This window comes from Maritalea porphyrae (assembly GCF_030159895.1).
GTDB lineage: Bacteria > Pseudomonadota > Alphaproteobacteria > Rhizobiales > Devosiaceae > Maritalea > Maritalea porphyrae.
In genome coordinates this window covers 1,426,335-1,483,293 of record NZ_BSNI01000002.1, presented here as the reverse complement: position 1 = coordinate 1,483,293, position 56,959 = coordinate 1,426,335, and the positions used below count along the sequence as shown (strand labels likewise).

The 56,959-nt window shown below is 49.7% G+C and carries 57 protein-coding genes, 1 tRNA gene and 1 pseudogene (2 of these 59 only partly in view); 32 read left to right on the top strand and 27 right to left on the bottom strand.

Features of this window, described 5'->3' with window-relative positions:
* Positions 1-608: the 5' portion of a carbohydrate ABC transporter permease gene (locus QQL65_RS10635; RefSeq protein WP_284364347.1), read on the bottom strand. It extends 265 nt beyond the left edge of the window; the window shows 608 of its 873 coding nt (coding positions 1-608); it begins with the start codon at positions 606-608; its stop codon lies beyond the left edge, outside the window.
* A gap of 69 nt (positions 609-677) precedes the next feature.
* Positions 678-1,922: an ABC transporter substrate-binding protein gene (locus QQL65_RS10630; RefSeq protein ID WP_284364345.1), complete on the bottom strand. Its 1,245-nt coding sequence runs from the start codon at positions 1,920-1,922 to the stop codon at positions 678-680.
* A 227-nt stretch (positions 1,923-2,149) separates the two neighbouring features.
* Here QQL65_RS10630 and QQL65_RS10625 point away from each other — a divergent pair, with 227 nt between their 5' ends.
* Together QQL65_RS10625 and QQL65_RS10620 are read left to right on the top strand one after the other, a co-directional pair.
* A complete protein-coding gene (locus tag QQL65_RS10625) occupies positions 2,150-2,884 on the top strand; it encodes a response regulator transcription factor (protein WP_284364343.1) in 735 nt (244 codons plus the stop codon).
* Positions 2,877-4,382, top strand: a complete 1,506-nt coding sequence (locus QQL65_RS10620) for a sensor histidine kinase (RefSeq protein WP_284364342.1) — start codon at positions 2,877-2,879, stop codon at positions 4,380-4,382. The genes QQL65_RS10625 and QQL65_RS10620 overlap by 8 nt, the downstream gene beginning before the upstream one ends.
* Positions 4,383-4,386: 4 nt before the next feature.
* On the opposite strand, the gene QQL65_RS10615 is transcribed toward QQL65_RS10620, so the two are convergent.
* The 3 genes from QQL65_RS10615 to QQL65_RS10605 form a co-directional block, all read right to left on the bottom strand.
* Positions 4,387-4,734, bottom strand: a complete 348-nt coding sequence (locus tag QQL65_RS10615; RefSeq protein ID WP_284364340.1) for a YigZ family protein — start codon at positions 4,732-4,734, stop codon at positions 4,387-4,389.
* Positions 4,735-4,744: 10 nt separating this feature from the next.
* The gene (locus QQL65_RS10610; RefSeq protein WP_284366268.1) at positions 4,745-5,404 is read right to left on the bottom strand and encodes a sugar transferase; all 660 of its coding nucleotides are present in this window, start codon (positions 5,402-5,404) and stop codon (positions 4,745-4,747) included.
* A gap of 307 nt (positions 5,405-5,711) precedes the next feature.
* Positions 5,712-7,862, bottom strand: a complete 2,151-nt coding sequence (locus tag QQL65_RS10605) for an AAA family ATPase (RefSeq protein WP_284364339.1) — start codon at positions 7,860-7,862, stop codon at positions 5,712-5,714.
* Positions 7,863-8,265: 403 nt separating this feature from the next.
* On the opposite strand from QQL65_RS10605, the gene QQL65_RS10600 reads away from it, so the two are divergent.
* From QQL65_RS10600 to QQL65_RS10575, 6 genes are all read left to right on the top strand, one after another.
* A complete protein-coding gene (locus tag QQL65_RS10600) occupies positions 8,266-9,402 on the top strand; it encodes a DUF1972 domain-containing protein (protein ID WP_284364337.1) in 1,137 nt (378 codons plus the stop codon).
* A gap of 47 nt (positions 9,403-9,449) precedes the next feature.
* On the top strand, positions 9,450-9,713 hold the full coding sequence (locus tag QQL65_RS10595; RefSeq protein ID WP_284364333.1) for a spike base protein, RCAP_Rcc01079 family: 264 nt from the start codon (positions 9,450-9,452) through the stop codon (positions 9,711-9,713).
* Positions 9,714-9,847: 134 nt separating this feature from the next.
* Positions 9,848-10,687, top strand: coding sequence for a hypothetical protein (locus QQL65_RS10590; protein ID WP_284364331.1), 840 nt, complete (start codon positions 9,848-9,850; stop codon positions 10,685-10,687).
* A gap of 106 nt (positions 10,688-10,793) precedes the next feature.
* A complete protein-coding gene (locus QQL65_RS10585) occupies positions 10,794-12,074 on the top strand; it encodes an oligosaccharide flippase family protein (protein WP_284364330.1) in 1,281 nt (426 codons plus the stop codon).
* Positions 12,058-13,518, top strand: coding sequence for an O-antigen polymerase (locus QQL65_RS10580; protein WP_284364329.1), 1,461 nt, complete (start codon positions 12,058-12,060; stop codon positions 13,516-13,518). Before QQL65_RS10585 ends, QQL65_RS10580 begins: the two co-directional genes overlap by 17 nt.
* A gap of 93 nt (positions 13,519-13,611) precedes the next feature.
* Positions 13,612-14,544 carry a sulfotransferase family protein gene (locus QQL65_RS10575; RefSeq protein WP_284364328.1) on the top strand — a complete coding sequence of 311 codons (933 nt, stop codon included), beginning with the start codon at positions 13,612-13,614 and terminating at the stop codon, positions 14,542-14,544.
* Here the strand turns inward: QQL65_RS10575 and QQL65_RS10570 are convergent.
* From QQL65_RS10570 to QQL65_RS10560, 3 genes are all read right to left on the bottom strand, one after another.
* Positions 14,530-15,750: a glycosyltransferase gene (locus QQL65_RS10570; protein ID WP_284364327.1), complete on the bottom strand. Its 1,221-nt coding sequence runs from the start codon at positions 15,748-15,750 to the stop codon at positions 14,530-14,532. The genes QQL65_RS10575 and QQL65_RS10570 overlap by 15 nt on opposite strands.
* A gap of 143 nt (positions 15,751-15,893) precedes the next feature.
* A complete protein-coding gene (locus QQL65_RS10565; RefSeq protein WP_284364326.1) occupies positions 15,894-16,607 on the bottom strand; it encodes an RES family NAD+ phosphorylase in 714 nt (237 codons plus the stop codon).
* The gene (locus QQL65_RS10560; protein WP_284364325.1) at positions 16,601-17,011 is read right to left on the bottom strand and encodes an MbcA/ParS/Xre antitoxin family protein; all 411 of its coding nucleotides are present in this window, start codon (positions 17,009-17,011) and stop codon (positions 16,601-16,603) included. The genes QQL65_RS10565 and QQL65_RS10560 overlap by 7 nt, the downstream gene beginning before the upstream one ends.
* Positions 17,012-17,253: 242 nt before the next feature.
* On the opposite strand from QQL65_RS10560, the gene QQL65_RS10555 reads away from it, so the two are divergent.
* Together QQL65_RS10555 and QQL65_RS10550 are read left to right on the top strand one after the other, a co-directional pair.
* Positions 17,254-19,140, top strand: a complete 1,887-nt coding sequence (locus tag QQL65_RS10555) for an autotransporter assembly complex protein TamA (RefSeq protein WP_284364324.1) — start codon at positions 17,254-17,256, stop codon at positions 19,138-19,140.
* Positions 19,141-19,172: 32 nt separating this feature from the next.
* Complete coding sequence (locus tag QQL65_RS10550; RefSeq protein WP_284364323.1) at positions 19,173-23,354, top strand: translocation/assembly module TamB domain-containing protein; 4,182 nt, start codon at positions 19,173-19,175, stop codon at positions 23,352-23,354.
* Between the two features lie 51 nt (positions 23,355-23,405).
* Here QQL65_RS10550 and QQL65_RS10545 read toward each other — a convergent pair.
* Positions 23,406-23,480 (bottom strand) — tRNA-Gln (locus QQL65_RS10545).
* 374 nt (positions 23,481-23,854) lie between these two features.
* Here QQL65_RS10545 and QQL65_RS10540 point away from each other — a divergent pair.
* Both QQL65_RS10540 and QQL65_RS10535 read left to right on the top strand, forming a co-directional pair.
* Complete coding sequence (locus tag QQL65_RS10540) at positions 23,855-24,772, top strand: MBL fold metallo-hydrolase (RefSeq protein ID WP_284364322.1); 918 nt, start codon at positions 23,855-23,857, stop codon at positions 24,770-24,772.
* Positions 24,773-24,860: 88 nt separating this feature from the next.
* A complete protein-coding gene (locus tag QQL65_RS10535; protein ID WP_284364321.1) occupies positions 24,861-25,397 on the top strand; it encodes a DUF2867 domain-containing protein in 537 nt (178 codons plus the stop codon).
* On the opposite strand, the gene QQL65_RS10530 is transcribed toward QQL65_RS10535, so the two are convergent.
* Genes QQL65_RS10530 through QQL65_RS10515 form a run of 4 tightly spaced genes read right to left on the bottom strand, consistent with a single transcriptional unit; the run spans position 25,394 to position 29,119 of the window.
* Entirely contained in the window at positions 25,394-26,140 is a 747-nt protein-coding gene (locus QQL65_RS10530) for a DUF1499 domain-containing protein (protein ID WP_284364319.1), read from the bottom strand. The two genes, QQL65_RS10535 and QQL65_RS10530, sit on opposite strands and share 4 nt — an antisense overlap.
* A gap of 32 nt (positions 26,141-26,172) precedes the next feature.
* Positions 26,173-26,805, bottom strand: a complete 633-nt coding sequence (gene pdxH / locus QQL65_RS10525; RefSeq protein ID WP_284364318.1) for a pyridoxamine 5'-phosphate oxidase — start codon at positions 26,803-26,805, stop codon at positions 26,173-26,175.
* Positions 26,806-26,856: 51 nt separating this feature from the next.
* The gene (locus QQL65_RS10520) at positions 26,857-28,329 is read right to left on the bottom strand and encodes an aminotransferase class V-fold PLP-dependent enzyme (protein ID WP_284364317.1); all 1,473 of its coding nucleotides are present in this window, start codon (positions 28,327-28,329) and stop codon (positions 26,857-26,859) included.
* Positions 28,313-29,119 carry a class II glutamine amidotransferase gene (locus QQL65_RS10515; RefSeq protein WP_284364315.1) on the bottom strand — a complete coding sequence of 269 codons (807 nt, stop codon included), beginning with the start codon at positions 29,117-29,119 and terminating at the stop codon, positions 28,313-28,315. The genes QQL65_RS10520 and QQL65_RS10515 overlap by 17 nt, the downstream gene beginning before the upstream one ends.
* Before the next feature lie 102 nt (positions 29,120-29,221).
* Between QQL65_RS10515 and QQL65_RS10510 the strand changes: the two genes are divergently transcribed.
* Both QQL65_RS10510 and QQL65_RS10505 read left to right on the top strand, forming a co-directional pair.
* Complete coding sequence (locus QQL65_RS10510) at positions 29,222-29,686, top strand: Lrp/AsnC family transcriptional regulator (protein ID WP_284364314.1); 465 nt, start codon at positions 29,222-29,224, stop codon at positions 29,684-29,686.
* A gap of 128 nt (positions 29,687-29,814) precedes the next feature.
* Positions 29,815-30,753 carry a DnaJ C-terminal domain-containing protein gene (locus tag QQL65_RS10505; RefSeq protein WP_284364312.1) on the top strand — a complete coding sequence of 313 codons (939 nt, stop codon included), beginning with the start codon at positions 29,815-29,817 and terminating at the stop codon, positions 30,751-30,753.
* Here the strand turns inward: QQL65_RS10505 and QQL65_RS10500 are convergent.
* On the bottom strand, positions 30,750-31,703 hold the full coding sequence (locus QQL65_RS10500) for an L-threonylcarbamoyladenylate synthase (protein ID WP_284364311.1): 954 nt from the start codon (positions 31,701-31,703) through the stop codon (positions 30,750-30,752). The genes QQL65_RS10505 and QQL65_RS10500 overlap by 4 nt on opposite strands.
* Before the next feature lie 70 nt (positions 31,704-31,773).
* Here QQL65_RS10500 and QQL65_RS10495 point away from each other — a divergent pair, with 70 nt between their 5' ends.
* From QQL65_RS10495 to QQL65_RS10475, 5 genes are all read left to right on the top strand, one after another.
* Positions 31,774-32,754, top strand: coding sequence for a histone deacetylase family protein (locus QQL65_RS10495; RefSeq protein WP_348529147.1), 981 nt, complete (start codon positions 31,774-31,776; stop codon positions 32,752-32,754).
* A complete protein-coding gene (locus QQL65_RS10490) occupies positions 32,751-32,999 on the top strand; it encodes an exodeoxyribonuclease VII small subunit (RefSeq protein ID WP_284364309.1) in 249 nt (82 codons plus the stop codon). Before QQL65_RS10495 ends, QQL65_RS10490 begins: the two co-directional genes overlap by 4 nt.
* A complete protein-coding gene (locus tag QQL65_RS10485; protein ID WP_379863391.1) occupies positions 32,938-33,222 on the top strand; it encodes a DUF6500 family protein in 285 nt (94 codons plus the stop codon). Before QQL65_RS10490 ends, QQL65_RS10485 begins: the two co-directional genes overlap by 62 nt.
* A gap of 89 nt (positions 33,223-33,311) precedes the next feature.
* Positions 33,312-33,914, top strand: a complete 603-nt coding sequence (locus QQL65_RS10480; RefSeq protein ID WP_284364307.1) for an SCO family protein — start codon at positions 33,312-33,314, stop codon at positions 33,912-33,914.
* Entirely contained in the window at positions 33,907-34,647 is a 741-nt protein-coding gene (locus QQL65_RS10475) for a TlyA family RNA methyltransferase (RefSeq protein WP_284364305.1), read from the top strand. Before QQL65_RS10480 ends, QQL65_RS10475 begins: the two co-directional genes overlap by 8 nt.
* A gap of 55 nt (positions 34,648-34,702) precedes the next feature.
* On the opposite strand, the gene ribB is transcribed toward QQL65_RS10475, so the two are convergent.
* The 4 genes from ribB to QQL65_RS10455 all read right to left on the bottom strand — a co-directional run bounded on the left by ribB (position 34,703) and on the right by QQL65_RS10455 (position 39,098).
* Positions 34,703-35,800 (bottom strand): 3,4-dihydroxy-2-butanone-4-phosphate synthase, encoded by a 1,098-nt coding sequence (ribB, locus tag QQL65_RS10470; protein ID WP_284364303.1) that lies wholly within the window; start codon positions 35,798-35,800, stop codon positions 34,703-34,705.
* On the bottom strand, positions 35,793-36,902 hold the full coding sequence (aroC, locus tag QQL65_RS10465; protein WP_284364301.1) for a chorismate synthase: 1,110 nt from the start codon (positions 36,900-36,902) through the stop codon (positions 35,793-35,795). The genes ribB and aroC overlap by 8 nt, the downstream gene beginning before the upstream one ends.
* A gap of 735 nt (positions 36,903-37,637) precedes the next feature.
* Positions 37,638-38,249, bottom strand: coding sequence for a histidine phosphatase family protein (locus QQL65_RS10460; protein ID WP_284364298.1), 612 nt, complete (start codon positions 38,247-38,249; stop codon positions 37,638-37,640).
* A 51-nt stretch (positions 38,250-38,300) separates the two neighbouring features.
* Positions 38,301-39,098: an enoyl-ACP reductase FabI gene (locus tag QQL65_RS10455; RefSeq protein WP_284364296.1), complete on the bottom strand. Its 798-nt coding sequence runs from the start codon at positions 39,096-39,098 to the stop codon at positions 38,301-38,303.
* A 107-nt stretch (positions 39,099-39,205) separates the two neighbouring features.
* Between QQL65_RS10455 and QQL65_RS10450 the strand changes: the two genes are divergently transcribed.
* Positions 39,206-40,624 (top strand): FAD-binding oxidoreductase, encoded by a 1,419-nt coding sequence (locus tag QQL65_RS10450; protein ID WP_284364295.1) that lies wholly within the window; start codon positions 39,206-39,208, stop codon positions 40,622-40,624.
* Here QQL65_RS10450 and QQL65_RS10445 read toward each other — a convergent pair.
* From QQL65_RS10445 to QQL65_RS10430, 4 genes are all read right to left on the bottom strand, one after another.
* Positions 40,621-41,367 carry an SOS response-associated peptidase gene (locus QQL65_RS10445; protein WP_284364293.1) on the bottom strand — a complete coding sequence of 249 codons (747 nt, stop codon included), beginning with the start codon at positions 41,365-41,367 and terminating at the stop codon, positions 40,621-40,623. The genes QQL65_RS10450 and QQL65_RS10445 overlap by 4 nt on opposite strands.
* Before the next feature lie 63 nt (positions 41,368-41,430).
* Positions 41,431-41,823: a VOC family protein gene (locus QQL65_RS10440; RefSeq protein WP_284364292.1), complete on the bottom strand. Its 393-nt coding sequence runs from the start codon at positions 41,821-41,823 to the stop codon at positions 41,431-41,433.
* Positions 41,824-41,838: 15 nt separating this feature from the next.
* Positions 41,839-42,660 carry a class I SAM-dependent methyltransferase gene (locus QQL65_RS10435; protein WP_284364290.1) on the bottom strand — a complete coding sequence of 274 codons (822 nt, stop codon included), beginning with the start codon at positions 42,658-42,660 and terminating at the stop codon, positions 41,839-41,841.
* A gap of 71 nt (positions 42,661-42,731) precedes the next feature.
* Complete coding sequence (locus QQL65_RS10430; protein ID WP_284364289.1) at positions 42,732-43,628, bottom strand: DMT family transporter; 897 nt, start codon at positions 43,626-43,628, stop codon at positions 42,732-42,734.
* Between the two features lie 118 nt (positions 43,629-43,746).
* Between QQL65_RS10430 and QQL65_RS10425 the strand changes: the two genes are divergently transcribed.
* The 6 genes from QQL65_RS10425 (at position 43,747) to QQL65_RS10400 (ending at position 47,213) form a co-directional block, all read left to right on the top strand.
* A complete protein-coding gene (locus tag QQL65_RS10425; protein WP_284364287.1) occupies positions 43,747-44,178 on the top strand; it encodes an Lrp/AsnC family transcriptional regulator in 432 nt (143 codons plus the stop codon).
* Between the two features lie 5 nt (positions 44,179-44,183).
* The gene (locus QQL65_RS10420; RefSeq protein ID WP_284364285.1) at positions 44,184-44,585 is read left to right on the top strand and encodes an NUDIX domain-containing protein; all 402 of its coding nucleotides are present in this window, start codon (positions 44,184-44,186) and stop codon (positions 44,583-44,585) included.
* 91 nt (positions 44,586-44,676) lie between these two features.
* The gene (locus QQL65_RS10415) at positions 44,677-45,690 is read left to right on the top strand and encodes a DUF3179 domain-containing protein (protein WP_284364283.1); all 1,014 of its coding nucleotides are present in this window, start codon (positions 44,677-44,679) and stop codon (positions 45,688-45,690) included.
* A gap of 62 nt (positions 45,691-45,752) precedes the next feature.
* Entirely contained in the window at positions 45,753-46,130 is a 378-nt protein-coding gene (locus tag QQL65_RS10410) for a TIGR02301 family protein (RefSeq protein ID WP_284364282.1), read from the top strand.
* A gap of 93 nt (positions 46,131-46,223) precedes the next feature.
* Entirely contained in the window at positions 46,224-46,484 is a 261-nt protein-coding gene (locus tag QQL65_RS10405; protein ID WP_284364281.1) for a hypothetical protein, read from the top strand.
* A 60-nt stretch (positions 46,485-46,544) separates the two neighbouring features.
* Positions 46,545-47,213 (top strand): hypothetical protein, encoded by a 669-nt coding sequence (locus tag QQL65_RS10400; protein WP_284364280.1) that lies wholly within the window; start codon positions 46,545-46,547, stop codon positions 47,211-47,213.
* Between the two features lie 3 nt (positions 47,214-47,216).
* Here the strand turns inward: QQL65_RS10400 and QQL65_RS10395 are convergent, their stop codons facing one another.
* On the bottom strand, positions 47,217-48,548 hold the full coding sequence (locus tag QQL65_RS10395; protein ID WP_284364279.1) for a dihydroorotase: 1,332 nt from the start codon (positions 48,546-48,548) through the stop codon (positions 47,217-47,219).
* An 89-nt stretch (positions 48,549-48,637) separates the two neighbouring features.
* On the opposite strand from QQL65_RS10395, the gene ygfZ reads away from it, so the two are divergent.
* From ygfZ to QQL65_RS10380, 3 genes are all read left to right on the top strand, one after another.
* Complete coding sequence (gene ygfZ / locus QQL65_RS10390) at positions 48,638-49,426, top strand: CAF17-like 4Fe-4S cluster assembly/insertion protein YgfZ (RefSeq protein ID WP_284364278.1); 789 nt, start codon at positions 48,638-48,640, stop codon at positions 49,424-49,426.
* Between the two features lie 33 nt (positions 49,427-49,459).
* Positions 49,460-50,071 carry an HD family hydrolase gene (locus QQL65_RS10385; protein ID WP_284364277.1) on the top strand — a complete coding sequence of 204 codons (612 nt, stop codon included), beginning with the start codon at positions 49,460-49,462 and terminating at the stop codon, positions 50,069-50,071.
* Between the two features lie 118 nt (positions 50,072-50,189).
* On the top strand, positions 50,190-50,726 hold the full coding sequence (locus QQL65_RS10380) for a hypothetical protein (RefSeq protein ID WP_284364276.1): 537 nt from the start codon (positions 50,190-50,192) through the stop codon (positions 50,724-50,726).
* Between the two features lie 11 nt (positions 50,727-50,737).
* Here the strand turns inward: QQL65_RS10380 and QQL65_RS10375 are convergent.
* A pseudogene (locus QQL65_RS10375) lies at positions 50,738-51,133 on the bottom strand (cell wall hydrolase); the annotation flags it as partial.
* 801 nt (positions 51,134-51,934) lie between these two features.
* Positions 51,935-54,310, bottom strand: coding sequence for a putative PEP-binding protein (locus tag QQL65_RS10370; RefSeq protein ID WP_284364274.1), 2,376 nt, complete (start codon positions 54,308-54,310; stop codon positions 51,935-51,937).
* A 28-nt stretch (positions 54,311-54,338) separates the two neighbouring features.
* On the opposite strand from QQL65_RS10370, the gene ispH reads away from it, so the two are divergent.
* The 3 genes from ispH to rnhA are packed head-to-tail and all read left to right on the top strand — an operon-like array spanning position 54,339 to position 56,251.
* Entirely contained in the window at positions 54,339-55,292 is a 954-nt protein-coding gene (gene ispH / locus QQL65_RS10365; RefSeq protein WP_284364273.1) for a 4-hydroxy-3-methylbut-2-enyl diphosphate reductase, read from the top strand.
* A 1-nt stretch (position 55,293) separates the two neighbouring features.
* Entirely contained in the window at positions 55,294-55,815 is a 522-nt protein-coding gene (locus tag QQL65_RS10360) for a GNAT family N-acetyltransferase (protein WP_284364272.1), read from the top strand.
* On the top strand, positions 55,808-56,251 hold the full coding sequence (rnhA, locus tag QQL65_RS10355; RefSeq protein ID WP_284364271.1) for a ribonuclease HI: 444 nt from the start codon (positions 55,808-55,810) through the stop codon (positions 56,249-56,251). The genes QQL65_RS10360 and rnhA overlap by 8 nt, the downstream gene beginning before the upstream one ends.
* A 7-nt stretch (positions 56,252-56,258) precedes the next feature.
* Here rnhA and QQL65_RS10350 read toward each other — a convergent pair whose 3' ends face one another.
* Complete coding sequence (locus QQL65_RS10350) at positions 56,259-56,549, bottom strand: hypothetical protein (protein WP_284364270.1); 291 nt, start codon at positions 56,547-56,549, stop codon at positions 56,259-56,261.
* 84 nt (positions 56,550-56,633) lie between these two features.
* Positions 56,634-56,959, bottom strand: the final stretch of a protein-coding gene (gene speB / locus QQL65_RS10345) for an agmatinase (RefSeq protein WP_284364269.1). It continues 487 nt past the right edge of the window; the window shows 326 of its 813 coding nt (coding positions 488-813); its start codon lies beyond the right edge, outside the window; its stop codon occupies positions 56,634-56,636.

Sequence of the window (56,959 nt, the reverse complement as noted above, 5' to 3'; positions counted from 1 at the left end):
ATGCTCATATAGATGCGCGGTGTAGATACGCCGTCCACCATTGCAGCGCGAATGACTTCGTTGTCGACCGACCGAAGGCCAGCGAGGAACAAGGCCATGACAAATCCGGACGACTGCCAAACGCCAGCAATCACCACCGTGTAGATCGCCAGATTGGGGTCCACGAGCCAGTTGAAGGCAAAGTCTGTCCAACCAAGATCATGCATAACAGATTCAATGCCCAAACCCGGGTTCAAAATCCATTTCCACGCAGTACCCGTAACAATGAAACTTAGCGCCATTGGATATAGGTAGATTGTGCGCAACGGACCTTCGGTGCGGATTTTTTGATCAAGCAAAATCGCAAGCGTAAGACCAATGATTGTGGCGAACAAAATGAACAAGACGCCAAATATGGCAAGGTTTGTTAGCGCCACTTCAAAGCGTGGCGAGTCTGCCAAGCGCTCATATTGGATGGTGCCTTTAAGGTCGTATTTTGGCAAAAGCTTTGAGCGGGTGAAGGACACATAGGCGGTCCATCCGATAAACCCATACACAAAGACCAAAATTGCTATGAAGCTTGGTGCCAGCACCATCTTGGGCGCGTGTTTTTCAAGCCATTCGGTCATTAGTTTGCTCCAAAGGTTCGTCCACGCGAAGCAAGAAGGCCGCGTGGACGATTGGTTTTTAAGTTACAATTACAGTGAGTTTGCCACTGCTTGTGCCAAAGCTTCAACAGCTTCTTCTGAGCTCATATCTGAGTTGAAGTGTGCTGTAACAACATCGGTAATTGCACCAGCTTGTGCGCCGCGAAGGGCCATGCCGTGCGCGTAAGAAGGCAACAAGAAGCCTTGGTCAATCGCAGTGTTTAGATCTGCATTTGACTGGCGACCACAGAATTCAAACTCGTCCATTGAAACGTCCAAACGAGCTGGAACAGAACCTTTGTTCAAGTTGAATACTTTTTGGAAGTTGCCACCCATGACCAATTTAGCCAGCAGCTTCTGTCCTGCAACATTGTCTTCACCGTCAACGTTGAAGAACGCAAAGCTATCTACGTTGTAAAGGTATGCACCACCTGATGGTGATGTACATGTGAAGTCTTTGCCTGGCACTTTGCCTGCATTGATAAACTCACCTTTGGCCCAGTCACCCATGATTTGGAATGCTGCTTCGCCATTGATGACCATTGCAGTTGCAAGATTCCAATCACGACCTGAGAAGTTGTCGTCTACATAGCCACGCATTGTGCGCATCTGATCGAAAACAGCTTTCATTTGGTCAGACTTCAGTGTGTCCATGTCCAATTCTACAAACGCTTTGCGGTAGAATTCTGGACCACCAAGGCCAACAGCCACGGCTTCAAACACAGTGGCGTCCTGCCAAGCTTGACCGCCATGCGCAAGTGGTGTGATGCCCATGCCTTTTAGCTTTTCTGCAGCAGCGTTGAACTCGTCCCAAGTGGTAGGTGGTTCAATGCCTGCGTCTGCAAGAACTTTTGAGTTGCCCCAGATCCAATCGATCCGGTGAACGTTTACTGGTGCCGCACAATATGCACCGTCACACTTCATGTGATCCGCAATTGCGGCAGGAAGTAGAGCATCCCAGTTTTCTGCCTTTGCAACATCATCAATGTTGCCGATTGCACCCTCTTCGTACCATTCTTGAATAGAAGGGCCTTTGAGCTGCACTGCAGTTGGTGCGTTGCCTGACAATACACGGGCACGCAAAGCAGTCATTGCAGCATCGCCGCCGCCGCCAGCAACTGGCATATCTGTCCAAGTGCCGCCGTTTGCAGCAAACTCATCCATCAACACTTTGACGGAAGCGGCTTCGCCGCCTGATGTCCACCAGTGAAGTACTTCGGCCTGTGGATCGGCATGCGCAGCAGACGCTGTAAGGCCGAGAGCCAAAGCACCGGTTAAAAGAACTGATTTTTTCATTACATTCCCCTCCCGAGAGAAATTCAAGTGTACCTCGCAAACCCCTGTTCGCGAAGCTGGGATCACCAAGACATTGTGGCTGTGTACAATTCAATACGGAATCACACCAACAAACTTGCAGACGTGCGATTTTATGATGCAAATGTTACGCCCTGTTACATTGGGGCTTGGCTTGTTACAGTTTGTTACTCAATATCCGCGCCAAACCGACCAAGTAAGGAGTAAACATGGCCATTCGCCGGATTCTGGTAATTGATGATGATCCAGATGTATGCGCAATGCTCAAGCAATATCTGACGCGTGAAGGCTACGCAGTGGAAAGCGCGCACACCACGCAAGCTGCCATGAGCATTGTTGGTCAACGGCGCGTCGATTTGATTTTTCTGGACGTTATGCTTGGCGAAGAATCCGGTTTTGATGTTTGCAAGAAACTGCGTGCCGACAACGCTGTACCAATTATCTTCTTATCTGCATTGTCGGCTGACCATCACCGTCTCACCGGCTATCAAATGGGCGGAGACGACTATATTGCAAAACCGTTCAATCCTGGCCTTTTGCTTGCAAGGGTGCGCGCCGTTTTTCGTCGTACGCACCGAGCATCCTCCTTGGCCTACCGTCGCGATGCGCGAACATACCATTTTGACAAATGGACATTCCACGGTGATCGGGAAGAGTTGATCGGTGCCGATGGTGTTGAGACGATGCTTTCTAAGCGAGAAACCGCATTGCTCAAAGTGATGCTAGCAAACCCGCAAATACCCCTGACAAGAGAAGAAATCGCCAGCGCGCTTAACGGTGAAGAAACGGAAGAAACGCTGGATGCGCAACAAAGTCGAGCTATCGATGTGCTGGTAGGCCGATTGCGCCAAAAGATTGAGGTAAATGCAAAAGCACCAAAGCTGATCAAAACAATGCGTGGCACTGGTTATCAATTGTGCTGTGCCGTGAGTTCAGATGAATAAGACAACGACCAAATCATCAAGCGCATTTTCATGGTTGTTTTCAGCTACAACAATTTCAATTGTGATGCTGGTTTTTGCCTTTGCTTGCGGTCTAACGTCGGCACTGATGTGGGAGCGATCAAACAGTTCATGGCAAACGCATTTAGACAAAGCATTTAATGGCGGCATTGCACTGTTTGGTACAGTTTCAGAATTGCGATCTCAACCCAGTCGCGAAGTTCAATCCGACATTTTTGAATTTGAAATTGTACAACCCACTAAAGTCCCAGAAAGCAACGTGACACAGTTGCGTTTTTCCGTACCAAACTCGTCAGTATATGAAACTAGTTTGACTTTGCATCCTCCAAGTGCGGCGGTGACGTCTTCGGCGGATCGTGTGGCAGTTCGAATTTTCTCACCGCAGTTTCAGTATTCCGTTTCCAACCTACCCGCGACCAATGATGGCCTAGCCTTTCAATTCGGCGAGCTTTCGCGGGGCATTGCAAGACTTTGTTCAGATGCAACCATGTTCGTCGAAATTGACAGCGACAATTGGCTTTCAATTCGAGCGCCGAGTATTTGGTCTTGTTCTTCTCGCCCAGCAGACCTTAGGCTACCAGCGCTGCTGCTAGCCGCTCTCACATTGGGTATTCTTTTTAGCGTGGCAAATGGATTTTCGCAGATGCTAGAAAACCTTGCGTCCGACATTCGTAAGGCAGCTACCAGCGGTTCAATCGAAGAAATCCCCGAACGCGGCGCAAATGAAGTCAAAAATCTGACCTCGGCTGTGAATGCTTTTTTTGCAAGCGAGCGACAGCGATTGGAACAGCGAGCGCTATTGCTTTCCGGGATATCCCACGACCTTGGCACCCCTGCAACTCGTCTCAAGTTGAGAACAGCCCTAATCGATGACCAAATCCTGCGTGAGAAGCTAGACCGCGATATCGACCAGATGACCGATATGATCGATGGTGTGCTCAGCTATACCAGACACGAAATGGACACCGAAGCGCCGCGTAAAATCTCTATGCGATCTTTGGTTGAAGCGATTGTCGACGACTATCAGGATCTTGGTAAACCGGTTACGTTGGAGGCACCCGACAAGATCAACTTGGATCGGCTTGGCAATGTTTTTAGTCAGACAAGTGAAAACACTCAGATACTGATCCGCGACCATCAAAGGGTTTTGTGCAAATGCCGCCCAAATGCCATTCGGCGAGCTCTTACCAATCTGATTGAAAACGCCCTAAAATACGGCGAGGAAGCGCAGGTTGCACTGCATGCAACGGCGGATCATTTCACCATAGTTGTTAGCGATCGCGGGTCGCATACATCGTTCGAACAGCCAGAAAAACTGCTTGAGCCGTTTGTCCGTGGTGAAAATGCAAAACTCCTAAAAGGCGCAGGTCTTGGATTGACCATCACCAACTCAGTCGTGAAGAACCATGGCGGTACTCTGTCCTTTTCTCAGGGACAGAACGGGTTGGAAGTAGTCATGGATTTACCGCGCTGGATTTGATCGCTTATCGTGCGTCCATATAGGCTCGCACAGCAGTTTGAACATGTCGGAAACGATCCCCTCCAAGGTGTTTACCGCCATACCATCTTGTCACGACGACAATTTCGTTCTCGACTTCTTCGCGCTCAAGCATACGCAGGATGATCATTCCGGCGCCGCTTTCGCCGTCATCATTTTTGATTGCGCCATCGGAACAAATTAGTCCCCACGTGTTGTGCGTGGCCTTTGCAAACTTCTTATTGCGTTTTAGTTCCTTGATGAAAGATTTTGCCTCGTCTGCCGAGTGGCAAGGGCCACCTGCAACAGCGTATTTTGATCCGCGATCGGTTAAGATGTTGTCGAGTATTCGCATGCGCGAACACTTACGCGTCAGCTGCGCCTCTCGCAAGGGTGGAAAGCCCGCGGAATGGCAGAAAGAGGGTTCTGATTAGGATAATCACATCCATAACAATGGACCAGTTCTGAATATACTCAATGTCTGCGTGAACCCTGCGGATGGCGAGCTTAGCATTTGTCGTGGGACCACGCAGTCCCCTCACTTGCGCCAATCCTGTCATGCCAGGGACGACCTGATGGCGCATTTCATAATGCGGGACAAGCTGTTCGTAGGGCACACCCCCAGCAAGCATGTTTGGCACATGGCAGCGCGGACCGACCAAGGATAGTTCTCCCGTTAAAACATTCCAAAGTTGGGGAAGCTCATCAAAGCTAGTCCAACGCAAAATGCGACCAAGCCTCGTCACGCGCACATCATTGTTTGTCGCCTGTGTGACCCCAAGTGCGTCGCAATGATGCCAAGACATGGTGCGGAATTTGTGTATTCGAATTCGCCTCGCGCCTTGGCCATATCTTGTTTGGGTAAAAAACACAGGGCCTGGCGACGACAGCCCAACCGCAACTGCAATAAGCAAGAACAGTGGTGACAAGATTATCAAACCTATCGAGGCCCCAAAGATGTCGAGTATCCGCTTTGATCGCGGTATGCTGACAGTCTCAATCAATCGGTGGCATTCTGCCGACACAAGGGCTGAATTTCGCGCATTTGCAATTGAATTAAACACAAACAACCTAGAGTATATTTTTCAGTATAAGTATGTGTTGACGCTAACAGCGACCTACTTACGCATCAATACATATATTAACAAAACATTAACCCGCCAATAATACACTGAATTAAAATATGTTTTAGGGACACGTCGCCTTAAAGATTTCAATTTTCGCGTTCGGAAAACAAAATCTAGCGCTACTGTACGCGGCGCACTTAACCCAAGGTTGAGCGAAGTGGCGCACCGACGGGCAAATTAGCCTCACCTGAAGTTGGAGCGCCGGTCAATCCGCAGCGATTTGCGTAATCCCTGAAAAACGGTAGCCGCCGTAATGCTGGAGGTATTGTGCTGCGATTAGGTCGCTTTTGTTTAGAATCGGTATTATTGCAGCTTTTGCGCCTGCGTGTTCTACAATCAATTTGGCGGCGTGCTGGACCTGTCGTTGGTCGGTACTTTGGAATCCAACGATCAAAAGCACCACGTCGGCATGCGGCAAAAGATAGGTTGTATCGACGACAGGCAGCAGCGGCGGCGTGTCAAGAATGATAAAATCATAATGTCTACGCACGCTTCTAATGAGCTGTTGAAACCCGACACTGGAAACAAGCGCATCCGTCTTTAAACCAAGCAAACTGCGCCCAGGCAACACATCCAAATTTGGGGCGACACGGGTTTTGAAGGATTTCGCCAGAAAATCAGTTTCCTTTGTGTCTTTTAAGAACTCAACAAGGCCGTTTTCCCCCTCCAAACCCAAATATTCGTGAATTGTCGGCTTTCTCAAATCTGCGTCGATGATAAGCGTGCGTGCGCCAGACGCAGCCAAGTTTTTCGCCAACGCAATTGAAACAGTTGATTTTCCTTCTTTCGCAACAGCAGAAGAAAGCAAAATGACTGTGCCGCCAGTATCCGAATTTCCTTTTGCTTTGCCTGCCGAGATTTCAATTTCAGATCGCAGCTTTCGTACCGCCTCTGAAAAAGCAGAGTTGGGTGCATCATCCATAATAAACGCAAGGTGTTGCTGTCGGGCATGCAAGGAGGCATCGCGACTTTCAACTTGCGGCAAAACAGCTCCGGTTCGCAAACCCAATAATTCTTCAAGCTGCTCACTTGAGGAAATGCCACCCCAATAATGATCCAACAAAAGTGCAAGAATTATTGCAACCGTAACAAAGAACAATAACGCCAAAGCCAGCATCAACGGCCGGTTTGGCGAGACGGCGTGAAGTGGCACCGTCGCTGTAGATACAATACGGACATCTGAAAGCAATGTTGCGGCACGGACGCGATTGGAAGAAGCTGCCTCGAGCGCATTTTCATATTGCTTGCGCGCTGTCTCTGCACTTGCCTTTATTTGATAGAATTGTCTTAGAAGTGGCGAAGGAAAATCCAACTCAACTGCTCGGTTCCGCGCCCTAGAAAGCAAGTCTTTCTCCAAAACAATACCTTTGCGCAGGTCTGTCTCGATGACTGAAACCTCTTGGTCAACCAATAGATTTATTTGCTTCTGCAACAGCTCTAGCTGTTCATCAAGCGCCTCATTCGCATCCGAATTGGGTTCGGCTTCAATGCGGCGAAGCAAGGCGTCCCTTTGTTTTTGCGCTAATTGCAAGTTCGAACTTATGGAACTGGATTTGAGAATATCCCAGTTCTTTTCGCGCCCAAATTCATTTAGTAGTTCGAAACGCCGCTCATCACGCGCTCTATCTTCTTGCACTAGTTGGAGTTCACGCCGAATTTGATCAAGTTGTGTGTCAGAAGTTTGCGCCGCGAATTCGTCTAAGTTGTCGACGAAATATGACTGCAATTGAGTCTCAGCGACATCAAGTACCTTCCGCGTTTCAACGGCGCTGGCATCCAACAGAACTTGTACTGATTTAGTTTGAGCAAGATTGTATTTCAGTTTTAACTCGATATGCGAACTCGCAATAGCATTCGCAATATCTGCTGCACGCTTCGCGTTTTCCGATCGAGCCGTCACCTCTATTAAAAAGGTCAGCCCCAGTCTTTTTGCGGAAATTCGTTTGTTGAACTCTTCAAACGCTTGAGACGCAGCTGCTTCGTCCTGCTGCAAACCTGAAGGGCTGCCGGGAACGCCAAAGACGCTGAGCCAAGACCGCTTGTTCCCAAACTCTTCTGTCTGCAAGAGCTGCAAATCCGCAAACGCTTTGACCAAAACTGGTTCGGATTTGATCAACTTCACCTCACTTTCGACGATGGAATTGGTCAACCCAAATGCATTAGATTGTTTTGTATTGGAGCCATCGGCGCCTGCGACATCCAAAAAAAGCTGAGTTTTTGCGACATAGTTGGAAGGTAACGCGTAGAGCAATGACGCGGTAGCCAGCATCCCGATGACAATTATGAACAATACCAATTTCACCCGGCGGCGTAAGATGACGAATATGCCCCGCAGATCAATATTTCGTTCGTTCATGGCGCAGCCCCATTCATTGCCATGTCGTGTTTGGCAAGTAGGCTACAAAAGACGCGCACGCGAATTCTCAACCGTCCCATTCGCTTGAGACGAGCAAAGTAATACCATTAATTGAGAACTTGAACACTCATGTGCAAAGGCATCAAACGAAAACCCAAAACAAAACCAAAACAACAACTAAAAAGTCAAAAAATATTTAGGTAGGCTAGCAACTTTATCGCTAAACGGCAATCCAACGCTTTTTGTTGGAAATACTGCCTAACAATTGAATTGTGTCGCACGGTTCAGTCTGATTAACTATTCATGGTCTCGCTGAAAATACTTATTCAGTGTTCAAGGAGTGGCCAACTTATATTTTGCACTTTTACTTTATTTCATTCTTAAAACTAAGCCCACATACGGCATGTCTAAAAAACAAAAAACCCTCAACATCTTAGGCACCAGGGGCGTACCTGCCAGACACGGCGGCTTTGAGACGTTTGCTGAGCATCTTGCTCTCTTTCTCACACAAAAGGGATGGCTTGTACGCGTCTATTGCCAATCCAGTTCTAGGGAACAGACTTCAAATATCCAAATTCACGTGGACCGCTGGCACGGCGTAGAAAGAGTTCATATTGGAACGCAATTTGCTGGTGTTCTAGGCACAATGGAATTTGATCTCAAATGCGTAAAAGATGTCGTTTGGCGCGATGGTATCGATCTCGTCCTTGGATATAACACAGCAATTTTCAACATCATTCAACGTATGCTGGGTCGTACCGTTATAATGAATATGGACGGCATTGAGTGGCATCGGGACAAATGGTCATTGCCCGCCAAATTTTGGCTGCTGTGCAACGAGCTTATCGGTGCCAATGTCAGTTCAATTGCTATTGCGGACAACCCACACATTGCAACCCATATTGCCGCTCGTTCATTCAAATCGCCGACAATGATCCCCTACGGCGCTGATCAAATTGAAACTCCCTCGATTTCTGTGCTCGACAGTTTTCAATTAAAACGGGACTGCTATTTCTTATCAATCGCGCGCATCGAACCCGAAAACTCAATCCTGGAAATTGTGACTGCGTTTTCGAATGCGAAGACAAATCAAAAACTGGTTATTGTAGGTCCGTTGGATGACAATATCCGCTACCACAAAAAGGTGCGCGCAGCCGCCAATCAGGATGTCATATTCCCCGGCGCCATTTATGACAAAACTATTGTTGGCGCTCTCCGCTATTACGCACGCGCGCACATTCATGGGCACCGCGTTGGAGGCACAAACCCGTCACTGGTCGAGGCAATGGCCGCTGGTAGCGCAGTTATTGCCCACGACAACTTATACAATCGCTGGACTGCTGGAGACTCCCAGTTCTTTTTCTCTGGCGATGTGCAATGCCAACAGCTTATCGAGATGCTTTCAGCGCCTTCCGATAAGCTAGAAACCGCTCGATATGCGGCGGCAGAGCGGCATAGAAGGCAATTCACATGGGGCAACGTTCTTAGCCAATATGAAGCGTTGCTCGAAGACCAAGTTCGAAAAACTTATCCCCGCTAACAAGGGCGGTAGTATTTTGGTGTTCTCGAAAAAGAAGGAACACCCTGATGCAAGATAGATTTCAAGGACGAGCACCTAGCTTTGACGCTCCAGCGCTTGACGCTTTTTCAATTACGCCAAGTGACGTAACAGATTTCGCCGAATTGGTACGCGCGATCTACATTGGTGGCCCTGGTCAGGTCACATTAAAAACCCCATCAGGCGCTCTCGTTACGTTTGAAGGTCTGTCTGGCGGCTCGGTTTTGCCGGTCCGCGCACAAGCTGTGCTTGCCACAGGGACGACGGCCACAAGCCTTGTCGGAATTGTCTAATGTTATCCGGCTACATTTCGCCCCGAGCATCGACACCACAGACGTGGTGGCCGCAGAATGCAACCTTTGCCCTAGATTTCCTACGACGTCGTGCCGTTTCGCTAGGCAAACACATAAGCGTAGACGAAGCCTATATGTTTACTCGCGCGACGGAAAAACTTGTCGCAGACAATAGTGGAAATTGGGAAAACGTCGCTACTGAACAATTGGCGCTCGCTGAAAACGGTATCACGATTGAGAGCGAGTTTACCGAAATTGGCAGCTATACGAGCACTAGCTCGGCAACCATTGGCATCCTTGGTGCAGGGGGAACGTTGCCGGCCGGATGGACCGAGACCGCAACAAGCAGCGGAGTAAATGTCGAGGTTCTAGCCGTTGGCGACCACAAAGGGCTAACGTCTATCGACCTTCGTTTCCAAGGTACGCCAACCAGTCATTGGCGGCTGCGCCCTAGTGGTGTTGCCGAATGCAATGCAACACCGCTTGCAGAACACATTGCCACCCTCTTTTGTTCGCTTGTATCTGGCAACTTGCCGAATGCCAGCAGTTTCCAATTTGGTCCAATTTGGTACACGGCAGCAAATGGGTATCTTGCGGCGGGACTGAAAGCAATTGGTGGCGACATTGATACCAGTTTTCAGCGTTTTTCAAAACTTTCGTCATCCCCGGTAGGTTGTGCCAAAGCAAATTTGGACTTCTTTTCAGCGACGAGCGGCATCCCAATAGACTTTTCAATTCGTCTCGCCGTGCCGAATATCGGAGTTGGTTCCTCGCCCACGACACCCGTGCTATCTTCCGGCACGCCGAAATCGCGCCTTGCCGATATTCTTACGCTGGATCTTCCTACCGGAACGCACCGTATAACTCTTGAAACTGAAACCGGTGATGAAGAAATTGCTGGGAGCCACATTGTTACTCCTCCGCTGTCCGGCGCTCCTATAAGACGCATAGTCGCCTACCCATATCTGGGCTGAACAATCGAACAAGTTTGGCAACCCGCTTTAAACATGCAATCATCCCATTCGTCGCTCAATTTTTCGAGCGACGATATTTTTTAGATTACACTTTTTTGGTTGCTTAATGTTTTTGCAGAGCTACAGGCGCCCGCTAATCGCGGCCGTAGGCAATACACTTTCAATTCGCGTACTTGGGCTAATTTCCACATTTGGATTTGCATCCATCGCTTCTTTTCTACTTCCCGCCAATGACTTCGGGCAGTTAGCCACTTTGCTGAGTATGATTTTGTTCATGGGCACCATTGGCGAGTTTGGCCAGCGCGATCTTGTCGCACGGGAGATTTCAAAAGGACTGGCACTGCGTGATGCTGGCCACTCATCTGAAAAAGCAAGCCTCGCCGTCATCATCAGCCTAGTATTTGGCTTGTTCTGCGGATTAGTGGTAGCCGGGTTTTACATGGCCAACGGAGCAACTCCGACAATTGTGTTTTGTTCAAACATTTTGACAGTCATTCTATCAATAAACGGTGCCCTATCTGGAATAGGTCGCGCGCATGGGATGTTTGTTTGGGCGATGGCACCACGCGAGGTTTTATGGCGCTTGCTCACACTTGCGATAATTCTGCTCATCTTGGGGCTAGTCGGGAACGCGACAATTGAAACTGGCGCGATCTCCCTATTGTCAGCGTTGCTCATCTGCGTTGGACTACAATTTTTTCGCTTCAATTCTATTGGGTTTGTTCCCACACTTTCTTTTCTCAAGCTAAAAGAATGCCTGGATCTGAAGTACCTCAAATCTTCTTTTGATCTGATGATGGTGAACGCTGCGGGCTTAATTCTTGTATCAATGGATGTTGTCGCCGTTGGCATATTATTGGGAAATGAAGATGCCGCTCAATACTTTCCTGCAAATCGAATTGCTATTCTGACGATCTACGTTCAAGTCACGCTTAACCTCGCCATTGCCCCAAGACTTGCGCAGGAGTTTGCTCAGGACCGAACATCTCAAGCGCTTAGAATCTGCCGTGACACGACCAAACTTGCTTTTTTGGCAGGCGGCATTGTTCTTGCCATAATTGTTTTCTCTCGACCTTTCTTGCCAATCATATTTGGCACTGCCAATGATACAACTTGGTTGGTCGCTGTAATCCTTGCGACCGGTCATTTGGTAACAATCGCAACGGGCTTTGGCGGCACGGCACTAGTGGCAGCCGGACGCGAAAGATCGGTGCGTGATGTGATGATTTGGACAGTTCCGTTTTGTCTCGCCGCGATTGCATGCGCTTGTCTTTTCGGCAGCATTGTTTTTGTAGCCGCCGCCGTCGCCCTCGCAACCGTTATCAGAGGTGTATTGATCGCCTACACATGTCGAACTTTGGTGGGAGGCCATGCAGCAATTGCCTAGCAAAACCGGAGCTCAGCAAAGTAGTGAACTTCTATCAACAGCGCACCCGCGCCGGTTGGGTATTCTTCACATTGTGATGATTGTGCTTGCTGCGAGTTGCGCGATCGGATCTGCGGTTCTCGTACTCGCTGTATCAAACACAAGCCCAGATGAAAGCTATCGTCTGCATCTTTTTTCATTAGCCCTTACCTGTGGTGCAATAATTGTCGCTGGTGCCGGGATAAAGCTCGATTTTTTTCATCCGGCATCCGTGATTGCACTGTTGTTCTTTGTCGTTTTTGGCCTTGGTTCAATTCGACATTTCGAAAGCGGATCGCCAAATGCAGCGCAAATCGTTTTTTTCGCAAACATAGGTGTTTGGTCATTCGCCATTTCGAATTGGTTGCTTAGTTCTGGTGTCCATTTTCGAACCACGCCGCCCAAAATGAATGATTTTGCGATATCGACATTGTTGCGCATTTACCTGTGGTGTTTGGTGGGCACGGCGGCGCTGGCAACTGTCTATATCTACATCAAAGTCGGCATTCCAGCGCTATCAGAAAATGGATTGGTTTCGCGACTTGCCGCCCGTCAAGAAGTCACAAGTTATATCGTATACCTTACGCGGATGTCCCAGTTCGCTGTATACTTTTTCTTTGTCTTGGCATTAGCCACGCGAGAAAGATCAATGTACATTCTTGCGTTTATCCTGTTCGCGTTTGTGCTTGCAATCAACCTTACAATGGGATGGCGCGGACCTGCCTTTTTCATACTGATTACATTGGTTTTTATCTTCAACTATGCGACTGCGCAAAAGCACACCTTTCTCGTGACAGCGCTTATCTCTACAACAGTTTTTGGAGCTTTAATTTGGGGTTATTTGCGGCTGGTTGTCTATTCAACCAGCACTGAAATAGGTGCACTTACCTTCATACAAGCTACATCCTCAGACAATCTTTCAATGTTTTTACATTGGGGATCGCTACAGTTTTCAAACTATGTTGCGGGGTTCCAACAGGTGATCGCACTAAAGGAAGCAAACCCCGATGTTTTCGATGCAACAGTGTTCCAATACACATTGTCTACTCTGCTCCCTGGGCAGCAAATGTCTTTCGATCAAACGCTAAAGCTTCTATCCTACAACACCTTTGAAGGGGACGGACTGAATGCCACATTGCTCGGGGAAGCCTATGCTGACTTGGGCTCCGCTGGCATTGCGCTCTACTGCGCCGGGTTTGGCGCCTTGTCCGGTCTAACTTACAAAAGAGTTTGTGATCGGCAATCGCACTTTCGCTTGATTGAACATGGCTTCGTCATGTCAGTGCTTATTCTGGGCACTCTAACCGGTATATTTGGACAGGCAATCTATTGGGTGCTTGCTTTCACCCTACTTGGCGCGCGCCTAACCCATCGGTTGGGAATGCAACAAACCGATCGCATATCATTATTGGAGAGGCGAACGTAAATGGTTGCGCAAATTGACCTCGACATGCTTCGCCACAGACCCTCCATGGCAATTGGAAGGCTAGTTAATTACGCTTTGTTGGAGGGACGTCCATTGACCACACGCGGTCAATGGATCAATCCGCTTGTATTCTCAATGTTCAAGATTGCACAACTCATGCCACCGTTGCGATCTGTTGAGCGACCAATTTTTATAATTGGCAATGGGCGAAGCGGCACGACTTTCGTTGGAAGACTGTTCGCACTCCACCAAGATGTCAGCTTCCTGAATGAACCCAAGGCTCTTTGGCATTTCGCACATGGCGCGGAGGACCTTATTGGTTCTTATAGCGACGTTGCCGCTGCGGTACGGACTGAACCAGGAATCGACAATGACGAAGCCCGAAAGAAAATTCAGCGTGTTTATGGTTTCTCTTTAGCAGCGTCGGGTGCCAAACATATCGTCGACAAATATCCGGAGTTGGTATTTAGAACCAAATATGTGCAGGCGTTGTTTCCGGACGCAAGGTTTGTTTGTCCAATCCGAGACGGCGTTGATGTTGTAAACTCGGTCGCCCGTTGGACATCGAGGAATGCTAGCTTCCGCAAATCTGACAAACACAATTGGTGGGGAAAAAATGATCGAAAGTGGACAGCACTAGTCGACCAGCTTGTTCCTGAGCATAACGACTTGGCGCCCCATCAAGCGAAGTTACGCGATACCAAATCTGATTTTGACCGAGCAGCTGTTGAATGGATACTAACAACGCGCGAAGCGCTCAAACTTGATGTAAACCCAGCTTCGCAATTTCGTATTTGCCGCTACGAAAATATCTGCAGCGATTCAGAAAATGAGTTGCGGCTACTATTTGAATGGCTGAACATTGTCGATGACCTCCAAGTATTCAAATATGCAAAATCGCACACAAACCCTCCGCCGTCACATGGCAACATTTCGCTTTGTTCAGAAATCGCTGAACCGTTTCAGCAGACACTTCACGATGCCGGTTACAACGAGAGCGCGGGTCGGGTGCTAATCAGCGTCTAGTGCACACTCATAGGCTTGCATCAATTCTTGCAAAAACAACTCATGGGTGAATTGCCTATCGGCAAATGCTTTTGCATTCCTTCCGAGACGACGTGCAATGTCTACATTTTGCGCAAGGAACCTGATTTTGGTGGCAAGCTCAACTGGATTCTCAGGCTCAAATAGCAAGCCCGTTTCGCCGTCCGTGACGAGTTCTGGAATACCGCCCCTTATGCTGCCAATCACAGGTTTTCCTTTGGCAAATGCCTCAATCACAACATAAGGGTAGTTCTCGTGCCAAAGCGATGGAACGATGACAAATCGCGCGTCGGCAATTAGCAACTCGAGTTCATCCCCCCATTTGGCCCCAAGAAACTCGATGTTAGTTACGCCACTTTGATCAGCCCGGCGCGACAATAGTTCAAGGTCTGGCCCCTCTCCGACAATTTTGATGCAAAACCCATCGACTGCCTCGGCGGCCTGCAGGATTTTGTCGACGCCCTTTTCTTCAATCACGCGCCCCACATACAATCCATATGGCGCATATTCGGCGGTGGCTTCGTACGCATCCGACTGAAAAGGATTGCGGAGTTTAGACCATGATATTTGCCTGTTGGGCCAAAACTGCTGGGTCTCTTGTGCAATGAAATCGCTAGAAAAGGTGAAATGGTCGATCTGATCAAAATACCGAATAGCGCGGTGAACATAGGCTTCCATTGCGCTGGCAACCGACAAACCAAGTTCGTTCTTGCAACATTTATTCTTTATTGCGTTGTAGAATTTTCCACCTTCGCAGTCGCGGCAGACTTTGCCATGATGATAAAGCTTATAGTTTGGGCAAATATGCTTGTAGTCGTTCATGGTAACAACGACGGGCACACCTGCTTGTTTGGCAGCGAACACAATTGCCGGTGTTAAATGCACGTTGATTGCGAAGATGTGAAGAATGTCGGGCTTAAATCTTTCGATTATTTGCGCAGCCTGTCTCTGTTTGTTCAGATCATAAATTGAGGTGTGCAAACTCAAAGCTTTTTTGAAGAAGCTGCCGTTCTTGTAGTCAGGTGCATCAAGCAAATGAACGTTTTTTGGCACTGTTGAACTGGCATTGCCAGTAGCGATCATTTCCGTCTGATGCCCAGCCAGCCTCAATGCGCGCTCAGTCTCTCGAAAAAAAACCTCAGCCCCGCCAACCGTTTCATAGAATTTGTGTGCTAACAGGACGCGCATCCTATGCTGTCCTCGAATAGATACACGCTAGCATAATGACGGCGAAAAACGCCTTGACGATTAAAAAGAACATAAAAAATTGTCACGCAATAAGTGAATTAAGTAAAAGTATGAGTGTGACTATACTTAAGTTCGCACTCAGATCAAACCAATCTGAATACATCGCCAGTGCCAATATCTCGCACTAAGTCTACTTTATGACCATCCCAATGATAGTTTAGATGCCGACCCTGCATTGGATCGCTCGCCAAATCCGGATAGAACAATGCAACACAATCGCCTTCACCTCGGACACTGGGATAAACGAGCCCTTCCGAAGACTGAGCACGTAATTGAGCCGCAAAATGCTGCGAAATTGAATAATCCTGTAGGTGCAGAATGTCACTTTTTTCAGTCCCAATTTCCCGAACATCGTGCAGCATCGCTTCGACTGACAATACCAGTTCTCTAAACTGTGACGTCCAACCAGATTGCTGTTTTGTAGAACGCATGAATTCTGCGTGATGAAATGCCGTTTCATGTACCGCTGTTTCGAAGTCGGCAGCGACATATAGGACACCCAAACGTCCGTCGGAAAATCGGCTCGGCCGATCGCGACTTGTGTGGGTAAACGGTGCCATCAAGTAGCTAGCGCCCGGTCCGCTGACACGTCGATGCGCCGGCACAAGATCAATATTACCGATTGTTTCCATTAATCGCGGATTGGTTTTTTGTTCAGCCGCAATCAATTGCGGCCAGTCTTCTGGTGCCGCGATGTCTTCAAACAGGTCGATCGGCGGGTAAATTGAGCAAACGATGCGCGATGCATTTTGCCACTCTATATGACAGATTGGAACATCTGCGGTCCCACCTACCAAGCGCCGCGCTCCGCATCTAAATATCGGCGCACGCGCATCAAATCGGTTAGATTGCCTCCAAGCATTATTTCAAGCGCTGATTGGCCACCAAATGCGTCATTTTGCAGCTTTATCCAATCGTATGCGCGTTGAGGCTCAACAAAAATCAAACGCAAAGCCTTGTGTATGCCCAAAAGATTCGACAGCCGTGCCTTCAAATCGTTGCTGAGACGTCCTGGCCGTTCAGCCTTCCAGCGTCGATAAGTGCGCAACGGTAAGTCAAGCAACGTCGCGGCCTCTTCGTCAGTCAGTCGCCACTTCTGAAAGAGATTTAGGATTGCACGAAGCATCGCTCCACCCTCTTCATCTGTGATTGGGGCCGCAATAAACTCTTCTGGTCCCGTATCAATCAATTCAAGCGTCATTTTAGCTCCTTATGGCATAATATATCTCAAAGAATGCCATTTGGCAACCGATGCGGGTGCTATGACATACGCAAAAGCGAGCCCTATGCTGAACTGTTGTGGTCACGAAGACGTACAAAAACAATAATGGTTTGTGCCTATGGTATTGAATGGGCTAAATATCTAAATGATAAAGCAACATATTTGTTGTATAGTGGGTTCAATTGCCCGCGAAATTGCTTGAGTTTGGAGTAGCATCCGCAGTGCAAATATTTGGTTCGAAAAATCTCGGATTATGGCCCCTGGTTGCGTTACTGTGCGCAACCAGCGCGCCTGCGCATGCATTTGATCTATTTGGTTTATTCAAGTCTGATTCATCGCAGCAATCTGCTGCCGTTCTTGATATTGAAAACCCCGTAAACTATTCGGTCGAAATCAATACTAGCGATCCAACGCTCTACGATGCGTTGCGTTCCAGTTCCGTTTTGATCAAAGAGCAAGCGACGCCAGCAGCAGGAACAACGGGATTAGTGACCCGTGCAAAGATTGATCAAAAGCGCCTTTTGGCCGCTCTTTATGGCGAAGCTCACTATGGCGGCACAATTCAAATTTTGATCAACGGGCAAAACATTGAAGACGTTTCTTTGGAGCGACAGCTATCTGGAACGTCGCCAAAAATAGAAATCAACGTTTCAGCTGGGCCAAGATTCACGTTTGCACGTCCAGATGCGCGATCACCAAATGGTCCTATCGATTTGAACCAATTTGGCATAACCGCAGGGGAAGCGGCGAAATCATCACTGATCATCGATGCGGAAACAAAGCTAGTTGGGGATTGGCGCCAGAAGGGTTATCCCTTCGCACGCATTGAAAAACGCACCATCGAGGCAGACCACAACACAAGACAATTAGAAGTCTCGCTTTGGTTTAACTCTGGCAACAAAGCGGCATTTGGCCAAATTGTCGTAACAGGAAACGAGACCGTAAACTCATCATTTATTGCTGAGCAAGCCGACATTATTGCAGGCTCGACTTATAGTCCCGATCAGATCAAACGCGCAACGAAGCGTCTCCAAGAAGTGGGTGTATTTGACAGTGTGGTCGTTAGCACTGCGGAACGCCCATCAGCTGATGGAAGTGTCGCGGTAACAATCGAAGTGAGTGAGCGCAAGCCACGCACGATTGGCTTTGGCGTAACGGCCGAAAACTTTGAGGGCTTTGGCGTCGAAGGATTCTGGAAGCATCGGAACCTGTTTGGCAATGCCGAGAGCCTGCGTGCGGAAGCCTCGATTGGCCGCATTGGCCAAGGTGGATTTGGCGACCTTGATTATCACGCTGACTTGTTATTCAAAAAACCGAATGCAATTGGCCCTGCCACGAGTTTTGAAGCACGCGCGACGTTTGATATAGCGAATACAAATGCGTTCAATAAACGTTCGGGCAAAATATCTGCTTCACTTTCGAATGATTTACGCGATGACCTAACGGTAAAAGGCGGCATTGCCGCGGAATATGCAGTGGTAGATGATGGTACAACCGTATCAAATACGGCCCTGCTCTCGACACCAATCTCTTTGACCTACGACACGCGCAACAATGCTCTAAATCCAACGGGTGGTTGGTTCGTCACTTTGTCCACCGAGCCAACATATGTGCATCCTTCGCATGCAATATTTGTAAAATCGTCGGTAGAGGCAAGTACTTACTTGGCACTTGATGAGGACGAGCGACTGGTTCTTGCAGCACGTGCAGCAATGGGCACCATTATTGGCACCGACATTGCGAATGTGCCGACTGACCGACGTTTCTTTGCCGGTGGTGGCGGCTCAATACGTGGCTATGGCTTTCAAATGGCTGGTCCGCTCACAGGCGGGGGTAAACCGCAAGGCGGCCTTTCATATCTCGAGGCGTCAGCTGAGGCGCGCTACAAGGTCACAGACGAAATCGGTGTTGTCGGCTTTATCGATACTGGCGGCGCTTTCACTTCAAACATCCCTGGACAGGGTGGATCTTTGTTCACGGGCGTTGGCGGTGGCGTGCGATACTACACGCCGATCGGTCCAATCCGCGCAGACATAGCGTTTCCGCTAAACAAAATTACCGGTCAACCACAATATGGCTTATATTTGGGTATAGGTCAGGCATTCTGATCACATTGCGGCCAAATGGATTCGCCTAAGACATGCAGATTTTACCCTCGTTGATAAAGCGCGTTGCTTTGTTTTGTGCGTCGTTGCTTTTGCTTAGTGGCATTGCGGCTGCGTTTCTGCTGGCGACACCACCAGGGCGCGATGTCACAGCAAACCTCATCAACAACCTCGCTAGCAATGACACCCAACAGGTTCAGATTCGCGGCCTGCACTCACTGCTGGGCAACCAAATTGTGGTTGAAAAAGTAACTCTATCTGATGCCGATGGCACTTGGGCGACGGGACAAGACATCGTCATCGACTACAGTCTCTTGGATATGGTGTTTGGTCGCCTGGAACTCCAAAAAGCGTCAATTCAACAACTAGAGGTCGCAAGGCTTCCCATTGCGCAACCAGTTTCCCCTTCACAACGCTTTGATTGGCCAAAATCGTTGCTTCCCGCACCGCTTAGAAGCGCATCAATTGAGGGACTCGAAATTGGCGAACTGATACTCGGCGAAGTGTTCGTCGGCCACCCAGCTACATTTACAATCTCGGGGGAACTGAACGCTGCAAACCAACCACTCCAAACTGATGGCGCAATTAGCTTTCAACAGACTGATGGCGATGGTGCATTTGAAGCCAGTTGGCAGTTTAGCCCAGCGGCGGAAACCACCAGTCTTTCGTTTCAATTGAACGATGGCAAAGACGGTGTGTTTGCAAAATTGCTAAACATCCCAGACACACCCGCACTCGACATAAGCTTAACTGGCAGTGGACCCCCGTCTTCTTGGAAATCTGATTTTGCGGTTTCATTCAACGGAAAACAGGTTGTCGATGGCGGCGCAACGCTGTCTTTGACGAATGACTTGCAATCTATAGAAGCGCAACTCAGCGGCCAACTCGCCCCCTTGCTCCCCAAATCGCTTTTGCCACTTGTTGCAGGCAACACTGACGTTGTGATTTCAGCTCGCCGAGATGCCGGTGGCAACGTCACAATCGACCAGGCTACCCTCACCTCTGCGCTAGCACAAATCACAACCAGCGGATCATTTAGTCCCGAGCAGGACCGTGTCGACTTGATGACTGATGTGCGAATTGGCAGCGACGGCGAGATCGTCGAGTTCGCAAGGCAACCGGGAACCGTCACGCGACTTGGCAAGGTCAGTCTAAAAGCAAGCGTTTTGGGAACAGTTCGCGAGGCTGTTCTTCAAGCTCAAGGTCATATTACCGAACTTGAAGAAGGCTCCTTTGGTCTGCAAGGCGCGTCCTTTGACATCCAAAGTCCAAAGCTCAATCTACTTGAACCAAAGGGCACCGCAAGCCTAGCAGCTGCAATAGAAACAATTGTCACTGGCGATCAAACAGTCGATGCGCTTCTCGCCGGCAATCTAAGCATAAAAAGCGACCTAAATATCGCTGATCGGACGATGAGCATCAGCTCACTTGCGATCAAGAATGATGTGATTTCGAGCAGTCTTTCAGGCGCATACAATCTTATTGATGGCGCAATGCAGATTTCATCGGTAAGCGATATTAATGTTGCGACGGACAATCTTATTGGAAAACTTCTTGGTGGCGGGCCCGGCACAATTATTGCCGATCTGACGATTGACGGTCGGGGCAATCTCAGTGCGCAGAAACTAGAAGTAGAAAGCGCCAATCTAAACGCGAATGCGTCCGGTTCGCTCTCAGCAGATCAATTGAATTTGGCTGGCGATTTACGCCTTGATGATATTGGCCAATTTGATCCACGATTGACGGGGCAACTGCTCGTCAACGCAGTTGCGGATGGAGCGAGAAACAACCCAAACATCAATGTGTCGTTGAGCGGTCAGAATATCGCAATCGCAAACGAGTCGCTATCAGACATTAACGGCACCATAAGCGGCACTGCATTTGAAACGCTGACAGCCAAGCTCAACGCCAAATATGCAGGGACACCAGTTTCCGTTGCGGCAAGTACAACTGCAGATGAAGATGGCACGCGCAAAGTCGACGCATTGCGCATCAACATACCCGGCGCTGAAATAGTTGCAGATTTGTCTTTTAACTCAGCAGGGTTGGTCGCGGGCATCGCCGACCTTCAAGTATTTGATCTGAGCGAACTCGCCCCACTATTGTTGCAGACTGGGCTTTCCGGTTCTGCCACGGGTAGATTGAATGTGAGCGCAGAAAATGGCCAACAATCAATAGAGCTCGACCTAACGGCGCCCTCTCTTGGCTATGACACGACAACAATATCTAATTTGCAACTGGAAGCGAACATCTCGGACTTGTTTGGCAAACCTATGCCGCTTATCAGTGCACGCGCCGAAACAATTGCGTCCGCAGGGCAAGTTTTGAAAAACGCCGAACTCAGTGTTTCGACAGAAAACGGTTTCTGGCCAACTCGCTTTGACGCAAGCCTAAATGGCAGCCCCATCTTGTTGCGCGCAATGGTGAGCCAAAATGCCAACGAGACAATTATTGATGTTGAAAAGGCTACCACCAGATATCAAGGCATAGCCATTGAAAATACAAAACCAGCAAAAGCGATACTGAGCGAAGGTTCGGTTTCAATATCAGCGCCTGCAATAAGCATTGATGGGGCCAATGCCACTCTCATTGGCTCGATTTCGAACAATCTTGACCTTGATATCACATTGTCACAACTGCCAATGTCCACGGTCGAAAAACTGGCAAGAACTGGCCTTGCGCCCTCGGGGCAGATCACCGCCCGTGCAAAAGTTGCTGGATCGCCATCCAACCCAACTATCACTTACCAAATTGATAGCAGCGGTCTATCCGGCACGCCACTCAGGGACGCCCAGTTGGCCTCGCTAAACATCAACGGCGCGGGGAAATACAACGGCGACATTCTGACCACTCAACTGACTGTTTCAGGCGGCGGTCTAGATATTTCTGTTTCAGGCGACACAAACATCGCGAACAAGCGACTTGGTCTGGCGGTAAAGGGAAATCTGCCGTTTTCCTACGTGGCTCAGCCACTTACGAACTCTGGTGTTGTGTTATCGGGTACTGCAAATCTAGACGCCACCATCGGCGGTAGTTTTGATGCACCAGATTACCGCGGCCAAGTCAGTACAAATGGGGCACGCTTTACCGAAATTGCTTCTCGCATACGGGTGACAGACCTAACTGGTGTTTTGGCGTTTAACGGTGACAATGCAACCATTTCATCTCTTGAGGGCCGGCTAGGTGAAAACGGACGGCTGAGCGCTAGGGGCAGCATTTCCTTGCGCCCAGGTGACAAATTACAATCAGATCTGACCCTGAGTGTTCGAAACGGGAACTATAGTGACGGTGTGCTCATTTCAGCGGATTTTGACGCGGACTTGGCGCTGGTGGGCCGCTTGGCGGAAACGGGCCTAATCTCTGGTCAGGTCAGCGTCACACGTGCTGACATTACAATCCCAGCAGCCCTGCCAAATGTTGTGTCGCCGGTCGCAGTATCGCACAAGAATGCAAGCCAAGCGGTCAACGCGCAATCAAAAGCGCTACAACCACAACAGTCTGGCGGATCTGGTCCTTCGATGGCCTTAGACATCAATGTCAACGCCCAGAATCGTATCTTTGTTCGCGGGCGCGGTCTTGATGCTGAGTTGGGCGGCGGACTTTCAATCGGTGGCACGACCGCCCGTCCGACAGCAAAGGGCACAATCCGCATGAGCCGCGGGCGCATGGAGATCTTGACGAAGCGCTTCGACTTTGACGCCGGACAAATTACATTTGCTGGTCCACTTGACCCGACGTTGAACTTTTCAGCAACAACGCGCGAAGCGGGAAGCTCGTATTCAATTTTGGTCAGCGGACCAGCGTCGTCCCCTGAATTCTCGTTCGCATCTTCGCCATCGTTGCCGCAAGACCAAATTGTCGCCAAGCTGTTTTTTGGCCGCTCCCTAACTGAGCTTTCACCTTTGCAACTTGTCCAACTGGCTAGCGCTGTTAATACGCTGAATGGCGCGGGCACAGATGGCGGGCTTGCTGGTCGACTGCGGTCAATCGCCGGTCTAGATGATGTCGACATCAAAACCAACGAACAGGGCGAAACCACGCTTGGTATCGGTGGCTATTTGAACGAGCGTACTTATCTCAATGTGGAAAAAGGCACAGGTGCCGGATCAGGCAAGGTGACGATCGACCTGAACATTACGGACAACATCACGGCGCGCGGTGAAACCTCTGAAGATGGAAAAACCAAAGCTGGTGTGTTCTTCGAGCAGGATTACTAGCCGCTCGCAAGCCGTTGAATCACATTAGCCGGATAGATTCTGAAGAAAGAATGGCTGGGGTGGAAGGATTCGAACCTTCGCATGGCGATACCAAAAACCGCTGCCTTACCGCTTGGCTACACCCCAACAATTTGTTCGCGTCAGTTTTATGACTGAACGGTGCGGTCTATACGCGTTTTAGGATGAAGGTGCAACCACCCAATTGAGCGAAAATGAAATTTTTTTGAGAAAACACACAACTCAAAAGCTCATCAGTCGCCCAAGGCACGCGCTAGTGCTTGTTTCTAATGTTTTCAAATAGATATGCCGCTGGATTTGAATGGCAGAACAGCATAAATAAAGATCTATTTCCAATATTTCGCTGCATTATGGGTTGCAGCATTCCCGCAATAAGCTTTTACCAGAACGATCGCAATTTGTTGCAGTTCAAATAGTTTCGCTTTATTGCATATGTGTGTTTCAAAGTATGGTTGAATTCGACCAATTCAGAATGGGCATATATGCAGACGCGGACAGCGCCGAACTATAACCTAGACTTCGACCCTGCAGTTGGGGAGCCTGAGATTTTGGCTCCAGGTATTTCGCGTATAGTTGCTCCAAATTCAGGACCATACACTTTTCGTGGCACAAATAGTTACATTGTGGGATTTGATGATGTGGTGATCATCGACCCGGGGCCGGACGATGACGATCATTTCGCTTCGATACTGAGCGCTACTGCAGGCAAAAAATGCAAAGGCGTCCTTCTTACGCATACGCATCGAGACCATTCAGCTCTCGCACCAAAGTTAGCGAAGGCTTTGAGTATTCCATTGATGTTTGAGGGACCGCATCGCCCTTCCCGAACCTTACAGCGTTTTGAGCGCGATCCTTTGCGCAAATCAGGTCACTACGGCCTAAAGCCAGAATATATGGTTCGAGATGGCAGCAAAATTGATTTGGGTGAAATTGGACTGATCATTCACACAACGCCAGGGCATTGCGCAAACCACATTGCTATCGCGATAGAAGGTCGGAATGAGCTTTTCACAGGGGATCATATCATGGGATGGTCTTCTAGTTTAATTTCCGACCCAGATGGAAGCCTTGAGCACTATTTAGCGTCGCTTGAAAAGGTGATTCATTTGCGTTCAACTTGCTACTTACCCGCGCATGGCGACACAATAAAAGACGGGCCAGAATTCGCGACGACTTTGTTGGCCCACCGACAGGAACGCAACGTTCAAATATTGGATGCGCTTGCCAAGGGGCCAATGTGGACGCTTTCCCTGTTGAACAAGATCTACCCAGACATCCCAGTGAACGTGAAGCCAGCAGCCTTGTTAACACTGAACGCGCATCTCCACTATCTTGAAGCGAATGATGAAATTGAATCGCAAAGCATGTTCTGGGCGAAACGCTACAAGCTTAAGGCGTGACCGATCGTCGCTTGCGACAAGTGCACTTCTTCCATAATCCTTTCACTAGGCTAAAGTGCCTGCACGATGCCAGATTGTGGGGATGATTATGGCCAAGATTGACCAACTGCCTAGTGATAGCGTGCTTCAAACATATGTCGGCGCAAAAGACTTTATGGATAGCTACGGCGTTGACATCAGGCAGCGTCAAGATTTGCAACAATGCGACATGCGCGAACTCGCAGAACAGTTCGGGAATATCGAACTTGGCTGGGCAATTTGGTTGCTCAAATTGCGCAATATTTTGATGAGCCCACTAAAACTCAAAACAACGGACGATTTAGCGGCTGAACAGGCTAAAAAACCTGCAACTGAGAAGCGCGTTGGTGATCGAGTAGCATTCTTTCGCATATTTGAGATCTTGGATGATGAGATAATTCTTGGTGAGGATGATTGGCACCAAGATTTTCGAGTGTCGCTCTATCGTACCAAGGGAAAGAATGCTCGCGTCATCATGACGACAGTCTGCAAACGACATAATGCGTTTGGTCATGCTTATCTTGCCGCAATTCTTCCTTTTCACAAGATAATTGTGTGCGCCACACTTGATGATGGTGCCAAAAAGCGATTTCGACCCACCGCTTAGTTTTCGGCTGACTGCTTTTGCGCTTGCTCCACCAGTTCATCTAGTTTTAGCAAAAACTGCTCAATTCGACGACTGTTGGTGCCAAAGTCGCCATCTCCATATCGTGAGGCCGAGCGTACATTGACAATGAGCAGACGCGCAGTTGCGCGAGTGCTAACTGTTACATCATCTTTGAACCCAATCAGTGTTTTGGACTCGTAGAAATTGTGAAGTTCTGCTGCGCCGCTGCGTTTTTGGTCAAGAAACAGCCAACCAAGGCTATTTGCAGCTTGCTCCACAAGCGCAATACCTTCGGCTGCAGAAACTCTGTATTCCCGCGTTGAAGCAAGACGAAAAAGGTCACTGTTCACGGGATTGGCTGGCAGATCATTCCGCACTTCGCCTTCAAGCAAAATTGGCGTGGTTGCAGGCGATGTCGATACGTCAGTTGATGTTTGGTTTTGGGCCGATGTAACAACTACAAATGCTGAAAAGAGAATTGCGCAGCATCCCACAATAACGCCGCTGCTCGCCTCACGCCAGCCAGCGTCGCCACTGTACCAAATGCTGACATAACCAATAAGCCCAAGTACAAGCGAGACCAGTGCCAAGGCGATGGCCACAAAGATCGCAGCCACGAACACGGGACTGGTCATTACGCCAATATAGTGGAATGCCACAGCCAACAGGACCAAAGGCAGCACAGGGCGCGCAATTCGCGCAGCCCAAATTGCCCAACCCGATGTTCGGATAAATACGCGCATAAAACCTTACAACTTGTTTTCTGCGACAGACCTTAAGGGAACAGACGCTTTCTTGTCCAAGGTTGGTTTGAGTTTTCTCGTGTAAATCGAACACGGTCGTGCAGGCGGAATTCGCCATCGCACCAAAATTCTATTTCAACCGGCTCGATCGTGTAACCGCTCCAATGCTCCGGCCGCGGCACATCTTCACCAAACTGTTTTTCAAACTGAGCAACGCGATCCATCAAAACCTGCCTATTGGCCAGGGGCTGAGACTGTTCGGAAGCATGTGCGCCGATGCGCGACCCACGGGGGCGCGATTGGAAGTAGGCATCGGCCGTTTCCGATGATACCGGAACGGCGTTGCCGCGAATGCGCACTTGCCAGTTAAGTGATTTCCAAAAAAAGCCGAGGGCCGCTTTGGGATTTTGGCCCAATTCATCGCCCTTTTTGCTTTGCTTGTTCGTATAGATGACAAACCCTTCAGAAGTTCGCCCTTTCAAAAGCAACACGCGAGCGTTCGGCATTCCGTCTGCATCAACCGTGGCAAGGGTTAGTGCATTGGCCATCGGTTCTTTTTCTGAGGCGAGAACCAACCATTTATCAAACAATTCATACGGATCAATTTCACCCGTGTAATTGTGATCGAAAAGCTGTTCGTTTAGTTTCTGCACTTCGGTTTGCATATTTCATCACCCAGATCAGGTTCAACTTGCGCTTAGGGTGCATAACAACAACTATGAACAGCAAACAACGTTTCGTAACGACGCGTCAGCCTTCAGTTCATCTCGATGTAAAAAGCTACCCGTTGCGTGGTCAAAGACATAATTATCGATAAATTTGCTCGCACTATTGGCCAACTCGATAACTGATTCAATGATGAAGTTAGCTTTTTCATCGTCAAGGAGATAGCTGAAATTCAGTCGCACCCAACCAGGCCGTGCAAGTGGATTGCCATCTTTTATCTCACGACGCATTTGCGCTGATTGATCAGCGTCAATACCAAGCAAATCATGCCCGTATGGTCCAGCGCATGCACACCCACCCCGGGCTTGAATGCCGTAAAGATCGGACAACATGCGCGTAAACAATTGATGATGCACCAGCTCGCCGTTTTCATCCAAAACTTGGAATGAAAAAATGGGCAGCCGTTCTGCTGACTGATGGCCCAAAATCCGAATATTATCTTGTTTGAGCCATTTTGACTTGGCGCGCGCTCGCAGTTCTGCTTGGCGTTCCGCCAAAAACCCCGTCCCGATCGCATCTTTAACCATGAAGCACAGAGCTGCGCGGATATCGCCAATCACGTTGGGTGTACCCGCCTCTTCGCGTGCGGAAAGTGACGACACATAGTCATGGCTCCAAGGCGATACGTATGTCACGGTGCCGCCGCCGGGCCAACTTGGGCGATTGGTTGAGCTTAGTTGGTTTCTGACCGCCAGAATGCCAGACGCAGCCGGACCGCCCGGATATTTATGGGCTGAGAGGAATACTGCATCCAACTCAACACCTGACGGCTTGACGGAAACGGGCAGATAAGGCGCCCCACCCGCATAGTCCCAGACAGCAAACGCGCGGTTTTCTTTGAGTATCCGAGTGACCTCGACAACATCTGTTGTGATGCCTGTCACGTTAGAAGCGGCAGAAAACGAACCGATTTTCAATGAACATTCGCAATGGGCTTCGAGTTGCGCCTTCAACGCGTCCATATCCGGTCCGCCACTTACTGCTTCCGGGATAATCACAATTTCAGCGCCAGTTTCGCGCCAGGGTAAAATATTCGAATGGTGCTCGTATGGACCAATGAAAATCACGGGGTTTAGCCCTGCCCGAACGGCTTCTTCTACCGCGAGTAGCCGAACAAGACGATTGACTGCTGCAGTGGCACCAGCGCCGGTAAAAACAACCGAATACTGATCATCCGCACCCAGCGATTGCGCAATTTCGGCGCGCGCTTGCTCCCGCATTTGCGTCATATAGGCACCGCAATAGGATGATCGCGTGTGCGAGTTGGCGTAGTAAGGCAGAATGCTGTTTGTTACAAAATCTTCAATCGGTTTCAGCGCACGTGCAGAAGCTACATAGTCTGCATATACGAGCTTTTTGGCACCATATGGCCCCGGAATGTCTATACCGTCGCCAATCAATCCTGCACGCAATTGGGCGATCAAATCATCGCATTTCAATTTCGCCTTAAACTGCTCGAACATGTGGCACCTCGTCAAACAACTCTTCAATTTCAATTTCGGTTTTTGCACCGGCAGCCCTTCGCAAGCAGACGAGCGAATTTGGCGGTATTTCCTGCCAATTTTGCGCTTCACTGTCCAAGGGTTCAGATGCGAGCAGAATGTCGCCATTCAGATCACGCTGATAAAGTGATGGGGCATAGACGTCAGTTGACCAACGCACCGCCCAGATTTGCTCTCCATTGGAGATGGCAAACGTTGCGCGGAATGGATCTTTGATACCTTGTTCAAGCATCACAGCGCGTATACTGTTTAGTGTGGTTCGGATCGCTGCCTCGGGATCGTTAAACAATCCATTGGTGACCAATAGGCCAAACATCAATTCACTGTCCGTGGTGCCTTGCATCGCAGCGTATGCATCTTCGCTCAATGCCTGTTCAAGCTTGCGCTGTATTTTGCCAAATTCGCCAATTTGGCCGTTGTGCATAAACAGCCAATGGTTCATCCGAAATGGGTGGCAATTGACAAACGTATTTGGTGCGCCAGTTGAAGCGCGAACATGTGCAAAAAATAGTTTGGCTTTGAGCTGCGCGGTCAACTCTCGTAAGTTGGGGTCAGCCCATGCAGGCCCCTCATTGCGATATAGCCCTGGGCATTTCTGATCGCCATACCAACCAAGCCCACCGCCATCACCGTGCACGCCCAACTTTGCTTTGTGCGATTGTTGTGCCTGCGCGCACAGCGAGCGCGGCCCGTCATATAAGAACTCAGCGATGTAAGTGGGTTGCCCCAAATATGCGATCCAGCGGCACATATGACCCTCATTTCCTCAAGAAATACCATAATACCACTGCACTATCGCAATATTTCACCATTTTACTTGCCAAAACCACTGCTTTTGTTGTCAAATGAACGAATGAATGGAGCAAAACTCGATCAAACTGACATAGCGATCCTAAGAATTTTGCAAAGAGATGCATCACTGTCGCAACGAGAGCTGGCGGAGATGGTCAATCTTTCGCAAAACGCGTGCTGGCGGCGCATTACGATCTTGCGTGAGGCAGGGTTGATTCTAAATCAATCTATGATGCTAAACCGCAAGCTACTCGGATTGGGTCTTGTCGTTTTTGTTATGTTGAAGACGCGTCATCATTCGGTTGATTGGCTCGAGAAATTTCGACGACATGTCTCAACAATTCCGGAAGTGGTCGATTTTTACCGAATTGGTGGTGATTACGACTATTTTCTGAAGGTCATCACCAACGATATGGACAGCTATGATGATGTTTATCAAAGGCTGATTTCAAAGGTTGAATTGGATTCTGTTACTTCATATTTCGCCATGGAGGCAATCGAAGAGCAACGTCCCCTACCACTTTAGCGCTACACGGAGTGCGCAACACTGGACAATCGAGCGCCGGATGGCCATATATGGCGCAACTTATGAATATGTCCGCGTAGCCGCATAATTTGTCGCTGCAACGCGTTGATAGGAGTGAATGAAGAAACATGCGTGATCCTTACAGTGTGTTGGGTGTACCAAGGTCCGCGAGCGAAAAAGACATAAAGTCTGCATATCGCAAACTCGCCAAAACCTATCACCCCGACCAGAATAAAGATGACCCTAAGGCCCAAGCCAAGTTTGCTGAAGCCTCGAATGCTTATGACTTTTTGTCCGACAAGCAAAAGCGTGGCCAATATGATCGCGGCGAAATCGACGCCGACGGCAACCCAAAGATGGCTGGTTTCGACTTTTCTGGCTTCGGCGGCGGTCAGCGCGGCGGACAACGCAGTGCAGGTGGCTTTGGCGGCGGCGCTGGCGTAAACCCAGAAGACATCTTGAAAGAGTTTATGGGCGGTTTCGGCGGCGGACGCGGCGCGGGCCCAATGGGCATGGGCAGTGCTGGCGGCTTCACGGGTGGCGCTGGTCGCGCAACCAAAGGCCAGGACGTGAAGGTGGGCTTAAAAGTGACGCTTGAGCAAATCAGCGCACGACAGCCCGTTCCTGTGCGACTGCCAAATGGCAAAACTCTTTCCGTCAATCTGCCCTGGCCATTAGAAAACGGGCAACAGATCCGTCTCAAGGGCCAAGGCGAAGCACCACCATTTGGCGGCTCCAAAGGCGATGTGCTTGTCAATGTGCGCATACAACCGCACAAACACTTCCGCAAAGACGGTGAAAACCTACGTGTTGATGTACCGCTTGCGCTTTACGAAGCGGTGTTAGGCGGCAAAGTGCGCGTTCCGACATTGTCTGGCGCGGTGGAACTCAACATCCCTGCAGGTGTTGATACATCCAAGGCTATGCGGCTGAAGGGCAAGGGGTTGTTTGGTGAAGGCGATCTGTATGTCAATTTGCGGATCAAGCTGCCAGACGAATCCGATCCGGACCTTGAAAGCCTAATGCGCTTTTGGCGAGACCAAAAACCTTACAATCCGCGGGACTAGCTTGTGCGATCCGCGGCAGCGCGGGTTAGTCGATCATTGATGGCGATGCCGATCCCCTCATTGGGGATTGGTGCCACGGCGATTGTCGCCGCGCCAGTTCCATCAAGCTCTCGCAAATACTGAAAAAGGTTTTTAGCCGCTTCTGCCAAATCGCCCGTTGACGAAAGGTTCCGACAATTGTCGCCCTCGCCTTGCAGCTCACCAAAGCCAAGGAATGCCTCGCCAATATTTGGTTCGCGGGCATTGAGACGAACAGAAGCATTGGGCGCGTAGTGAGATTTCAACATACCCGGCGCAACGATTTTGCTGCCAGTTGGATATGCAACCGATGCGCCTATTGCGTGTTTGACCATTTCCGCAGTAACGCTTCCCGGGCGCAACAAGGTCACTTGCTCGCCTTCAACCGCTAGAATTGTAGATTCAACGCCTGCTTCGCACGCCCCCCCATCAACCACAGGAACTTTCTGCTCAAAGGCATCAATCACGTGTTGCGACATCGTGGGCGAGAGCTTTCCAGAAGGGTTGGCTGAAGGGGCAGCAACAGGGTGCCCCAGTGTTTGTAGTATTTTGCGTGCGATTGAATGCTCTGGCAACCGAATGGCCACGGTATCCAACCCTGCGGTTACAAGATCCGAAATATTTGCATCTGCTTTTTTTGGTAGAACTAGGGTGAGCGGACCGGGCCAAAACTTCTCAGCGATTTTGAGCGCCAATGGGTTAAACTGTGCGACTTTCTGCGCCATATCCATATCTGCGCAATGCACAATTAGCGGATTAAAACGGGGGCGCCCTTTGGTCTCAAAGATTTTGAGCACCGCATCATCATTGCGTGCAAGTCCGGCCAGCCCATAAACCGTTTCGGTGGGCATGGCGACCACGTTGCCGTTATGCAAATATTCAACAGCTTCATTTACTGAAACCGGAAAAGGGTATAGATGGCGTTCACTCATTTGCGCTGTTTGGCAATTGAAGTGCGCCGCGTCAAGGAACATAATGAACTGACGTGCAATGATAGGGAAAATGATGTCGAGCCTTTTGATCACGCAACCGCAGGGATTAGACCATGCAACACCGCCTGGACATCCGGAGCGGGCGGATAGGTTGCGGCGGCTTAACAAGGTATTTGCCCTACCCCATTTTGCGGATATAAAACGCAAGGAAGCTGCATGCGCGGGCCTTGAATTTGCACTTGAGGTTCACCCAAAAGCGTATATCGACCAACTCAAAACGCTGCGCCCCGTCGAAGGCATGAGCCAGATTGACGGCGACACCTATATTGCAAAAGAATCCTTAGGCGCGATTATGACTGCGATGGGGGCCGGTCTTGACGCGCTTGATGAAGTGCTTGCTGGCCATCATGAAAATGCATTTTGCGCCATTCGACCACCGGGCCACCACGCTGAACGCGACGCACCGATGGGTTTTTGCCTAGTTAACACCATTGCCGTTGTGGCGCGCATTGCCCAGCAAAAGGGCTTGGAGCGGATAGCCATTGTTGATTTCGATGTTCACCACGGTAACGGCACACAGGACATTTTCTATACCGACAAAAACGTGATGTATGCTTCAAGCCATCAAATGCCTTTGTTCCCGGGCACGGGCGCTATCAATGAAACTGGTGCCGGCAACATTTTCAATGCGCCACTTTCTGAAGGGACTGATGGCAAGGAAATGCAGCTTGCCTACAAAGATGTGATTTTGCCCGCGATTGAGAACTTTCATCCTGATCTAATTCTGATTTCTGCTGGATTTGACGCTGACCGACGTGACCCGTTGGCAGGGCTCAACTGGGTGCCTGATGATTTTGCGTGGATCACGGGCAAATTGATGGACATTGCTGACAAGCGTTGCGACAATCGAATCATATCACTTTTAGAAGGCGGATATGATCTTGATGGGTTGGGCCAAGGTGTTGCGGCACATTTGTCTATGCTCGCACACGGCACATCTGGCCCTGCGATAGATCATATCAAGTTTGAGCAAGAGGAGCATTTTGGGTGAGCGAAGACCAAAAAGCGGCAATTGAAGCGCTAAGTTTTGAAGATGCATTGACCGAGCTGGAACAGATCGTGGGCAAGCTAGAGGGTGGCCAAGCGCCACTTCAAGAGTCGATCGACATTTACGAGCGTGGCGGATTGCTCAAAGCACATTGCGAGAACCTGCTTCGCAAGGCAGAAGCACGCATTGAAAAAATCACTCTTGATCGCGACGGCAACCCTGCTGGCACAGAGCCGTTGGACGGCTAAAGCCTTGCGCGAAAGCTTGCGTTCAAAAGTCATTGAAGTATGTGATGCCAAGATCGCGCAGAAAGGTGACAAAGTTGGCCTTTCTTTCTACGCTTTCTTCAAAAACAAAAACGATGACCCTGACCTGTTGATGGAAGCAGCCACTTGGTGGATTTCTACCCACAAACTCGACCACTTTGAAAAAGCGCAAAGAATCAAAGCGATGGTTTTGGCAGGTAAGTAAATTGTGATGGGCAATGCGAAAAAGTCGCATCGCACCAGCAAGAATTTTTGCATAGTTTGCAAGCTGATCAGATTCCAAAGGGGAATAATATGTCACTCGCTCGCGTTCGTTTGGTCCTTTGGGGCTTGGTTGTCGTTGTTGGCATCGCCGCGACCTTGTTCACGGTCTTTCAGCAAAGCCAGCCGAAAAAACCACAGGCGGTACAGTTCGGCGGCGACTTCACCATGCAGCGCGCAAAGGGCGGTGAGTTCACGCAGGCAGATTTCAAGGGCAAGCCAACCATGCTCTTCTTCGGCTACACATTTTGCCCAGATGTCTGCCCAACCACCCTTTATGAAAGCACCACATGGCGCACAGAACTCGGCCTGACTGGCGACGACGTACAGATCGTCTTCATGTCTGTCGACCCCGAGCGCGATACACCTGAAATGCTTGCAACTTACCTCACATCATTCGGTGACGATTTGATTGGGCTAACTGGTACGCGCGAACAGGTGGATCATGTCAAGAAGACATTTGGTGTGTTCGCGGAAAACGTCGAGAGTGAAGGTGCATCGGAATATTTGGTCAACCACACCGCTACCCTCTTCTTGCTGGACCGAAACGGTGACTTAGCTGGTACAATAGGATTTGGCGAAAACAAAGATAGCGCATTGGCCAAATTGAAGCGCTTGATGGACAGCAATGGTTAGCGCACCGCATCGACTTGATGTGGCTTTGGAAAAGCGCGGGCTTTGCCAGTCCCGCGCTCGGGCGCGTGATGCGATTGTTCGCGGCACCGTAAAGGTGGATGACAAAATCATTACGAAACCCGGTCATCGCGTCACCGCGCAGATGCGCATCGAGGTGGATGATCCGGCGGGGGATTATGTCTCCCGTGCGGCGTTAAAGCTGAAGGCAGGTCTTGAGCATTCTGGCATCGATCCGCGCGGAAAAATCTGTCTTGATCTTGGTGCTTCAACAGGTGGTTTCAGTCAGGTACTGCTTGAGCACGACGCTGCAAAAATCTATGCGGTTGATGTTGGGCATGGGCAGCTGGCGGAAAAAATCGCCAACAATGATCGCATTGTACAATTGGACAAAACCAACGCCAACTCACTCTCCGCCGATACCATCCCAGACCAAATTGATTTGCTGGTTTGTGACATCAGCTTTGTCTCTTTAGAAAAAATCTTGGACGCACCATTGTCACTTTGCCGCGATGGTGCAGACGCCATTCTGCTGTTCAAGCCGCAATTCGAAGTGGGGCGAGAATTTGTTGGAAAAGGTGGGATCGTCTCAAATCAAGACGCAACCGATCGCGCACAACAAAGCTTCAAAACCTTCATGGAAAATAAAGGTTGGCAAGACAAATTGGCGCTCCCATCGCCGATCACCGGCGCAGATGGAAACCAAGAGTTTTTGCGAGTCTTTTCAAAAAGCTAGCGCTAAGCGTTCAACTTCAGATTCAAAATGAACTAAACCAATTTAGTGATTCAAATTAATCACTTATCTTGATTTCTGAAATCTTCAATCCAAAGCCGTCCAAGCCCACATAATGACGATTTTTCGTCGCTTGAAGCTTGATTGAGCGCACGCCCAAATCCTTCAATATCTGCGCGCCCAATCCGATTTCGCGCCACTCTTCTTCGCGGTCCAAGGCGCTTGCATGGTCCTCATCTTCGCGCTGATGCTTTGATGAAGATGCGGCAACGCCGGTTGAACCTTCTCGCAAATAAACGAGAATCCCGTGGCCGATTCCTGCTAATTCTCGGACAGAACTGTTCAGCGCTTCGGCATCACCAAACACGTCTGTTAGAATATTTTCACGCTGGAAACGAACAGGAATATCTTCCCCGGATTCCACATCGCCAAACACAACTGCCAAATGCTCAACGCGATCAAATGGTGTTTTGTAAGCAAACGCTGTTGCGCGACCAGCAACCGTATCAATCGGGAATGTTGCGACACGACCAACAAGCTTTTCGCGGCGCTGACGATAGGCAATCAAATCAGCAACTGACACCAGAACAAGGTTATGTTCTTCCGCAAATTCTTTAACCTGATCGCCGCGTTTTACTGTGCCGTCATCGTTGACCAACTCGCAGATCACACCGACTTCTGGTTGATCCGCAAGGCGACATAAATCTACCGCTGCTTCTGTATGGCCGGAGCGCAAAAGCACGCCACCTTTTTTGGCTACCAGTGGAAACACGTGGCCCGGGCGTGCAAAGTCGCTTGCGCCTACATTGTCGTTGGCTAGCGCGCGCACTGTTGCGGTACGATCTTCGGCCGAAATGCCGGTTGTTGTGCCGTGCTTCACATCGACGGTGATCGTGAACGCTGTGCCCAACGGCGCATTATTGCTCGCAACCATAGGGTCGAGGTGCAGCTTTTGTGCAATCTCTTGTGTTACTGGCGCACACACAATGCCGCATGTATTTCGGATGATGAAGGCCATCTTTTCCGGCGTAGCTGCGGCAGCGGCCATCACTAGATCACCTTCATTTTCGCGGTCATCATCGTCAGTGACAACAACCATTTCGCCTGCTGCGATTGCCGCGATTGCTGCTTCAACACGTTGATCTAGCTCATTCATGGCCAATGCCACCTTCTCTACCAGTTTGCGCGCGGTGGCGTAGCAGATGATCTGCCAGCACCAGCGCCATCATAGATTCGCCAACAGGCACCGCGCGAATGCCCACACATGGGTCGTGGCGGCCTTTGGTGATAATGTCTGCGTTTTGGTTTTTTTCGGTCACAGTTTGTCGCGGTACCAAGATCGATGACGTTGGTTTTACCGCGAAGCGCACAACCACCGGATCACCGTTGGAAATACCGCCAAGAATACCACCCGCATGATTAGACAAGAAATATGGTTGCTCCTGCCCTGCGCGCATTTCATCAGCGTTGGTGACGCCAGTTAGTTCCGCTGCTTCAAAGCCGGCGCCGATTTCAACTGCTTTTACAGCATTAATGGACATCATAGCTGAAGCCAAATCTTGGTCGAGTTTGCCATAAACAGGCGCGCCCAAACCGACAGGCACATTTTCCGCAACAACTTCGATCACCGCACCAACTGATGAGCCTTCTTTACGGATGCCATCCAAGTACGTCGCCCACTCTTTGGCTGCGACCGGATCCGCGCAAAAGAATGGGTTGTTATCTACTTCGTCCCAATCAAAGCGCGAATAGTCGATTTTGTGCGGCCCAACCTGCACTAACGAGGCGCGAATTTGAACATCAGGAATAACAAGCTTTGCCACTGCGCCTGCAGCAACACGCGCTGCTGTCTCCCGCGCTGAGGAACGCCCGCCACCGCGATAATCGCGAATGCCATATTTCTGATGGTAGGTGAAATCTGCATGGCCAGGGCGATATTTGTCGCGAATGTCGCCATAGTCCTTAGAGCGCTGATCGGTATTCTCAATCATTAGCGATATCGGCGTGCCAGTTGTGCGCAATCCATCTGTGCGATCGTCCTCGAACACACCAGACAGGATTTTCACTTCGTCAGCTTCGCGCCGCTGGGTCGTATATTTTGACTGGCCAGGCTTGCGACGATCCAAATCGCGCTGAATGGTTTCCGCATCAATTCTCAGGCCCGACGGACAGCCGTCAATAACCACGCCTAGGGCTGGGCCGTGGCTCTCGCCCCAAGTAGTGAACCGAAACATCTGTCCGAATGAGTTGTGTGACATTTATCGCCTGAAAATTCATGGTTTTTGCTAGGTGAGACGTTTCTAGGGTTACCCGCACATTTGGTCAAGCGCAACCAAGGCGTGAGCGCATCACCAAAGTATGATTGCTATTCGCCAAATGTCTCAATTTGGCCGTTAGAAATCTTCATGACTGAGCCTTGCACCGGCAGCCACTCCAACATTTCCCCAGGCTCATCGCATTCTATGACACCGCTGTTGTGCCTTGCGGACGAAGTGCCGCATTCCCTTCGGTTCGGTCCTCACAACGAACTGGAGCTTGATGTTGCTTTAAACAAGTGCGCTCTTGTACGGTTCATATTTGGAGTTTTGTGGCGTCAATTAACTAAACAAAAGAATCCAATGACATATTTTCAGTATTCTTGCTAGAATTGTGTTCTGTTTACACCACTGAAACGCTTGAATTTTGGCTTAATGCTCTACCATATCACGAACATTGCACTGGTTACGATGTTAGTAACAGCAGTTTTGTATTTTTATAGAACTTGGCGGCTATTGAGGTCCGATCCATCATACGAACGATTTGCGTACTACGCTGGGACTTTTTGGCCGGTCGGCATTATGCAGTTTCACCCGGAATGCCCCAAACTACTCATCGATACCTATTATAAAGAGTGTGGTTCTTTGCTTGCAGTAATCGCAGTTTTGATGTTCGTTGCTGTTATGACTGCTTCACTGCAGTTTGTTCGGATTTTTTAGTTTGATTGCTGACCGTAGTCAGCCAAAGAATTCGATATTGCCGTCGAGGAGACGCATGACCTTGTCTTGTTGCGGCATCCATTGATCGAGGTTTTTGCCGGATAAGCCAGTAACAATGCGTCGAATCGCTCGAGCAACGCCGCCGTGTGCAACAATTATTGATGGTCCTTTGATCTTGTCGCGGCGGAAACTCTCAAGCCGCTCAACAAGCATTTCGTAGTTTTCACCGTTTGGCGGCAAATGATCCCATTTACTCGTCTCCCGAGCTGCGAAATGATCTGGGTGATCCCGTTCAATTTCGGTTAGCAACACGCCTTCGAACTCACCAAACGATATTTCCACCAACCGCTTGTCAAACTCGACTTCAGGCAAATCGGGATCAAATGCGGCGCGAACACGCGCCATAGTTTCACGCGTTCGACCGAGCGGCGAACAAAACCAATCGAGCTGCTTTGGGTCAATCGAATGCTGTTCTAGAACCGAATGCAGTGTCAAACCATTCGCATCGGCCTGGGCGCGTCCGTGGTCGTTAAGCGGGATATCGCGTTGCCCCTGGAAACGTTGTTCTTTGTTCCAATCGGTCTGGCCGTGGCGAATAAAATAGATGAGCGGCCAATGGTCACTGGACATAAAACACCAATTATTTGAAGGGGTTTTGCTGCCCGGATAGGCCGCCCCCAGTTAGTCTTCTTTTTTCAGGACAGACATGCCCATCACGTTATAGCCGGAATCCACATAGTGGATTTCGCCGGTTACACCAGATGACAAGTCAGACAGCATATACATGCCGGCATTTCCAACTTCATCTGTAGTCACATTGCGCCGTAGCGGAGAGTTTTCTTCGCCATAAGCAAGCATTTTGCGGAAATCGCCAATACCTGACGCCGCAAGCGTCTTAATGGCACCAGCAGAAATGCCATTTACGCGGATGCCTTCAGGGCCAAGATCTGCTGCAAGATAGCGCACGGAGGCTTCAAGAGCGGCTTTTGCAACACCCATAAGATTATAGTTTGGAATGACTTTTTCCGCACCGTAGTAAGTGAGTGTCAGGATTGATCCGCCTTCTGTCATCAACTCGCGCGCTCGCTTTGCAACCGCGACCAATGAAAACGCTGAGATTTCCATTGAGTGCTTAAACTGCTCAACGGTCGTGTCGATATAGCGGCCTTCAAGTGCTGATTTGTCAGCAAATGCAATCGCGTGAACAACAAAGTCGATGGTGCCCCATTTTTCTTTGATCTCGGCGAATGCTTTGTCCATTGCGGCTTCGTCTGTCACGTCACATTCGACAACAAGATCAGAGCCAACTTCAGCAGCCAAAGGGTCAACACGGCGCTTGAGCGCTTCACCCTGATAGGTAAACGCTAGTTCAGCACCTTGGCCAGCCACTGCTTTAGCAATGCCCCAAGCGATTGAACGATTGTTCGCTACGCCCATAATCAGGCCGCGTTTGCCCTTCATCAGGTTGCCGTCAGTCATAAATGCACTCCGCAAATGAATAATCTTAAATTGGGTTTTGACACAGGCGGGCGAAACGGGCAAGTTTTGACCGCACTTGTTCCCCCAAAAGATGATGTTGAGTTGATATGTCCGCACCTAAAGCACGCTTTGAGGCCCTCGCCGCTCTGATTGGCGCACAAAATGTGATGGGCGAATCAAAAGATATGGCCGCTTTCGCTGAAGAGCCGCGCAGGCTCTACAACGCTCAGCCAAGCTTTGTGCTGACACCAACAAGCGTCGAAGACGTACAAAAGATTATGGTTTGGGCCAATGAAAATGCCGTTGCCGTCATCCCACAAGGCGGCAATACCGGTTTGGTGGGTGGCCAAGTCCCGTTGGACGGTGGTGAAGTTATAATCTCTTTAAAAAAGCTAAAGGCTGTGCGCGACATAGACCCAGCGACTAATGTGATGATTGTTGAAGCTGGAACAACTGTGCTGGAAACGCAGCAAATCGCAGAGGAAAAGAACCGGCTGTTCCCGCTATCGCTTGGGTCTGAAGGCTCTTGCCAAATTGGCGGCATTTTGTCGACCAACGCCGGCGGCACTGCGGTTCTAGCCTATGGAAACTCGCGCGATTTGTGCATGGGCGTGGAGGCTGTCTTGGCCGATGGCAGGCTCTACAATGGCCTTTCAAAGCTTCGCAAAGATAACACTGGCTACGACTTAAAAGACCTGCTGGTCGGTGCGGAAGGTACGCTAGGCATCATCACTGCTGCATCACTGAAGCTGTTTCCGCGTCCGACGACATTTGAAACCGCGTTGTTGAACATCGAAAATCCGCAAGCTGGCGTTGAAGTGCTGGAAATGGTGCGCCGTAAATCGGGCAATAAAGTCACCTCGTTTGAGGTTTTACCGACACTTGGCATCGAGCTGCAAATCAAACACGGTCTTGCCGAACGCGATCCACGTGCCAGCGCAAGCCCATGGCACATTTTGATGGAATATTCGCTTTTTGACGGCGAAGAACCCGGTGCGTTGATGTCCACACTCGAGGCATTGTTTGAAGCGGAGCTGATTAGCGATGCGTCGGTTTGCCAATCGTTGGCTGACCGTAAAATGATGTGGCTGATGCGCGAAAACTACGCCGAGTGCCAAACACGAGAAGCTGAAGGCATCAAGCATGATATTTCGGTGCCTGTGAAAAACATACCAGAACTGATTGAGCGTGGTGACGCGATGGCGGAAAAGGTCATTCCTGGCATTCGCTCTTTCGCCTTTGGTCACATGGGTGACGGCAATATCCATTATGACTTTCTGGCGCCTATCGACATGCCGAAAGGCGAATTGCGCGGCCATGCCGCTGCACTTCATGACGGGATGTACGAAATTGTTGATGACTTAAATGGCTCAATATCGGCCGAACACGGCATAGGCCAAATGAAGGCGGGTTTGCTGCAGCAAAAGAAGGACCCTGTTGCCCTTGATATGATGTATTCCATCAAGCAAGCACTTGATCCAAAAGGAATATTGAACCCGGGCAAAGTTTTGTCACGACGGAATTAGAACAAATCCATTTGATCACTGTTGGGCTTGCCAACCGGTTCTTTGGAAAGAGATTCCGTTTTGCTTTCTTTGGCATCACGGTCGATCGGGACGATCAGTTCTTCGCCTTCATTTCGTGCATTATTGACCTTTTTCGAAACGGGGTAAGATTTCATGCCGACCCGCTCAAGTGGCTCAACTAGGGTGAGCGCTTCTTTGGCGGTAACCGATTTTGTGTCGAGCCATAAGTCCATTTGTTCGGCATTGAGATGAACTGGGGTGCGGTGGTGGATTTTTGCCAAATCGCCTGTCGCTTCTTGGGTCAAAATGGCCATTGAATCAATCTCCTCGCCATTTGGCCCTTCCCAAGTGGAATATATGCCAGCCAATGCCAGCATTTTACCGTCAGACTTCGAGATATGGTAAGGCTGCTTTTCGCCCCCTTCCCTCAACCATTCATAGTAGCCGCTAGCGGGCACAACACAACGTTGGTTTTTGATCGACGAGCGAAAGGCCGGTTTTTCCAGCACTGTCTCAACTCGCGCGTTGATTAGAACAGAGAAGTCACGTGGGTCTTTGACCCAATGTGGCACCAACCCCCAGCGCATCAGAACCGCATCACGGCCGGCAGGCATATTGGCCACAGTGAGCACGGGTTGTGTGGGCGCAATATTGTAGCGCGGCGGGAATGGAATACCACCCTTGGTTTTGAAAACATTATTTATTTCAACGCGTGTATCGTTGAGGTCCAGTCTACCGCACATCAGGTTCGCTCACTGCAATTTTGTTTATGGTGCGTCAACGACGAAACAAATTCAAGACAAGTCTTATTTCTTTGGTTCGATCAAATCCCATCTATTGCCAAATGGATCTTCAAAAACAACAACGGAGCCATAAACCTCGTGTCGAGGCGCTTCCAGAAATCTCACCCCAAGCTTTTGATAATGCGAAAAGTCACGTACAAAATTGTCAGTGGTGAGAAACAAAAACACGCGTCCGCCTGTTTGGTTTCCAATTGACGCCGTTTGCGTTTCGCCGTCAGCCTTTGCCAGCAAAAGTCGGGTTTCCTGACTGCCCAGTGGCGCGACGGTCACCCAGCGCTTGGTGGGTGAAAGTCTTGTATCTTCAACGAGTTCAAAACCCAATTGACCAACATAAAAGTCTATTGCTTGGTCGTAGTCAGGTACGACCAAGCTAACTGCGGAAATAAATTGCGCCAATTAAAACTCCTCAAATCATTTCTTGGCAAGCAAACATCTGAACCACGCGCTGATGATAATACGCCCGTCTGGCTGCTCAAATGGTTCTAGTGCCTTGGCAAAGACGTCGTGAACCACTTGCGCACCATGTTCGTCAATTGGTCTTTTCGCCGTTCCAGCGCTCATCAGTCCGCGGATAGCGGTTTCACGATCCGGGTAATTCCAAGGGCTCTGTACATCGAGAATTTCAATGGGCGAAAGGCCCGCAGCTGTCGCAAAGTCCTGGATCTTTGACTTTTCAGAAAGCGCAAATGGGCCGGGAGCACCCGGTGGTGGAGGCGGCATCAGCGGCTTTAGCGCAGCAACTAGGGAAGCCGCCTCCATGTTTTCAGGCTCGCCCCATGTCATAATGAGAATATGACCGTCCGGCTTGCAAACTCGTCCTGCCTCGCGGAGCGCGGTTTTAGGATTCCCAGCATATTGAAAGGAATTGAACCCTGTGACGAGATCAAAGTAATTGTCTTCGAAAGGCAATTCCTCAATATCGCCAACGACAAACTCCCCATCAACGGTGCGGGCCTTCGCAATTTCAATCAGAGCGGCGGCGGCATCTACGCCACTCACATTTGCGCCGCGTTCTGCCGCCAAACTTGCGGCTAAACCAGATCCACACCCGGCATCCAGGTAATGATGCCCTTCACCCAGCGCTACCTCCTTAAAGACTGTCTCATAAACAGCTTGAACAGTTTTTTCTTGAATGTCCGCCCAATCATGTGCTCGAGCGCCCCAGCTTTCGCCGTTAATTTGCGCCGTGCGCGGCCGAATATCATCTTGCATAAAGTATCCCCATTTGCTCATTACTAGCAACCTGAAGAGACCTTATTGCAAAATCTGTGTTTTGCCTAAAAAGCTCAATTATTCGCCAAAAACTATGTACGCGCAGGGCTGGACGCTTTGAGGAATGGCATTTTCCATCCAAGTGTCATCGCGCAGGCGGCAAACAAAATTGCTGCAGACCCGATCCATTGGCCCATTGTTAGCTGTCGATCAAACGCAATGTAGTCAACAACAATTGCCGCAACTGGATAAACAAATGACAATGCGCCCGTAAGTGACGTGCTGAGCTTTTGGAAGGCATCATACATGATGATGTACATAATCGTTGTACATAAGATGCCGAGCGCCAGGACGCTTGTCCATTGAACGGTCGTTTCAGGCTGCACAGCCCAACTGGCAAGCGGCGCAAGCAAAATAGTCCCCACACTGACGTGAATGAGCGCAACAAGATGCGGTGGCGTACCTTTCAGCCTTTTCACAAGTATTACGGTAATCGCGTACAAGAATGCTGCCCCTAGAGACATCGCAATGCCCAGCAAATAGTCTGTGCCTGATCCATCAGCTTGCCGGGCTTGGACAACGAAAACCATACCGACAAATGCCAGCGACAACCAAAAGACTTTGCTCAGCGTGACTTTTTCGGACAGAAAAAGAGCGCCCAGCGCGACAAGCATAAATGGCTGCGTGTGATAAGTAACCGTAGCAATGGTTATTGACGCCTTTGAAAAAGACGAGAACAGCAATACCCAATTGGCAACAACGGTTACGCCGCTAATGCCGCCCAGAAGCAGAACACGCTTGGTGAAATGGTCGCGTTTTAGAAAACCAAGCATCCAGCAGATTGCGAGCAAGGTGATAGCGCCGAGCAGGCAACGAAACCAGACTACATTCAATATCGGCAACTCAGATATGACGACAAAATAGCCGATCGTACCTGATATAAGCATCGCGGCGACCATTTCGATCGTGCCAACAGTTGTACTTTTCATGTTTTCCATCCTTTGTTGGCTAAAGCCTATTTGCAAGCATCAAATTTGCAAACACTTCACATTAGGCATATTGTTCGATAGACCTAATTTTATTAATACGGAACATGGATTTACCTAAATGGATGATGTAGATCGGCAAATAATTGGCATTATGCACAAGGACGCGAAAACACCGCTTAAGGATTTGGCGTCCGCTGTTGGACTTTCCTCACCAAGCACATCTGAGCGCCTCAAGCGCTTAGAGGAACGCGGCACAATCGGAGGTTACACATTGCGCGTGGACCACGCTCAGCTTGGATACCCGTTGCGCGCCGTAGTTCGGATAAACCCAATGCCGGGAAAGCTGCAGATGGTTCAAAAGCTTATCATGGATACGGCAGAAATTGTCGAATGTGACAAGGTAACGGGTGACGATTGCTTTGTGTGTAAGCTCTATCTAAAATCTATTGAGCAGTTGGATTTGATCCTTGATAGAATCTCCGAACATGCTCAAACTAACACTTCAATCGTAAAAGCATCACCTGTGAAGAGGCGACTACCACCACTATGAGCCCCATGTCCGGCGAACTCGTTTATGCTGTAAGTGCTGCCCTGTTTAGCGGGGATAGAGTATTGTTGGTTGAACGCTCAAACCCGCCATATAAAGGCTTGTGGAGCTTACCTGGCGGTCGCGTCGAAAAGGGCGAGCAGTTTATCGACGCCATTCGCCGGGAGTTGATGGAAGAGACCAACTTGCAGGTTGAGCAGTTACAGTTTGTGAAGAAACTCAGCTTTGATGTGCCGCGTCACGAGTTACATGTGTTTACTGGCACTGCGGACATTGATCACGCCGTCGCACTAGATGATGCCGCCGCAACAGCAGTGATTGGCATTGAAGACCTGCACCGTTGTCACACAACGCCAAAGCTTGAAGAAACCGTCAAAGCCGCCTGGGCATTATTCTCCAAAAGCAAGTGATGTGCCAAAGGCAATCACACAAGCGTGAGAATGCTTGAGTTGTTTCAGCCATGCCACTGTTGCACCATTCTTCTCAAATGAGGAGGACCCAATGTTGATTAGAAGCTTTGCGCGCATTCTGGCGGTAATGGCGATAAGTGCCGGCGGATTTGCAACTCAAACCGCATTTGCGGAAAATATCCCGCTATATGAAAGCCAAGAAACGCCAGGTCGGTGGGTTGCTGAAGGCTGGAAAACTGATTTTTCACGTGCCACCATTCCATATTGGGACGTCACTGACGTTATTGGGCGCGACAACATTCCTTCAATTGATGAACCGAAATTTGAAGATGTCTCCAACAACATCATCATTCCCGGCAATGAACCGGTTATCGGTTTGGAGCTTAATGGCGATGCACGCGCCTACCCGTTGCGGATTATGATGTGGCACGAAATCGTCAATGATAATGTCGGTGGCGTGCCGGTCGCAGTTACATTTTGTCCACTGTGCAATACATCGATCGTTTTTGATCGAACCATTGATGGTGAGGCGGTTACGTTCGGCACATCTGGAAAGTTACGCAATTCAGATTTGATCATGTACGACCGCCCAACCCAAAGCTGGTGGCAACAGTTCGACGGCAACGCACTGGCGGGTGTTCATGCTGGCAGAAAGCTAAAATCATACCCTTCGCGCTTGATGAGCCTTGATTTGTTCAAACAAGAATATCCCGATGGCAAAATGCTATTGCCAGATCCTCGTCGAATTTCACAACTTGGTCGGAACCCATATGCGGGATATGATCGGACCTCTCAGCCATTCTTGTTTAGGGGTGAAATGCCAGAAGACATAAATGGCATGGTGCGAGTCATTTTGATCCAAGGCAGCAAGCCATTCGCAGTGGCGCTACCAAGACTCAGTGAAGACGGCAGTTTTAGCAAAGACGGTTTGACGTTTTCTTGGAGCGCAGGACAAGCCTCGGCACTTGATACATCCCGGATTTCAGATGGTCGGGATGTAGGCAATATTTCCGTAGTCGATAAAAATGGGAACCATGTGGTGCATGAAATCACGTTCGCCTTCGCCGCGCGCGCGTTCATTCCTGACCTTGAAATCATCCAATAAAGGTTAGGCTTGAGATTGAGCCGGTCCTTACGTACAAAAGACGTAGGGACCGGAGTCTTTTTGTGAACAGTCTATCAATCAAACATGTGATTCTTGCGCTTGGAATATCGCTGTTTCAAGTGCCGGCTGTATTTGCCGTTGATCCGCCTTATCAAGCAGATATGGAACGGTTGGCGACCATTATGGGGGCGCTATATCACCTTGACGATTTATGCATGCAATCTGGCACCAACTGGCGCGACCAATTTGCTGAATTGATGGATCTTGAAGAGGTGGATGAGGATCGTCGTGAACGACTAACTGCTTCATTTAACAACGGATATTATGATTTCAGTCGACTACATGTGCGATGTACCTTCAACGCCCAAACCATGATGAAAAGGTTCATTGAAGAAGGTGCCGAAATCTCCAAAAATATCCACACAAGGTTTGCTGAATAAAGTTTTCCCCTACGCGTTAACCTTTTGATCACTTCTGTGGTTACGACACCTCAAGTGCGTGTTAAACCTTTCCGTGTCAGGAGTACCGCATCTATGTTCCATCACGAAAACAGCCAAGCGCTTTTTGAGCGCGAAGACGAAGCACGAAAACGCGCCCTGCAATATTTGGCCGAAGCTTGGCGCAATGCCGAAGGTGAAGAGGTTAAAACCGAAGCGTTGGCGCATGCGGCAATCTTTGCTGGCCTTGCAACGCTTGTGGAGCTTTACGGTGAAACCGCAATCTGCGAGTTGATGAAACGCATTCCAGACAAGGTTATTCAGGGCGAATATACGGTCGACCGCACATTGCAATAATTACTGCCCAAATGCTGCGCTTTGTGCAAAACTTGCGACAATGGCAATTTGGGGACCTGAATGACGCATTCAACTATTGGCAACGTAATTTGCGCACTGGCTATGTCGACGATTTGCTTGGTTGCGCCAGCCGCCGCCTATTCCAACTCACCAATTTCAACGCCTGTTCCAATGGCAAGCGAAGGTGAGCCATTGTCGGAGGGCGATGAACGGATGATTATCCCTGATGCGCCAGAGCGAGAAGAGCGCCAAGGATATCAAAACTTGGAGATTCGCCGAGATTTGTCACTGCTTCCAGAAAAAGTGCGTCAGGCCCGAGATGAATTGTTGGCCGCTGCAAAATCTGGCGACGCCGAAGCGCTTCGCCCAATAATCAAACGGCAGACCAACATGCCCGTTCTGTCATTCGGAGCCGTACTTGATCCGATTCTGTTTTTGCGAGATTCGTCAAATGACGGCGAAGGCCGTGAGCTAATGGCGATAATGATTGAGTTGCTCGAAGCACCATACGCGATCACACCAGCAGAAAACGGAGAGCCGGAGATTTATGTCTGGCCCGCCTATGCTTCCAACGATCTCGAGAACCTAAGCCCCAAAGAGCTGATTGATGTCTATAAGATCGTCAGTCACCAAGACTTGGAAGAAATGCAGCTTTATGGCGGCTGGTATTTCTTTCGCGTTGGAATCGATGCCAATGGCGAATGGCGCTATTTCGTTGCAGGCGACTAGCGCCTAGTTGGCCAGCGATTCTGCAAATGTCATTGGCTCGCCTTTGTGAGCCTCAACCAATTCGCCTTCCCACATCACTTTGTGGCCGCGCAAAATTGTACCGACGGGCCAACCGGTGACTTCTACGCCATCATATGGCGTCCAACCAGGCTTTGAAGCGATCCAGTTGTTATCAATCACTTGCTTGCGCTTGAGATCAACAATAGTCAAATCGGCATCGTATCCAACTGCGATGCGGCCTTTGCCTGCGATTTGGAAGAGACGATTTGGCCCATGGCTTGTCATATCCACAAAGCGCTCAAGTGTCATTTTGCCTTTATTTACGTGATCCAGCATCACCGGCACCAGTGTTTGCACACCAGTCATGCCAGATGGTGATTTTGGATAAGGTTGATCTTTCTCTTCCTTTGTGTGCGGCGCGTGATCTGAACCCAAAATATCGGCGATGCCTGCATCCACACCTGCCCAAATGCCTGCCCGATGCTGCGCATCGCGCACGGGTGGGTTCATTTGCACATAGGTGCCCAGCTTGTCGTAAGCTGTTTCGTCCAACGTTAGGTGGTGAGGTGTAACCTCAACACTTGCAAGGTCTTTGTGCTCCGCCAGCAACGCCATTTCATCTGCCGTTGAAATGTGCAGCACGTGAATGCGTTTTCCTGTTTTCTTTGATAGCGCAAGCAACCGTTTGGTGCATTTCACCGCGGCTTCGACGTCGCGCCAAACAGGGTGCGAACTTGGATCGCCTTCAACGCGCAAATGCTCGCGCGAAACCAATCGTGGCTCATCTTCAGAATGGAATGCAGCTCTGCGTGAGATCGCCCGTAGAATGTTCTCTACACCATCATCGTCTTCAACCAAGAGCGAACCCGTCGATGAACCCATAAAGACTTTTACACCAGCACAGCCGGGCATTTTTTCTAGCTCGGGCAGTTGATCAACATTTTCATGTGTTCCGCCGATATAGAATGCAAAGTCGCAATGCATGCGGTGCTTTGCGCGTTTGATCTTATCTTCGAAAGTTGCCTTGTCGATGGTCAAAGGATTGGTGTTTGGCATTTCAAACACGCCTGTTACGCCCCCCATGACCGCAGCAAGCGAACCTGATTCTAAATCTTCTTTATGCTCATTGCCTGGTTCGCGAAAATGTACTTGTGTATCAATTACACCCGGCAAAATGTGCAGACCCGCACAATCAACGGACGCTTCGGTTTCGCGTCCAGATAAGTCGCCAACTTCTGCGATTTTGCCATTTATGACCCCCACATCTCCTTTGGTGACGCCATTGTGATTGGCAACAGTTCCATTAAGAAAAATAGTGTCAAATTTGGCATTCATGCTGGTGCGTCCTGAAGAAGCTGTTATGGATTGCTTTTAAGGGGTGTAACGCGATGCTCGTTGTAAGAGCAAGGCAAACGGAGCGATTGATGGGAAAAATTGTTAAATTGGACCGTGCACTGGTCCATATCAGTGGGCCCGATGCACAAAAACTGTTGCATGACACGCTGACGTGCAACCTTTCCACGCCGCTAGAGAAAAAAGCGCGATGGTTTGCGCTGCTTGCGCCGCAAGGCAAAATTTTGGTGGAAGGGCTGATCTCGGCGCTTGAGAATGGATTCTTGCTTGATTTCTCGGCCAACGAACTAGACAATTTTGCCAAACGCATGCGCCTTTACAAAATGCGCGCTGACGTCACCATAACGCCGCGAAGTGACTTGTTTGCCGGTTGGACCGACGCCGTTGAAAAAGATGCTGTTGAAGATACGCGACCCGGAATGGGTTATCGTGTTTATGCGACGGATGCGTCAAACTGGTCGGAGGATCAATCCAAGTTTGAAAACGCACGCATTGCTCACGCGATTATGCAAATGGGCGACGATTTCGAAAGCAACAGCTTGTTTCCACACGATATTGGTATGGACCAACTCGGTGGTGTCGATTTCAAAAAAGGCTGCTACATCGGCCAAGAGGTTGTCTCTCGCATGCAGCATCGCGGTACGGCGCGCAAGAGACCTACTTGTGTTGACGGAGACGCACTTAAAGGCGATGACGCCATCACATCCGATGGAAAAACCATCGGCACCGTAACTTCAGCATGCGGTATAAAAGGCATTGGCTTGGTGCGACTTGATAAGGTGAATGACCCAACCCATTGCATGGTCAATGAAAAGCTTGTTCAGCTTGCCGTGCCTTCTTGGGCAAGCTACGCTTTTTAGCGATTCTATTGACGCAAATTTGCTGGAATAAAGATGGCCCGTGCTCCGCAACGCGCTTGGCAACGCATGTTGTCTGGGCGCCGACTTGACTTGTTAGACCCCTCGCCGCTTGATGTTGAATTGAGTGATATAGCTCACGGCCTCGCGCGCGTTGCCCGCTGGAATGGGCAAACAAACGGGGACTATGCGTTTTCCGTTGCTCAACACTCAGTTTTGGTGATGCATTTAGCATTAGGCGCAAAACCTGATCTGGATGGGAGCAGCAGACTATACGCTCTTTTGCACGATGCGCCTGAATATGTAATGGGCGACATTATCTCCCCTCTGAAAGCCGCAATGGGTGGACAATATAAAGACCTGGAAAACCGACTCTTGGGTGCTATTCACGTGCGGTTCTCGCTTGCTGCAAAAGCGCCAACGTCGATAGCAAAGCTCATCAAAAAGGCCGACAAAGAAGCTGCCTATTTTGAAGCTGTAAATCTTGCTGGTTTTGAGCCCTCTGAAGCGAGAAAGATCTTCGGCGAACCATCTTTAGCGAGTTTTGATCTGCCTGATTTTGAACAGCTTATTCGCCCTTGGCCAATCCACGTAGCCCATGAACAGTTTGTTTCAGTTTTCAATTCGATTTTGGGGCCGGTGAAATAAAAAACATTCATATGTTTCAATACGAAACACAAATTAACCCTATGTTAAGCATTGCTTTGACCTCAGGGGGCATTGGTTGATAAATCCTTAAAGCATACTGCTGATTTAAGGATTTGATATGTTTGGCACTGTTCGCAACAAAACCAATCTTATGCCGCTTGCCCTTGTGCTTGCAGCAGTTTCTGGCGTGTTTATCGCGGAAAGTGGCTTCAAATTCGCCAACCCAGCATTCGCATCCAATATTCTGGATGTAGCCAGCGGAAGCTCAAACAGCACACCTGGCGCCATCGACTTGGACGACTTGGTACGGATTGACAAAAAGCTCTACAACGTAACCGTTGAAGACTATGTGGACTTAAACCCAATGTCCTCGGCAACTGTCAAGAAGATCAGCGCGGGCCACGTGTTCAACGTCAATATCGCAACGACTTCTACAGGCACCTACTCAACCGACAGCATGCAATCAAAGCATGTGCTCTATCCTGGCATAAATGTGGATGAGGTTTCGACAAGTCCACTTGCTGAGACCACATTGATTATTGTGTCGAAGTTGCAGGGACGTGAATTGTTGAAATTCATTCACGGTCTCGACGACTTCGCCGCAAGCGACGACGAAGGTTGTAGTTCGCTGGGCAGTTATATCGGTTGCAAGTAGGCGACCTTCGCCTACCCACTTCTGAACCGATAAAAAATGTGCACACCGATTTTGGTTAGCTTTTTCAGCTTGGGTGCCCATTTTGGCCAAACATAATTGGCGTGATAGTGCGTCGCATTCGCCACTTCCGGCAGATAAATATCACCATTGATTACTTTGGTGGCAATTTCTTCTGCTTGCTTCCAAGCGTTTTTCTCGTTCACGCGCTCGGGGATGCCATCGCATGCAAATGAGAACTGGCAGCGATTCTTCCAACTTTGATTCTGAAACACCACTGAGCAAATCGAATTTGGGTAGGCCTTGTGCTTCACACGATTGCGCACCACTTGCGCAACGGCCACCTGCCCGCGATAGCTTTCGCCACGCGCTTCAAAATAGATCGCTGTTGCCAGACACCAATGCTGCTTTTTGTTCGCATCCATGGATGCCTGCGTCATCACTGGCTTGTAGTCCTTCAAGCTTGGCGCGTTATCTCGTGCGTAGGCAAGTTTGGTGGGCACGGTTACTGGATAAGGAAGAGATGGGTCGCGAGTTTCACCCCCCACTTCCTGGTCGCCCAACGCATTAATTGCATCAAGAGCCGCGACTTCCGGCATTGTCTGTGCTGCAGCGCCAAAAGAGCGTTCAGCGCGGTTCAACGCTTTGGTTTGCGCAGCCTTTGGGGAAATCGAAGCAACTTTTATAGGATCAATATCAATCTTCGGCGGTGTTTTGGTTCGCGCCTCAAGCATCGCAAAACGCAAGTTGCTAAAGCTCTTAGATATCTCTTCGGCACTCGGTCCTGCGGGGCCAAGCTCAAGTTCTTTCTGTGCTTCAAATATTGATTGATTGAACATTGCCGCAATGCCATCGGGCTTTGCCTCAGCCACTTGAACGGGCGAAGCGATGTCTGCCATTGTGACGGCAAACTCAGTATTCATGTGATGAGGCCATGCCACCAGCGCTGCTGTTGTGGTCACTGCAAAACTAAGCAAAGCGCAGCCGCGCTTAAAGGCATTTGCCTTTTTTCGCCGGGCCTGTTGAAGCCGGGCGGCCAGATAGATACTCATACTCAACTCGATGCTACTCAATCGACCAAACACATGCCGACCCCGCTATTATCTCAAATCTTGGTTTATGGGGTGTAAACACGAGTTATGGACACAGTTGGCCCGTACGCGGGCCGCGTTGTGGTCGTTTAATGGCAATTTTATGGTCGGTTAAGTTTGCTAGTTTTGCGACTGAGCAAGGGCAAGACGAGCAATTGGCAAGCGATAAGGTGAGCAACTCACATAATCAACGTTCAATCCCGCAAAGAATCGCAGACTTTCCGGATCGCCCGCATGCTCGCCACAAATCCCGATTTTGAGATCCGGATTAGCTTCTTTGCCGCGCTGAATGGCAATCTTGATCAGTTCACCGACACCCTTTTTGTCAATTGTAACAAAGGGATCAGCATCATAGAGACCACGCCGCTGATAGGTCGCCAAAAATGCTGGTGCGTCATCACGCGAGATGCCAAATGTCGTTTGCGTTAAATCGTTTGTGCCGAATGAAAAGAAGTCCACATGCTTTGCAATATCATAAGCACGCAAAGCGGCCCGTGGCAGTTCGATCATCGTTCCAATAGAAAACTTGAAGCTCTCGGTTTGATTGACACCCAACCGCTCCATTAATTGCAGGATTTTCGTCCGCACCCAATTCACCTCACGTGCGGATGATACGAACGGCACCATTATTTCTAAATTGACTTGAATATCATGTGCATCAATTGCAGCGCGCGCGCCAGCAATCAACGCTCGAATTTGCATATCCAATATTTCGGGATGTGAAATTGCCAACCGACAGCCACGGTGCCCAAGCATCGGATTCACTTCCGCCATGCGCTCAAGTCGATTGCGCAGCCGTTCAGTTTCAAGCCCCAATGACGCAGCGGCGTCTTCAAGCTCCTCTTCGCTTCGCGGCAGAAACTCATGCAAAGGTGGATCGAACAGACGAACAGTGATGGGCAACCCTTCCATGGTGGAAAAGAGCCTTGCGTAATCATCTGCTTGATATTCGACTAAACCATCCAGTGCTTGTTTACGGTCGCGATCATTTTGCGAAAAGATCATACGCCGCAGTGCAACCATACGCTCGGTCGAAAAGAACATATGCTCGGAACGCGCCAAGCCAATACCTTCTGCACCAAATGAAAGCGCAATGCGTGCTGACTCTTCTGTTTCTACGTTCGTACGCACTTCAATCGTGCGACTGCCATCTGCCCAATCAAGCAGCGTGCCCAGTGCACCCCCGATTTTTGGCTGACTGAGCGGCAACGCGCCCGCATAGACTTCGCCCGTGCCACCATCGATTGTGATTTCCGCACCAGCCAAAAACTCACGCTCGCCAAGGCGCACCTTTGTATGGTCTGGGTCAATCGACATGGTGCGCACGCCGGCAACACATGGTTTTCCTGTCACGCGCGCGATCACAGCAGCATGGCTAGTTATGCCACCGCGCGCAGTTAGGATGCCCGCGGCAGCCTGCATACCTTCGATATCGGATGGTCCAGTTTCAACGCTAACCAATATGCAATCTTTGCCGCGTGCGCGGTATCGCGACGCGTCCTCTGATGAAAACACAATTGCGCCACTGGCGGCGCCAGGAGATACACCAAGGCCGTTGGAAAGCGGTGTACCGCGTTTCTTACCCGTTAGGCGTGGGTGCAGTATTTGCGGCAATTGTGCTGGATCGATTTCCGACACCGCTTTACGCGGCGTCCAATCACCATTGCTCACCCGGTCTATTGCAGCTTCCAAATTCGCCGAGATGTTTGCCTGGACTGGTCGAGCGGACAAGAAAACGAGTTCACCTTTGTCCTCAGCAACAAGGCAAACCATGTGTGCGCCGGAAAGCGCATCCATCTTGCGGCAGAGCTGCTTGGCTGCAACGGGATTGGCCAGTTGTGGCAGTTCGGGTTGCCCTTGCAACTTGAATGGCCCGAGTTCACCAGTTGATGTGCTGCGTGTCAAAATTGAAAACGGTTTTTGTTCGGTCGCGGCTTGCACCAAAACGATTTGCTCAAGCGACAAATCGCGGCCCGTATCAATTGTCCAAACTGGTGTGCCGTGCAGATATGATTCGAACGCCCTATCAATTGCACGCCCAAGCGGCTTCGATGTGTCGGCCGCATCGCTTTCGCGCTTTGGCGCATCGACTTTGCCGCGTACACGAGCCAAGCCAGCCATGTGCGTTTGCGCTGCAGTCCGCACCACAAGCTGAGGCGGCTCTTCACCCTTTGGAACCAATTTGAAAAGCGCTGCGACCCAATTGGTGTGTAGTGGACTTCCCGGCTTTGCTGACTTTACAGCTTCCCAAGCCTCTCGCGTGATGCAGATCGTTGGGCAAACGCGCTGACCAGATCTCGCCATAGCGAATACCCAAGCCGCTTTTCCCACAACCAAGCGCTCTTGCTCACGCGACAGAAGCGGGCGTTCGTTCGCTGGTGCAATCGCGAACATTTGTTGGGATACAGTTAGCGGCACTTCAGCTCGACCTAGATTGCGTAACAGATTTTGTTTAGTATGACTTAGTGTCGCCGTAAAGTGCAACCAACTTGACACCAGTTCCAGAACAAAGCATCTCACATCTATGGCAAAAAAAAGTCCTTTGGAAATATTACTTTGTGCGCCGCGCGGCTTTTGTGCCGGTGTTGATCGAGCGATCCAAATTGTGGAACTCGCGCTCGAAAAATATGGTGCGCCCGTTTATGTGCGCCACGAGATTGTGCACAACAAATATGTTGTCGATGGACTGAAGGCAAAAGGCGCAATCTTTGTTGAGGAATTGGAAGAGATTCCCGACACCGATGCGCCTGTCATTTTTTCTGCTCACGGCGTGGCGAAAAGCGTGCCAGTTGAAGCCAAACATCGCAACATGTTCTATCTCGATGCCACCTGCCCGCTTGTATCCAAAGTACATGTGGAAGCGCAGCGGCATTTTGAGGCTGGGTTTGAAATCATATTGATCGGTCATGCTGGCCACCCAGAAGTCGTCGGCACAATGGGTCAGCTGCCTGAGGGCGCAATTAGCCTTATTGAAACCGTCGAAGACGTCGCAACCTTCAAACCTAAAAGCGATCAGAAACTTGCTTTTGTGACGCAGACCACTTTATCGCTTGATGACACCGCCGCAATTGTTGCCGCTCTGCGTGCGCGTTTCCCAGAAATTGCAGCGCCGCACAAAGAAGATATTTGCTACGCCACAACCAACCGCCAAGAAGCGGTGAAAGTGGTCGCGCCATTGGTCGATGCAATGATCGTTGTTGGCGCGCCAAACTCATCCAACTCGATGCGTCTTGTTGAAGTCGCTGATCGAGGTGGTTGTTCGAAATCTATGCTGGTGCAGCGCGCAAGCGAAATCGATTGGAACCAATTTACAGGTATCAAATCACTGGGCATCACGGCTGGGGCGTCTGCCCCTGAGGAGTTGGTGGACGAGATCATCGAGGCATTTGGTAAACGTTTTGACATTTCTGTTTCCGCCAAGGTAACTGCTACCGAAAATATCGCCTTTAACGTTCCACGCGAACTACGCAGCGCCTAACATGTCTGAAGGAAAGCTGATCCTGCAGTCGGAGCGGCTCGCATATTGTTTGTGGTTGCCTGAGCATATTGACGATGTACTAGACCTACACAGTGATATCAGAGTTACCGAACATCTTTCCGGACGCGAAGAAACGCGTGAGGATGCCGAACGACGCATGACACAATGGCGCGATGATTATGCAGCCTATGGATGGTGCAAATTTCGTGTCCTTCGCAAAAGCGATGGCGCATTTATCGGTCGAGCCGGATTTGGGTTGCATGAAGGTGAACCCGAAATTGGCTATGCGCTTAAACACGCATTCTGGGGCCAAGGATATGCCGCAGAGGCGGCATTTGCACTTCGCGATTGGATCTTCCGCGCGACCGACCACGCAGATTTCATCGGATATGCATTTATCGATAATGCGGCTTCCGTGCACATTTTGCGCAAAATTGGCATGCAATTTACCCACACAGAACATGACGACTCAGGTAAAGAACTCAGCTTTCACAAGCTGACAAAAGAAGAATGGCATGGCTGAGCGGGTAACGATTTTCACTGATGGTGCATGTTCAGGCAATCCCGGGCCGGGCGGTTGGGGCGCTTTGCTGCGTTTCAACGGAAAAGAGAAAGAGCTTTGCGGTGGCGAAGAGCTGACCACTAACAACCGGATGGAATTGATGGCCGCCATCGAGGCGCTAAACGCACTCAAACGCCCTTGCGAAATCGACCTTTATACGGATAGCCAATATGTCAAAGGCGGCGTGACCGGCTGGATGCATAATTGGAAACGAAACGGCTGGAAAACCGCTGCAAAAAAGCCGGTTAAAAACGAGGATTTATGGCGGTTACTTGATTCAGCACTTGAGCGCCACAAGATCGACTTTCACTGGGTGAAAGGCCACGCAGGCCACGAAGGGAATGAGCGTGCTGACGACCTAGCCAACCAAGGAATGGCCCCGTTTAAATCAAAGTAGGTTCTGCTTAGTTCACCGCACAAATCGGCTGACCATCTCTTACGATGATCAATTGCTCGCCCGCATAGCGACGGTCCTGCACACGATCAAATGCCGTGGCCGCCATCCAGATATTGTTGGAACAGAAATAGGCAGATGCACAAGCACCGCCTGCCTTGGACTCGCAGTCTGCCTTTGCGGACCACCCTCGCTCGCTCGCACTTGGCGCTTTCAATTCAAACGTTGCACTAAACGCGGCGTTCGGCACAAGCAACAGACTGGCAGCCAACACAAGTTTTGCAGTCAAATTTTTGTTCATTTTACTCTTTAGCCACTCAACTCGCGAAACTACGTATAATTGCGATATTCATCTATCTGAATATGGTGAATGAATTGTTTGCATTTATGCGCCGGTGCGTAAACGACCAATTATTTCTTTGGTTAAGCGCGCGGCGACCATGGCTGTCATATTATTGATGTCTCGGTGTGGGTTAAGCTCCACAATATCAGCACCGACAAGTGGCCCCTTAAATCGATGAATTAGATCAATCACCTGACGCGAACTAAAGCCACCGGGTTCATGATGCGATACCCCCGGCGCGAACGCAGGATCAAGACCATCAAGGTCAATGGACATGTAAACCGGCCCATCAAAGCCAATATTCGCACTGTCCAACCAGTCTTTCATTTCAATGATCTCTACGCCAAAGCGCGCTGCTTGTTCTCGCT

Excerpts from the sequence above, each read along its gene's own strand:
- rnhA (WP_284364271.1), top strand. The coding sequence starts at position 55,808 with ATGGCTGAGCGGGTAACGATTTTCACTGATGGTGCATGTTCAGGCAAT.
- QQL65_RS10450 (WP_284364295.1), top strand. The coding sequence starts at position 39,206 with ATGTCCGCACCTAAAGCACGCTTTGAGGCCCTCGCCGCTCTGATTGGC.
- QQL65_RS10580 (WP_284364329.1), top strand. The coding sequence starts at position 12,058 with ATGCAGCAATTGCCTAGCAAAACCGGAGCTCAGCAAAGTAGTGAACTT.
- QQL65_RS10385 (WP_284364277.1), top strand. The coding sequence starts at position 49,460 with ATGGCCCGTGCTCCGCAACGCGCTTGGCAACGCATGTTGTCTGGGCGC.
- QQL65_RS10350 (WP_284364270.1), bottom strand. The coding sequence starts at position 56,549 with ATGAACAAAAATTTGACTGCAAAACTTGTGTTGGCTGCCAGTCTGTTG.
- QQL65_RS10540 (WP_284364322.1), top strand. The coding sequence starts at position 23,855 with ATGCAGACGCGGACAGCGCCGAACTATAACCTAGACTTCGACCCTGCA.
- QQL65_RS10505 (WP_284364312.1), top strand. The coding sequence starts at position 29,815 with ATGCGTGATCCTTACAGTGTGTTGGGTGTACCAAGGTCCGCGAGCGAA.
- QQL65_RS10535 (WP_284364321.1), top strand. The coding sequence starts at position 24,861 with ATGGCCAAGATTGACCAACTGCCTAGTGATAGCGTGCTTCAAACATAT.
- QQL65_RS10435 (WP_284364290.1), bottom strand. The coding sequence starts at position 42,660 with ATGAGCAAATGGGGATACTTTATGCAAGATGATATTCGGCCGCGCACG.
- QQL65_RS10475 (WP_284364305.1), top strand. The coding sequence starts at position 33,907 with ATGGTTAGCGCACCGCATCGACTTGATGTGGCTTTGGAAAAGCGCGGG.
- QQL65_RS10595 (WP_284364333.1), top strand. The coding sequence starts at position 9,450 with ATGCAAGATAGATTTCAAGGACGAGCACCTAGCTTTGACGCTCCAGCG.
- QQL65_RS10530 (WP_284364319.1), bottom strand. The coding sequence starts at position 26,140 with ATGCGCGTATTTATCCGAACATCGGGTTGGGCAATTTGGGCTGCGCGA.
- QQL65_RS10420 (WP_284364285.1), top strand. The coding sequence starts at position 44,184 with ATGTCCGGCGAACTCGTTTATGCTGTAAGTGCTGCCCTGTTTAGCGGG.
- QQL65_RS10615 (WP_284364340.1), bottom strand. The coding sequence starts at position 4,734 with ATGCGAATACTCGACAACATCTTAACCGATCGCGGATCAAAATACGCT.
- QQL65_RS10620 (WP_284364342.1), top strand. The coding sequence starts at position 2,877 with ATGAATAAGACAACGACCAAATCATCAAGCGCATTTTCATGGTTGTTT.
- QQL65_RS10625 (WP_284364343.1), top strand. The coding sequence starts at position 2,150 with ATGGCCATTCGCCGGATTCTGGTAATTGATGATGATCCAGATGTATGC.
- QQL65_RS10515 (WP_284364315.1), bottom strand. The coding sequence starts at position 29,119 with ATGTGCCGCTGGATCGCATATTTGGGGCAACCCACTTACATCGCTGAG.
- QQL65_RS10445 (WP_284364293.1), bottom strand. The coding sequence starts at position 41,367 with ATGTGCGGTAGACTGGACCTCAACGATACACGCGTTGAAATAAATAAT.
- QQL65_RS10400 (WP_284364280.1), top strand. The coding sequence starts at position 46,545 with ATGACGCATTCAACTATTGGCAACGTAATTTGCGCACTGGCTATGTCG.
- QQL65_RS10430 (WP_284364289.1), bottom strand. The coding sequence starts at position 43,628 with ATGAAAAGTACAACTGTTGGCACGATCGAAATGGTCGCCGCGATGCTT.
- QQL65_RS10550 (WP_284364323.1), top strand. The coding sequence starts at position 19,173 with ATGCAGATTTTACCCTCGTTGATAAAGCGCGTTGCTTTGTTTTGTGCG.
- QQL65_RS10590 (WP_284364331.1), top strand. The coding sequence starts at position 9,848 with ATGTTTACTCGCGCGACGGAAAAACTTGTCGCAGACAATAGTGGAAAT.
- QQL65_RS10415 (WP_284364283.1), top strand. The coding sequence starts at position 44,677 with ATGTTGATTAGAAGCTTTGCGCGCATTCTGGCGGTAATGGCGATAAGT.
- QQL65_RS10495 (WP_348529147.1), top strand. The coding sequence starts at position 31,774 with ATGATGTCGAGCCTTTTGATCACGCAACCGCAGGGATTAGACCATGCA.
- QQL65_RS10405 (WP_284364281.1), top strand. The coding sequence starts at position 46,224 with ATGTTCCATCACGAAAACAGCCAAGCGCTTTTTGAGCGCGAAGACGAA.
- QQL65_RS10395 (WP_284364279.1), bottom strand. The coding sequence starts at position 48,548 with ATGAATGCCAAATTTGACACTATTTTTCTTAATGGAACTGTTGCCAAT.
- aroC (WP_284364301.1), bottom strand. The coding sequence starts at position 36,902 with ATGTCACACAACTCATTCGGACAGATGTTTCGGTTCACTACTTGGGGC.
- ispH (WP_284364273.1), top strand. The coding sequence starts at position 54,339 with ATGGCAAAAAAAAGTCCTTTGGAAATATTACTTTGTGCGCCGCGCGGC.
- ygfZ (WP_284364278.1), top strand. The coding sequence starts at position 48,638 with ATGGGAAAAATTGTTAAATTGGACCGTGCACTGGTCCATATCAGTGGG.
- QQL65_RS10500 (WP_284364311.1), bottom strand. The coding sequence starts at position 31,703 with ATGAGTGAACGCCATCTATACCCTTTTCCGGTTTCAGTAAATGAAGCT.
- QQL65_RS10360 (WP_284364272.1), top strand. The coding sequence starts at position 55,294 with ATGTCTGAAGGAAAGCTGATCCTGCAGTCGGAGCGGCTCGCATATTGT.
- QQL65_RS10630 (WP_284364345.1), bottom strand. The coding sequence starts at position 1,922 with ATGAAAAAATCAGTTCTTTTAACCGGTGCTTTGGCTCTCGGCCTTACA.
- QQL65_RS10480 (WP_284364307.1), top strand. The coding sequence starts at position 33,312 with ATGTCACTCGCTCGCGTTCGTTTGGTCCTTTGGGGCTTGGTTGTCGTT.
- QQL65_RS10380 (WP_284364276.1), top strand. The coding sequence starts at position 50,190 with ATGTTTGGCACTGTTCGCAACAAAACCAATCTTATGCCGCTTGCCCTT.
- pdxH (WP_284364318.1), bottom strand. The coding sequence starts at position 26,805 with ATGCAAACCGAAGTGCAGAAACTAAACGAACAGCTTTTCGATCACAAT.
- QQL65_RS10460 (WP_284364298.1), bottom strand. The coding sequence starts at position 38,249 with ATGTCCAGTGACCATTGGCCGCTCATCTATTTTATTCGCCACGGCCAG.
- QQL65_RS10455 (WP_284364296.1), bottom strand. The coding sequence starts at position 39,098 with ATGACTGACGGCAACCTGATGAAGGGCAAACGCGGCCTGATTATGGGC.
- ribB (WP_284364303.1), bottom strand. The coding sequence starts at position 35,800 with ATGAATGAGCTAGATCAACGTGTTGAAGCAGCAATCGCGGCAATCGCA.
- QQL65_RS10600 (WP_284364337.1), top strand. The coding sequence starts at position 8,266 with ATGTCTAAAAAACAAAAAACCCTCAACATCTTAGGCACCAGGGGCGTA.
- QQL65_RS10510 (WP_284364314.1), top strand. The coding sequence starts at position 29,222 with ATGAATGGAGCAAAACTCGATCAAACTGACATAGCGATCCTAAGAATT.
- QQL65_RS10605 (WP_284364339.1), bottom strand. The coding sequence starts at position 7,862 with ATGAACGAACGAAATATTGATCTGCGGGGCATATTCGTCATCTTACGC.
- QQL65_RS10425 (WP_284364287.1), top strand. The coding sequence starts at position 43,747 with ATGGATGATGTAGATCGGCAAATAATTGGCATTATGCACAAGGACGCG.
- QQL65_RS10560 (WP_284364325.1), bottom strand. The coding sequence starts at position 17,011 with ATGACGCTTGAATTGATTGATACGGGACCAGAAGAGTTTATTGCGGCC.
- QQL65_RS10570 (WP_284364327.1), bottom strand. The coding sequence starts at position 15,750 with ATGCGCGTCCTGTTAGCACACAAATTCTATGAAACGGTTGGCGGGGCT.
- QQL65_RS10585 (WP_284364330.1), top strand. The coding sequence starts at position 10,794 with ATGTTTTTGCAGAGCTACAGGCGCCCGCTAATCGCGGCCGTAGGCAAT.
- QQL65_RS10520 (WP_284364317.1), bottom strand. The coding sequence starts at position 28,329 with ATGTTCGAGCAGTTTAAGGCGAAATTGAAATGCGATGATTTGATCGCC.